The sequence below is a fragment of the Gemmobacter lutimaris genome (genome assembly GCF_003570715.1).
Classification (GTDB): Bacteria; Pseudomonadota; Alphaproteobacteria; order Rhodobacterales; family Rhodobacteraceae; genus Gemmobacter; species Gemmobacter lutimaris.
The window spans coordinates 1-56949 of the sequence record NZ_QXXQ01000018.1 but is presented as its reverse complement, the minus strand read 5'-3'; the positions used below and the strand labels follow the sequence as shown (position 1 = coordinate 56949).

The window sequence follows — 56949 nt, the reverse complement described above, 5'->3', positions numbered from 1 at the left end:
TGGCCCGTCACATCCGCGATTACGGGCTGCTGTTCGCGCTCATCGCCATCATGGTGTTCTTTCAGGTGGTGACCGGCGGCACGCTGCTGAAACCCGTGAACATCACCAACCTGTTCCTTCAGAACAGCTATATCATCATCATGGCGCTGGGCATGCTGCTGGTGATCGTGGGCGGGCACATCGACCTGTCGGTCGGTTCCGTCATGGGGTTCATCGGCGCACTTGCGGCAGTGATGATCGTGACGCTGGGCCTGCCGGTGGCGGTGGCCATCCCGGTCTGTCTGGTGGTCGGTATGGGCATCGGCGCGGTGCAGGGCTATTTTGTGGCCTATTGGCGCATCCCGTCATTCATCGTGACGCTGGCGGGGATGCTGGTGTTTCGCGGCCTGTCGCTGTGGCTGCTGGCCGGGCAATCCGTCGGGCCGTTCCCCAAATCGTTTCAGGCGCTGTCGACCGGCTTCATCCCCGATCTGTTCGGGATGGACCGGCCCAACCTGCTGGCCATGGCGGTGGGTGTGGTGGCGGTGGTGGCGCTGCTCTGGCTGGGCCTGAGGGCGCGGGCCCGCGATGCGCGCTATGGCATCGAGGGTGAGCCCTTTGGCCTGTTCCTGCTGCGCAATGCCATCGTGGCGGCGGCGCTGCTGTTCGTGACGTGGAAGCTTGCGTGGTTCCGCGGCCTGCCCAATGTGCTGCTGTCGATGGTGGTGCTGACGGTGGTCTATGTCTTCGTGACCGAACGCACAACGCTCGGGCGCCGGGTCTATGCCGTGGGTGGCAATGCCAAGGCGGCCAAGCTGTCGGGCATCCGCACGGAACGGCTGACCTTCCTCACCTTCGTCAACATGGGGCTGCTGGCGGCGCTGGCCGGGCTGGTCTTCGCCGCGCGGCTGAACACCGCCACCCCCAAGGCCGGTTTCGCGGTGGAGCTTGACGTGATCGCGGCAGTCTTCATCGGCGGCGCCTCGATGTCGGGCGGCTCGGGCAAGATCGTGGGCGCTGTGGTCGGCGCCTTCATCATGGGGGTGATGAACAACGGCATGTCGATCCTCGGTATCGGCATCGACTACCAGCAGGTCATCAAGGGGCTGGTGCTGCTGGCCGCCGTTTTCTTCGATGTCTACAACAAGAACAAGGACGCCTGAGATGTGGCTTTCGCAACTGATCCTTCCCGATGGCAGCCGTGCGGTCGCGGCGCGCGAGGATGCGGCGGCGCATCTGGTGCCTGGGGTGCAGACGGTCCGCGATCTGGCGCATGCGGCGCTTGCGGGCGGGCGCGGGCTTGTGGCCGAGGTCGATGCAAGGGGCCAGGGGCCGGCAGTCGATCTGGCACAGGCGCTGGCCGAGGGGCGGATGCTTCTGCCGCTCGATCACCCCGATCCGGCGCATCTGCATCTGACGGGCACGGGACTCACGCATCTGGGGTCTGCCGCCACGCGTGACGCCATGCATACCAAGGTCACGGACGAGATGACCGACAGCATGAAGATGTTCCGCATGGGGCTGGAGGGCGGCAAGCCCGCCAAGGGCCGCGCCGGGGTGCAGCCTGAATGGTTCTACAAAGGCAACGGCTCCGTCGCCGTGGCACCCGGTGCCGCGCTGACCTCGCCCGCCTTCGCGCTGGACGGTGGCGAAGAGCCGGAGGTCGCGGGCCTCTACCTGATCGCCCCCGACGGGCGGCCGCTGCGGCTGGGCTTTGCGCTGGGGAACGAGTTTTCCGACCACGTCACCGAACGCGGCAACTACCTGTGGCTTGCGCATTCCAAGCTGCGCCCGGCGAGTTACGGCCCCGAAATGCTGGTCGGCGCGCTGCCTGACCATGTGGAAGGCACCAGCCGCATCCTGCGCGACGGCCGCCCGGTCTGGGAAAAACCCTTCCTCTCGGGCGAGGCGAACATGTCGCACAGCCTCGCCAATCTGGAACACCACCATTTCAAATATGCGCTGTTCCGACAGCCCGGCGATGTGCATGTGCATTTCTTTGGCACTGCCACGCTCAGCTTTGCCGATGGCATCAGCGCCGAACCGGGTGATGTGTTTGAAATCGTCAGCCCCGCCTTCGGCCTGCCGCTGCGCAATCCCCTTGCCCGCCAAACCGACACCGCGGCGCTTGCCGCCGTCACCGTCCTGTGAGGTCTGACATGGCTTTCAAACCTGCCCCTTGGCCCCGCGCCCTGCGCTCGCAGCACTGGTATGGCGGCACCTCGCGCGACACGATCTATCATCGCGGCTGGATGAAGAATCAGGGCTATCCGCATGACCTGTTCGACGGCCGTCCGGTCATCGGCATCCTGAACACCTGGTCCGACCTGACGCCCTGCAACGGCCATCTGCGCGAACTGGCCGAGAAGGTGAAGGCCGGCATCTGGGAGGCAGGCGGTTTCCCGGTGGAGGTGCCGGTATTCTCGGCCTCGGAAAACACCTTCCGCCCCACCGCGATGATGTTTCGCAACCTCGCCGCCATGGCGATCGAGGAAACCATGCGCGCCCAGCCGATTGACGGCGCCGTGCTGCTGGTTGGCTGCGACAAGACCACGCCCTCGCTTTTGATGGCGGCCGCCTCGACCGATATTCCGTCCATTGTGGTGTCGGGCGGGCCGATGCTGAACGGCTATTTCCGGGGGGAACGGGTCGGCTCGGGCACCCATCTGTGGAAATTCTCGGAGGCCGTGAAGGCGGGCGAGATGACGCAGGCGGATTTTCTGGAGGCCGAAGCTTCCATGAGCCGTTCGACCGGATCGTGCAACACGATGGGCACCGCCTCCACCATGGCCAGCATGGCGGAATCGCTGGGCATGGCGCTGTCCGGCAATGCCGCCATTCCGGCAGTGGACAGCCGCCGCCGCGTCATGGCGCAACTGTCGGGACGTCGCATCGTGCAGATGGTGAAGGACGACCTGAAACCCTCGGACATCCTGACCCGCGCGGCGTTCGAAAACGCGATCCGCACCAATGGCGCCATTGGCGGATCGACCAATGCCGTGGTGCATCTTCTGGCGCTGGCCGGTCGTGTCGGCATCGACCTGACGCTGGATGACTGGGACAGGCTGGGCCGCGACGTACCGACGATCGTGAACCTGATGCCCTCGGGCAAGTATCTGATGGAAGAGTTCTTCTATGCTGGCGGCCTGCCCGTCGTGCTGCGCCGTCTGGGCGAGGCGGGACTGTTGAACCGCGAGGCGCTGACCGTCTCGGGTGGGGCGATCTGGGACGAGGTGAAGGATGTCACCAACTGGAACGAGGATGTCATCCTGCCCGCCGACCGCCCGCTGACCGGCCATGGCGGCATTGCTGTCCTGCGCGGCAATCTGGCGCCGAAGGGCGCGGTTCTGAAGCCTTCGGCCGCATCGGAACACCTGCTGGTGCATCGCGGCCGTGCCGTCGTGTTCGAGGACATCGACGACTACAAGGCGCGCATCGCCGACCCCGATCTGGACGTGGACGAAACCTGTGTTCTGGTGCTGAAGAACTGTGGCCCGCGCGGCTATCCGGGGATGCCAGAGGTCGGCAACATGGGCCTGCCGCCCAAGGTGCTGAAGAAGGGGATCACCGATATGGTGCGCATTTCCGACGCGCGCATGTCGGGCACTGCTTATGGAACGGTCGTGCTGCATACCTCGCCCGAGGCGGCGGCGGGCGGGCCGCTGACGGTGGTGCAAAGTGGCGACATGATCGAACTGGACGTGCCGAACCGCCGGTTGCATCTGGATATTTCGGATGCGGAACTCGCCGTGCGGCTGGCCGCTTGGGCGCCACGCCACGAACAGCCCGAGGGCGGTTATGCTTGGCTGCATCAGGCCCATGTGATGGGCGCCGACACGGGGGCGGATCTGGATTTCCTCGTCGGCTGTCGGGGCAATCCGGTCGGAAAGGATGCGCATTGATGAAAATCGCGCTTGTGGGCATCGGCAAGATCGCGCTGGACCAGCATGTTCCGGCCCTTGCGGCCAGCGCCGACTGGGAGCTGGTGGCCACGGTCTCGCGCCATGGTCAGGTGCCGGGGGTGGAGGCTTTCGCCTCGATCGGGGCCATGCTGGAGGCCCGGCCGGATGTCGAGGCCGTCAGCCTTTGCCTGCCGCCGGTGCCGCGGTTCGAGGCGGCCGCGGCCGCCCTGCGCGCCGGGCGGCATGTGATGCTGGAAAAGCCGCCGGGCGCCACGCTGGCCGAGGTGCATGCGCTTGAGGCGCTGGCGGGCGAGCGCGGGCTGACGCTTTTCGCCACCTGGCATTCGCGCATGGCCCATGCGGTGGCGGCGGCGAAGGGCTGGCTTGCCGGGCGGCAGGTGCTGTCAGGCAGGATCACATGGCGCGAGGATGTGCGTAAATGGCACCCTGGTCAGGACTGGGTGTTTGAACCCGGTGGCATGGGCGTCTTTGATCCCGGCATCAACGCGCTGTCGATCCTGACCGAAATCCTGCCAGTGCCAGTGCATCTGACCGGGGCAGAACTGGAGGTGCCCGCCAACCGGCAGGCCCCTATCGCGGCGCGGTTGGCCTTTACGGGCGGCATCAGCGCCGATTTCGACTGGCGGCAGGAAGGTCCGCAGACCTGGGACATCGAACTGCAGACCGATGCCGGGCCTATGGCGCTGCGCCTTGGCGGCAATGTGCTGGAAATCGACGGCAAGCGGGCCGAGGGCATCGAAAGCATCATGGGCGAATACCCGGCGCTTTATGCCCGGATGGCGGCTCTGGTGCGGGCGGGGGCCAGTGACGTGGACCTGTCGCCGATGGTGCTGGTTGCCGATGCCTTCACGCTGGGCCGCCGCCGAACCGCCGAACCTTTCGCATTCTGAAGGAAGATCCGATGACCTTTACACCGCATGGCAAGCACCTGATCGCAGGCGAATGGGTTGGCGGCGGGTCGACCTTCCGGTCGGAGCCTGCCCATGGCCCGGCGCATGATTTCAGCCTTGGAACGGCAGAGCAGGTCAATCTTGCCTGCGCCGCAGCCGAGGAGGCGTTCTGGACCTATGGCCAGACCTCGCGCGATCGTCGCGCGGCTTTTCTGGAGGCCATCGCGGACGAGATCGAGTCGCGGGCAGAGGCGATCACCGAAATTGGCACGCAGGAGACCGGCCTTCCCGTCGCGCGTCTGCAAGGCGAGCGGGCGCGCACCACGGGCCAGTTGCGGCTGTTTGCGAGCCATATCCGCAAGGGCGAGTATCTGGACCGGCGGCATGATCCGGCGCTGCCGGATCGCCAACCGCTGCCGCGCCCGGATCTGAAGATGATCCAGCGCCCCATCGGCCCGGTTGCGGTCTTTGGCGCGTCAAACTTTCCGCTGGCGTTTTCCACCGCCGGGGGCGACACGGCCTCGGCGCTGGCGGCGGGCTGCCCGGTGGTGGTCAAGGGACATTCAGCCCATCCCGGCACGGGCGAGGTCGTGGCCGAGGCCATTCATGCGGCAATCCGGTCCTGCGGGCTTCCTCCCGGCGTGTTCAGCCTTGTTCAGGGCGGCAGCCGCGAGGTCGGTGCGGCACTTGTGACCCATCCCCTGATCCGCGCCGTCGGCTTCACCGGCAGCCTTGCAGGTGGCAGGGCGTTGTTTGACCTTTGCGCGCGGCGCCCGGATCCCATTCCGTTCTTCGGCGAACTGGGTTCGGTCAATCCGATGTTTTTGCTGCCCAAGGCCGTATCGGTGCGCGGGGCAGAAATCGCGCGCGGCTGGGCGGGATCCTTGACCATGGGGGCGGGGCAGTTCTGCACCAATCCGGGGATTGCGGTGCTGCTGGACGATGCAGAGGCCGACGCTTTCACCGCGGCCGCGACAGCGGCGCTTGAGCCTGTGGGGGCGCAGGTCATGCTGACTGACGGCATCGCTGCTGCCTATCGGCAGGGATGCGACCGTATCGCGGGCACGGCAGGCGTGCGCGAGGTGCTGACCTCGGCCTGCGAGCGTCGCAAGGCCATGCCCTGTCTGTTCTCGACCTCCGGCAGGGACTGGCTTGCCAATCATGCGCTGGGCGAAGAGGTATTCGGCCCGCTGGGCCTGATCGTCCGTGTGGCCGACGCTGACGAGATGCTGGCCGTGGCCCGCGCGCTGGAGGGGCAGCTGACCTGCACCCTGCATCTGGATGCGGGCGATACGGCATTGGCCGCGCGTCTGATGCCAGTGCTGGAGCGCAAGGCGGGACGCGTGCTGGCCAACGGCTTTCCCACCGGCGTCGAGGTCTGTGACGCGATGGTCCATGGCGGACCCTATCCCGCCTCTACCAATTTCGGCGCCACAAGCGTCGGCACGCTGGCGATCCGCCGCTTCCTGCGGCCGGTCTGTTTCCAGAACGTGCCGGACGCCTTGTTGCCCGAAGACCTGCGGGGCTGACGGAAGGCCCCGATTCACGACATCCAAGGGAGGAACGGATGATGACGAAGCATATCCTGATGGGCTCGGTCGCCGCACTGGCGCTTTCGGCGACGATGGCGCTGGCGGCGGACAAGACGATCGGCTTTGCGCAGATCGGCTCGGAATCGGGCTGGCGCGCGGCGGAAACCACGGTGACCAAGCAGCAGGCCGCCGATCGGGGCCTTGATCTGCGGTTTTCCGACGCGCAGCAGAAGCAGGAAAACCAGATCGCGGCGATCCGGTCCTTCATCGCACAGGGTGTCGATGCGATCCTGCTGGCCCCCGTGGTGGCGACCGGCTGGGATGCCGTGCTGCAAGAGGCGAAAGAGGCCGAGATTCCGGTGGTTCTTCTGGATCGTCAGGTTGACAGTTCGGAGGATCTTTACCTGACTGCCGTGGGTTCCAACCTCGTGCACGAGGGCGAGGTGGCGGCCGAATGGCTGATCGGCGCCGTCGGTGACAAACCCTGCCGTATCGTCGAACTGGAAGGCACCACCGGCTCCAGCCCGGCCATCGACCGCAAGACGGGCTTTGAAAACACCCTGAAAGGCCATGACAACCTTCAGGTCGTGCGCAGCCAGACCGGCGATTTCACCCGTGCCCAGGGCAAGGAGGTGATGGAAAGCTTCCTTCAGGCAGAAAACGGCGGCAAGGACATCTGCGCGCTTTATGCCCATAATGACGACATGGCGGTCGGAGCCATTCAGGCGATCAAGGAAGCGGGCCTGCAACCGGGCAAGGACATCCTGATCGTATCCATTGACGGGGTGCCGGACCTGTTCAAGGCCATGTCCGAGGCCGAGGCCAATGCGACGGTGGAATTGACACCGAATATGGCCGGCCCGGCGCTGGACGCGCTGGATGCCTACTGGAAGGATGGCACCATGCCGCCAAAGTTCATCCAGACAGAATCGAAGCTGTACACTCAGGCGGATGATCCGGCTGGCGAATATGATCGCCGCAAGGGTCTGGGTTACTGACTTTCCTCCGGGTCGGGGTTCTGCCCCGGCCCGGCACCGCCGGGGAATACGATCATGCTGCTGACGATCCGCAATCTGACCAAGAGCTTTCCGGGTATGCGCGCGCTGGATGCTGTGGATTTCGATCTGGCGGCGGGCGAGGTGCATGCCCTGCTGGGCGAGAACGGCGCGGGCAAATCCACGCTGATCAAATGCCTGACCGGCGCCTATCGCCGCGATGCCGGGCGGATTGCGCTGGAAGGGGCTGAGATCACACCGCACTCGACGGTGGAGGCGCAGGATCTGGGGATCGGGACAGTCTACCAGGAGGTCAACCTTCTGCCGAACCTGACGGTGGCGCAGAACCTCATGTTCGGACGTGAGCCGCGCCGCTTCGGCCTGATCGACGGACGGGCGATGCGAGCCGAAGCGCGGGCGATGCTGGCCGATTACGGGATTGAGATCGACGTGGACCGCGATCTGGGCAGCTATTCGGTGGCCATCCGCCAGATCATCGCCATAGCCCGAGCGGTGGCGTTGTCGGGCAAGGTGCTGATATTGGACGAGCCGACGGCGAGCCTTGATGCGCGCGAGGTCGGCATGGTGTTCGAGGTCGTGCGACGCCTGCGCGACCGGGGGCTTGGCATCATCTTCGTGTCGCATTTCCTCGATCAGGTGTTCGACCTCTGCGACCGGATCACCGTGCTGCGCAATGGCCGCAGGATCGTGACCGAACGGATCGCCGATCTGGACCGGGTGAAGCTGATCGAACATATGCTGGGCCGCGCACTGGAGGATGAGGTGGAACACCGGGCCACGCGGGTCCCGAGAGCCCGGCCCGATCTGCTGCATTTTGAAGGTGTGGGCCGCCGGGGTATGGTAGAGCCTTTCGACCTGACGGTCGGCAAGGGCGAGGTGGTCGGGCTGGCCGGTCTGCTGGGCTCGGGGCGCACCGAAACCGCCGAACTGATGTTCGGCCTGCACCCGGCGCAGGGCGGACAGGTGCGCGATGCGGATGGTCCGCTGGCGTTGACTTCGCCGCGCGCAGCCATCGCGGCGGGTTTCGGTTTCGCCCCCGAAGATCGCAAGACCGACGGTATCGTGGCTGAGCTGTCGATCCGCGAGAATATCGCGCTGGCGCTTCAGGCACGGCGCGGCTGGGCGCGGCCGATCCCGCGCACCGAACAGAACCGTATGGCGGATGATTATATCCGCCAACTCGACATCCGCACCTCGGGACGTGAAAAGCCCATTGGCGAACTGTCAGGCGGCAATCAGCAGAAGGCGGTGCTGGCGCGCTGGCTGGCAATGAACCCGCGCTTTCTGATCCTGGACGAGCCGACGCGTGGCATCGACGTCGGTGCCCATGCCGAGATTTTGCGGCTGATCCGCAGGTTGACGGCCGAAGGCATGTCGGTGCTGGTCGTGTCGTCGGAACTGGACGAGCTGATCGCGGTCTCGGACCGGGTGATCGTGCTGCGCGACCGGCGCCATGTCGCGGAACTGCAAGGCACGCGGATTTCCCCCGAAACCATCATGCGCGCCATTGCGGGGGAGGTGGCCTGATGCCAGCAGCCCTGCGCCGTCTTGCCCCGCAGATCCTTGCGCTTCTGGCGCTGGCGGGGTTGGTGAGCCTGTTCTATCCGGGCTTTCTGAACCTGTCCTTCAATGACGGCCGTCTGGTCGGGCCGGTGATCGACGTGATGAAGCGCGGGGCGCCGGTCGCCCTGCTGGCCATCGGCATGACACTGGTGATCGCCACGCGCGGCATCGACCTGTCGGTGGGCGCCATCATGGCGATCTGCGGTGCGGCGGCGGCATGGACGATTGCCGCAGGCCATGGTCCCGGCGTCGCGCTGGCGGTTGCGCTGCTGGCGGGGGCACTGGCCGGGCTATGGAACGGCGTGCTGGTGGCCGTGGTCGGCATTCAGCCCTTCGTGGCGACACTGATCCTGATGACCATGGGGCGTGGCATCGCGCAGCTGATCACCGAAGGGCGCATCCTGACCTTCACCGATCCCGGTTTTGCCTTCCTTGGCTCGGGCAGCCTCTGGGGCCTGCCGGTGCCCGCATGGCTGTGGCTTGTGGCGGGGGGGCTGGCGACGCTGCTGATGCGGCGCACCGCCCTTGGCCTGCTGATCGAGGCGGTGGGGATCAACCGCCGTGCCAGTGCGCTTGCGGGCGTCAACGCGACCGTGCTGCTGATTGCGGTCTATATCGGCTCGGGTCTTTGTGCGGCGCTGGCGGGGATCATCGTCACCGCCGACATTCGCGGCGCCGATGCCAATAACGCGGGGCTATGGCTGGAACTTGACGCGATTCTCGCCGTGGTCGTCGGGGGGAATTCGCTGCTGGGCGGGCGGTTCTCGATTCTGGCCGCCCTGATCGGGGCGCTGATCATCCAGACCATCGACACCGGCATCCTGTTGGCGGGCTTCCCGTCGGAATACAACCTCGTCATCAAGGCCGGGCTGGTCTTGCTGATCCTTGTCCTGCAATCGCCCCGCATCGCGGCGGAATGGAGTGTCTGGCGAGATACCATGAAGGCACGCCGCGACCCACCGGCCGCCGCACCGGAGGGAGAGGCATGAAAACCCGTGCGCTGCCGCTTTATGCGACCATCGCCATCTTCATCGTGGCCTATGCGATCTGCTGGCTTCAGTTCCCGGCGATGCTGTCCACGCGTGTTGTGGGCAACCTGCTGACCGACAATGCCTATCTGGGTATCGTCGCGGTGGGGATGACGCTGGTGATCCTGTCGGGCGGCATCGACCTTTCGGTCGGATCGGTCATCGCCTTTTCCGGCATGTTCATCGCGGTGATGCTGCGCGATACGGGGCTGCATCCGCTGCCTGTGTTCCTGCTGCTGTTGGCGCTGACCTCCGGCTTTGGCGCGGCGATGGGTTGGCTGATCGACCGGCTGGCCATGCCCGCCTTCATCGTCACGCTGGCAGGCATGTTCCTTGCGCGCGGCGCGGCCTACATGCTGACCATTGAATCGGTGCCGATCCAGCATCCGTTCTACAAGGCGCTGCAATCGGCCTATTGGCTCATGCCCGGCAAGGGGCGGCTGACGCTGATCGGCGGGCTGATGGTGCTGGTCGTGCTGGCCGGCATGGTCTTGGCCCACAAGACCCGCTTTGGCACGAGCCTTTATGCCCTTGGTGGTGGTGAACAGACCGCCCGGCTGATGGGGGTGCGGCAGGGGCGCACGACGATCCTTGTCTATGCCTTGTCCGGGTTGCTGGCTGGTCTCGCCGGGATCGTCTTCTCTGTCTACACAGGATCGGGCTATCCTCTGTCGGCGGTGGGCACCGAATTGACCGCCATTGCGGCGGTGGTGATCGGCGGCACGCTACTCAGCGGCGGGGCAGGCTATGTTTTCGGCACCCTGATCGGCGTGCTGACCATGGGTCTGATCCAGACTTACATTGTCTTTGACGGCTCGCTGTCGAGCTGGTGGACGAAAATCGTGATCGGCCTGCTGCTGCTGCTGTTCATCCTGTTGCAGAAGGGCCTTCTGAAACTGTCGCAATCGCGGCTGGCCGGAGGCGGAACATGAGCCTTTTCGATGATCGCACCTGCGAACTGGGGGAGGGGCCGATCTGGCACCCGCTGCGCGCGCGCTACTTCTGGTTCGACATCCTGAACCGACGCCTTCTGTCACGCGATGACAGCGGGCCGCTGGAATGGCGCTTCGACCGGATGGTCTCGGCGGCGGGGTGGGTGGATGCCGACCGGATGATCATGGCAACCGAGACAGGGCTGGCGGTGCTGGACCTGCGGGACGGGGCGCTGGTGCCGCTTGTGGCGGTCGAGGCAGAGGATCGCGCGACCCGATCCAATGACGGGCGGGCCGACCGGCAGGGCGGGTTCTGGTTCGGCACCATGGGCAAACGGGCGGAACCCGGCAGCGGTGCGATTTACCGCTACTACCGGGGGGCCGTGCGTCAGGTCGTGGCGGGCGTGACCATTCCGAACGCCATTTGTTTTGTGCCCGATGGCCGCGCCGCTTTCTATGCCGATACGGCAGCTGGCAGGATCTGGCGGCAGCCGCTGGATGCAGAGGGCTGGCCCGCAGGTGATCCTGCGCCGTTTCTTGATCTGTCGGCGCAGGGCCTGAACCCCGACGGTGCGGTGATCGACGCCGAGGGTGGGCTGTGGTGTGCGCTGTGGGGCGCGGGGCGGGTCACGCGTTTCGATATGGCGGGCCGCGCGACGGATCATCTGGATCTGCCGGGGCGGCACAGTTCCTGTCCGGCCTTCGGAGGACCGGATCTGCGCGATATGTTGGTGACCACGGCGCGCGAGGGGATCGCGGCACCCGATCCGGCGCAGGGCTGCACCTACCTTCTGCGCGCGCCGGTCGCCGGGCTGGCCGAGCCGCGGGTGATCCTGTGAGGCGGGTAGGATGACCGGACGCCTGATCGGCATTGACTGGGGCACCTCGTCCTTTCGTGCCTGGCTGATGGGGCCGGGCGGCACAGTGCTGGATGAGATCGGCACCGCACGGGGCATCCTCTCGGTGCCTCAGGGCGGGTTCGATGTGGTGATGGAGCAGGCGTTAGCCCCCTGGCCCAAGAGGCTGGCAGTCATCGCTTCGGGAATGGTCACCTCGCGCAATGGCTGGGTCGAGACGCCCTATCTGCCGCTGCCGCTGGATGCGGCGGCGTTGGCCGGGGCGTTGGTGCCGCATCGCGCGGCTTCGGGGCGGGCCGTGCATTTCGTGACCGGCGCGCTGGGCAATGCCGGGGGGCTGCCCGATGTGATGCGCGGCGAAGAGACCGAGATCATTGGCCATATGGCGGCGGGTGGCGGCGACGGGCTGTTCGTCCTGCCCGGCACCCACAGCAAATGGGCAAGGGCCGAGGCCGGGCGTCTGACCTCCTTCCGCACCTGTATGACGGGTGAGGGGTTCGCGCTCTTGCGCCATCAGTCGATCCTCGGACGTCTGGCGGAACCGGGGCCCTTCGATCCTGCGGCTTTCGCACGCGGCCTTGCGGCGGGTCGGGCCGCGGGTCCGCTGCTGGTGCGGGCGTTTTCGGTGCGGGCGCTGGCCCTGACCGGACAACTCGCACCCGCGCAGATCGCGGATTATCTCTCGGGCCTTCTGATCGGCGACGAGGTGGCGGGTATGGTGCCGACCGGGCCGGTCACGCTGATCGGGCGGGGTGATCTGACCGCGCGCTATCGGATCGCGCTGGAGGCTGCGGGCACCGAGGCGCGCATCGCGGCACCCGGCATGGCGCGGCTGGGACTTTGGGACATCGCAACACGGGCGGGGATCACAGGATGATGGAATTCGACACGGCCTTTGCGGCCTGTCCACTGGTCGCCATTTTGCGCGGCCTGACCCCGGCCGAGGCGGTCCCGGTCGGCGCGGCGCTGACGGCGGCGGGAATTACCCTGATCGAGGTGCCGCTGAACTCGCCCGATCCGCTGGCCAGTATCGCCGCGCTTGCACGGTCTTTCGGGGATAGCGCGGTGATCGGTGCGGGAACCGTGTTGCAGGCCGCCGAAGTGCATGCCGTGGCGCAGGCGGGGGGGCGTCTGATCGTCGCACCGAACTTCGATCCGCGCGTGGCTGGTGCGGCCCGTGCGCATGGCATGATCTATGGGCCGGGTGTCGGAACGGTGACCGAGGCATTCGCCGCGCTGGAGGCAGGGGCTCATTTTCTGAAACTCTTTCCGGCGGAAATGATTCCCCCGGCGGCCGTGCGTGCCATGCGCGCGATTCTCCCGGCAGCCACGCGCCTGCTGCCGGTGGGGGGAATCGATACCGGCACGATGACCCCCTACCTCGCGGCGGGGGCTGACGGATTCGGGCTGGGCACTGCGCTCTATCGTCCGGGCCGCGACGCGGCCTTGACAGGGGCGCGGGCCGAGGCCCTGAAAGCGGCCTTTCAGATCGGGAAACAAGGCTGATCCGCAGGTTTTTATCTGGCTCCGGCGGGCATGCCCGGCCCGGAAAGCCAGACGTCCAAAAGACGAAAGCCGCGCAACCTGAGAGGGTTGCGCAGCTTTTCGCAAGTCTTGGTGCCCAGAAGAGGACTCGAACCTCCACGCCTTGCGGCACTGGTACCTGAAACCAGCGCGTCTACCAATTCCGCCATCTGGGCGATGTCGTGAGGCGGCTTCTATGCGGGCTCCGGGGGGCTGTCAACAGACGAAATGAAGGCGAGAAAACCAAAAGGCCCGGCACCTTCGCAGGGGCCGGGCCTTTTGATAATTGGTGCCCAGAAGAGGACTCGAACCTCCACGCCTTGCGGCACTGGTACCTGAAACCAGCGCGTCTACCAATTCCGCCATCTGGGCGATGTCGTGAAGCGGTATCTACGGATGCCGCGCGGGGGTGTCAACAGGGGGGATCGCAAAATCTTCACAGGATTTGCGACTTGTTTGGAAATCCCCTTAAAGTTATGGAGACAGGCGAAAATGCAGCATCCGGGAAGGGCTCGTAGCATGAGCAAGCTGGTCACGATCTTCGGGGGTTCGGGCTTCGTGGGGCGCTATGTGGCGCGGCGCATGGCGAAAGAGGGCTGGCGCGTGCGCGTCGCTGTCCGTCGCCCGAACGAGGCGCTGTTCGTGCGCCCCTATGGCGTTGTGGGGCAGGTGGAGCCTGTGCTGTGCAACATCCGTGACGATGCAAGCGTGCGCGCGGCGCTGACCGGCGCCGATGCCGTGGTGAACTGCGTGGGCATCCTGAACGCAGTCGGCAAAAACGGCTTCGATGCCGTGCAGGCCGAAGGTGCCGGCCGGGTGGCGCGGCTTGCGGCCGAGGCGGGTGTGGCGCATCTGGTGCATGTTTCGGCGCTGGGCGCCGACAAGGACAGCGACAGCGACTATTCACGCACCAAGGCCGAGGGTGAGGCCGCTGTTCTGGCTGCCTTCCCGTCGGCGATGATCCTGCGCCCCTCGATCATCTTCGGCAACGAGGATGGCTTCTTCAACCGTTTCGCCGCCATGGCGCGGATGGCGCCGGTAATCCCGATGTTTGGCGCCGCGACCCGGTTCCAGCCTGTGCATGTCGAGGATGTGGCTGCGGCCGCCGTGAAAGGTGCCCTGGGGCAGGCCGCACCGGGCGTTTATGAGCTGGGCGGCCCGGATGTTGAAAGCTTCCATGACCTGATGAAGGGCATGCTGCATGTCATCAACCGCCGCCGCCTGCTGCTGCCGCTGCCGCGTTTTGTTGGCCGTCTGATTGCTTTCGGTTTTGATGCCGTGCAGGCGGTGACGCTGGGCCTGATCGAAAACAAGGTTCTGACCGGCGATCAGTTGAAGAATCTTTACCGCGACAACGTGGTGGCGCCGGGGGCCAAGGGCTTTGCCGACCTTGGAATCCAGCCCGCCGCCATGGGCGCGGTGCTGCCCGATTACCTGTGGCCCTATCGTCCGTCCGGCCAGTATGACGCGATCAAGGCTTCGGCAAAGAACCTGCGCAAGGCCTGATTCATGGCCGACCAGTCGCTGCTGAGCGCCGCGGTCCTCGGCATTGTCGAGGGCCTGACCGAGTTCATTCCGGTCTCCTCGACCGGACATCTGCTGCTTCTGGGGCATTTCATCGGCTTTGAAAGCGCGGGCAAGACCTTTGAGGTGGTGATCCAGCTTGGCGCTGTTCTGGCGGTGCTGTCGGTCTATTCGGCAAAGCTGTGGCAGGTGTTTTCTACCGCCCGCAGCGACCCGAAATCGTTCCGCTTCATCGTCGCCGTCGCGCTGGCCTTCTTTCCTGCCGTGGTGGTGGGGGTGCTGGCGCATGACTTCATCAAACGGGTCCTGTTCGAAACGCCTATGTTGATCGCCATCAACCTGCTGTGGGGCGGGGTGGTTCTGTTGTGGGTGGATCGCATGAGGCTGACGCCGCGCTATGAGGACGCGACGGATGTGCCCTTGGGCGTGGCGCTGAAAATCGGCCTGTTCCAGTGCCTTGCGATGATCCCCGGTGTCTCGCGCTCCGGCTCTACCATTGTCGGGGGCTTGCTTCTGGGTGTTGGCAAGCGTGGCGCGGCAGAGTTTTCCTTCTTCCTGTCGATGCCGACCATGGGTGCGGCCTTTGCCTATGACCTGTGGAAAAGCCGGCACATGCTGGACAGCGGCGCGATGACCGAAATCGCGGTGGGCTTCGTTCTGGCCCTGATTTCCGCAGTTCTGGTGGTGAAATGGCTGCTCGGCTACGTCTCGCGCCATGGCTATGCGCTGTTCGGCTGGTGGCGAATCATTGTCGGCGGGATGGCCTTGACGGCTCTTTTGCTGGGCTTCTGATGTGATAGGGAAATCGTTCTTACCTAAATTGAGAGATTTAAGTCAGAATGGCAGACGTTTTTTCGAAAAAAGCCGCATATAGGTAAACTATACTGACTTTTATTCGAATCCGGCCCGGAGTATCAATGCGCACCCACCGATTTGCCGAGGGAGGCGTGGCTCATGGCCAAGGAACGGATGCTTCAGTTTGTGACCGTCGATCGGGAAATGCCCGAGAAGCGTCCGGCCGATCTGCGTGCGCAGGATTTCCATGAAATCTATCGGGAGTTTGCCGCGCAGAAGGCGGCGGAACAGGCCAGCCGGTGCAGCCAGTGCGGCGTGCCCTATTGCCAGTCGCATTGCCCGTTGCACAACAACATCCCCGACTGGCTGCGCATGACCGCCTCGGGCCGTCTGGAAGAGGCCTATGCGCTGAGCCAGGCGACCAACACCTTTCCCGAGATCTGCGGCCGCATCTGCCCGCAAGACCGGCTGTGTGAAGGCAATTGTGTGATTGAACAATCGGGCCATGGCACCGTGACCATTGGTTCGGTCGAGAAATACATCACTGATACCGCTTGGGAAAACGGCTGGGTAAAGCCGGTTAAGCCGGCGGTGGAACGCGCCGAAAGCGTGGGTATCATCGGCGCGGGTCCGGGCGGCCTTGCTGCGGCAGACATGCTGCGCCGCAAGGGTTTTCAGGTCACGGTCTATGACCGCTATGATCGTGCGGGCGGGCTGCTGACCTATGGAATCCCCGGCTTCAAGCTTGAAAAGCCGGTGGTGATGCAGCGCATCGACCAACTGGAAGCCTCGGGCGTCAGCTTCGTGATGAACTGCAAGGTTGGCGAAGATCTGAGCTTCGATGCCATTCGCGGCCAGCATGACGCGGTGCTGATCGCCACGGGCGTCTACAAGATGCGCGACGTCGGTGGGCCGGGTGTCGGCCAGAAGGGGATCGTTCAGGCGCTGGATTACCTGACCGCCTCGAACCGCAAAAGCTTTGGTGACGAGGTCGAGGCCTTCGACAATGGCGATCTGGATGCCAGCGGCAAGCGCGTGGTGGTGATCGGCGGTGGCGATACGGCGATGGACTGCGTGCGCACGGCGATCCGTCAGGGCGCAACTTCGGTCAAATGTCTCTATCGCCGCGACAAGGCCAATATGCCCGGCTCGCGCCGCGAGACCCAGAATGCCGAGGAAGAGGGCGTCGAATTCGTCTGGCTGGCGGCGCCCAAGGGCTTTGCCGGGAATGGGGCGGTCGAAGGCGTGATGGTGCAGAAGATGCGCCTTGGCGCCCCCGACGCGACCGGCCGCCAGACCCCCGAGGTGATCGAGGGTGCGGATTACGTCGAACCCGCCGATCTGGTGATCACCGCGCTGGGGTTTGAACCTGAGGATCTGCCGACGCTCTGGGGCGTGCCGGAACTTGCCGTGACCCGCTGGGGCACCGTGAAGGCCGATTTCCAGACCCATCAGACGGCGCTTCCGGGCGTGTTCGCCGCGGGCGACATCGTGCGCGGCGCCAGCCTTGTGGTCTGGGCGATCCGCGACGGGCGCGAGGCCGCCGATGCGATCGAAGCCTATCTGGCGCAGCCGGCAAGCGTCGCCGCCGAATAAGGGCTGGCGCCGGGAATCCCTTGTCTGCCGCATGATGCGGCAGTCTTTCTGACCTGAAATGAGAGGGCCCGATCATGGGCGAGACGGCACCAGCATCGGCGGAAGGCAGCGCGGCGGCGCCTTCGTCGCCTGCTGCCCGCCCGGATGTGGAAATCTCGACGCTGCGCGATGACCGGGCGCTGCGCGTCTGGCGTCATCGCGGCGAGGGGCGGCGTCTGGTGGTCTGCTTCTCCGGTGTTGGCCGGGATCGCCGACGCCCTCCGCGGCTGGAATTTGCCAAGACTGCCAGCGGTGCGGGCCGGGATCATGCGCTTTACATCGCTGATCCGCGTCGTAGCTGGCTGAATGCGCCGGGGCTGATCGAGGATGTGGTGTCGCTGGTCGAGGCGGAGGCGGCCGAGGTCGGGGCGACCGAAGTGGTGGCCATGGGGCATTCGCTGGGCGGTTTTTCCGCGCTGGCGCTTGGGGGGTTCACGCAGGTTGACGCGGCGCTGGCGCTGTCGCCGCAGTTTTCCGTCGATCCGGCGGTCGTGCCGGACGAATCGCGCTGGATGCCCTTTCGTGAGCAGATCGAGACGTTCCGTATTTCCGACGTGCGCGATGTGATGGCAGACAGGACGCAACATTACATCATTTTCGGCGCCCATGCGCGTGAGCGGGCGCAAAGCAGGCTGCTGCGCCCCGCGCCGAATGCGCATTGTTTCATGTTGCCCGGTGTGCGGCATGATACGGTCATGCGGATGTTCCACGCCGGTATTCTTGACGAGGCTGCGCAACTGGCCTTCGGGCGCCGGACGCGTCGTCTGCGGCAGGTTCTGGCCGAGACGCTGCAAGGGACCCAGCTCGCGGTGCCCGATGCGGAGGGTGAGGCATGAAATACGCAATCGCTTTGTTTCTGGCGCTTGGCGCCACACCGGCCTGCGCGGGCAGCTTTGCCGCCCCGGCCGGTTGCGAGACCTATCTGACCGTGCAATCGCGCGGGTGCCGGGTCTCGAACCACTACACCTGCACCGCCGATCAGCCGGGCGACAAGTGGCGCGCCGATTTCGATCAGGAGGGGATCTATTTCCTCAGCCGGATCGACAACCAGACCCAGTGGGTTGAAAGTTTCGAGCTGAACCCGCAGGTGCGGCAAACGCTGGATGCGAACCCGGCGGATCCCGCCAGTTTCGACGCGCTTCTGGCCGGGCGCGACGATTTCGATTTCCGCCTTTCCAAGGACAATGGCGCGCGCAGTCATGTCACCGGCTATGATGCGCTGACCGGCAAAAGCTTCGTCATCGATGGCGTGACGCTGCAACAGACCGAGTTCGAGTTCACCGAGACCGACCCGGATGGCAATGTGCTGCGTCACGCGCGGGGCAATGAATACATCCATCCCGAATGGCGGATGTTCTTTGCTGGCCCGTCGGAATGGGATGAAAACGGCGAGTGGTTTCCGTCGGATGGCAGCCCGGTGCAGTTCATCCAGCCGGGCGAACCGGGCTTTGCCGCCACCCAGCCGATTTTTGAATGCGGTGCGCTGATGTCTCAGACGCCGGGGAACTCTTTGATGCAAAAGGTGCGCCATGAGCCATGATCTGACCGGACATTGCCTGTGCGGAGCGGTGCAGGTGACCGTGCGCAACCCCGCACACGATCTGGGTGCCTGCCACTGTGCCATGTGCCGCCGCTGGACCGGGGCTGCCTTCGTCAGCCTGGATGTGCCCGAGGCCGATCTGACCGTGACCGGCAGTGAACACATCCGCGCCTATGCCTCGTCCGACTGGGCCGAGCGCAGCTTCTGCGGCACCTGCGGGTCTGCACTGTGGTATCGGCTGAAGCCGGGTGTGGGGCCGACCGACTATTACATGGCCGCGGGCCTTCTGGACGATCTGTCCGGGCAGCGGCTGGAACGCGAGATCTATATCGACCGGAAGCCAGAAGCCTTTGCCTTCGCCGGTCCGACCCAGCAGATGACCGAGGCCGAGTTTCTGGCCACGTTGCAAGCCAATCCCGAGGAGTAAGCCATGACGATCTATGATGAAGCCTGGGTGAAGGCCGAAGAGGAAAAGCGCCGCTTCATGGGTGAACATGGCCTGTGGCGCGAGGAGGACGAACATTCCTCCTGCGGTGTCGGTCTGGTCGCCTCGATCAGCGGCAAGCCCTCGCGCAAGGTGGTGGATGCGGGACTGGATGCGCTGCGCGCGATCTGGCACCGTGGCGCGGTCGATGCGGATGGCAAGACCGGCGACGGCGCGGGCATCCATGTGCAGATCCCGGTGAAATTCTTCTATGATCAGGTCCGCCGCACTGGCCATGAGGCCGATCCGAAAAAGCTGATCGCGGTGGGGCAGGTCTTCCTGCCGCGCACCGATTTCGGCGCGCAGGAACGCTGCCGCACGATCGTGGAAACCGAAGTGCTGCGCATGGGCCATTACATCTATGGCTGGCGCCATGTCCCTGTGGATACCTCGGTTCTGGGCGAAAAGGCCAATGCGACGCGCCCCGAGATCGAACAGATCCTGATCCGCTGTGAAAAGGACATCGATCAGGAACAGTTCGAGCGCGAGCTTTACATCATCCGCCGCCGGATCGAGAAGGCGGTGACGGCAGCGGGCATCGCGGGCTGCTACCTGTGCAGCCTGTCGTGCCGCAGCATCATCTACAAGGGCATGATGCTGGCCGAGCAGGTTTCGGTCTTCTACCCCGATCTGCAAGACGAGCGGTTCGAGTCGACCTTTGCCATCTATCACCAGCGTTATTCCACCAACACCTTCCCGCAATGGTGGCTGGCGCAGCCCTTCCGCATGCTCGCCCATAACGGCGAGATCAACACGCTGAAAGGCAACGTGAACTGGATGCGCAGCCACGAGATCCGCATGGCCTCGTCGGCCTTCGGGGAAATGGCCGAGGACATCAAGCCGATCATCCCCTCGGGCACGTCGGACAGCGGCGCGCTGGACGCGGTGTTCGAGGTTCTGGTGCGCTCGGGCCGCTCGGCGCCGATGGCCAAGACCATGCTGGTCCCCGAGGCATGGAGCAAGACGACCGCCGACATGCCGCAGGCCTGGGCGGATATGTATGCCTATTGCAACGCGGTGATGGAGCCATGGGACGGCCCGGCCGCGCTGGCGATGACCGATGGCCGCTGGGTCTGCGGCGGGCTGGATCGCAACGGCCTGCGTCCGATGCGCTATGTCGTCACGGGTGACGGCCTGCTGATCGCGGGGTCGGAAGCGGGCATGGTGCCGGTGGACGAAGGCACGATCCGTGAAAAAGGCGCACTTGGGCCGGGGCAGATGATTGCCGTCGATACCAAAGAGGGCAAGCTTTACCACGATGCCGAGATGAAGGACCGTCTGGCCCGCAGCCAGCCCTATAGCGAATGGATCGAGAAGGTCGTGGACCTGAACTCGATACTGCGCGACATCCCGGAAGAACAGACCTTCACGGGTGCGGCGCTGCGCAAGCGGCAGATCGCGGCGGGCTATACGGTCGAGGAACTGGAGCAGGTTCTGGCCCCGATGGCCGAGGACGGCAAGGAAATGATCGCCTCGATGGGGGACGACACGCCGGTCGCGGTGCTGTCGAAGCAGTATCGCCCGCTGAGCCATTTCTTCCGCCAGAACTTCAGCCAGGTTACCAACCCGCCGATCGATAGCTTGCGCGAAACGCGGGTGATGAGCCTCAAGACCCGCTTTGGCAACCTGAAAAACGTGTTGGATGAATCGAGCGCCCAGACCGAAATTCTGGTTCTGGAAAGCCCGTTCATTGCCAATATCGAATATCAAGTGATGCTGAAGCAGTTCGGCGCGCAGGTCGCGCTGATCGACTGCACCTTCCCGGCAGACAGCGATCAGGAGGCGCTGCGCCTGGGTCTGGAGCGTATCCGCGCCGAGGCTGAGGATGCCGTGCGGTCTGGCGCCGCGCATCTGGTGCTGACGGACGAGCATCAGGGCGAGGGCAAGGTGGCGATGCCGATGATCCTTGCCACCAGCGCCGTGCATAGCTGGCTGACGCGCAAGGGCCTGCGGACCTTCACCTCGCTGAACGTGCGTGCGGCGGAATGCATCGACCCGCATTACTTTGCGGTGCTGATCGGCTGCGGCGCAACCACGGTGAACCCCTATCTGGCACAGGATAGCATTGCCGACCGCATCGCGCGCGGGTTGCTGGAAGGCAGCCTGACCGATGCGATGCGCCGCTACCGCGACGCCATCGACGCGGGTCTGCTGAAGATCATGGCGAAGATGGGGATTTCGGTCATCTCGTCCTATCGTGGCGGACTGAACTTCGAGGCGGTGGGGCTGTCGCGTGCCATGGTGGCCGAATATTTCCCCGGCATGCACAGCCGCATCTCGGGGATCGGCCTGCACGGTATCCAGATGAAATCGCAGGAGGTGCATGCGAAAGGCTGGATGGGCGGCAGCGACGTGCTGCCGATCGGCGGCTTCTACAAGGCGCGGCGCTCGGGCGAGAAACACGCCTGGGAAGCCCAGACCATGCACATGCTGCAAGCGGCCTGCGACCGGGCGTCCTATGACATCTGGAAGCAATACAGCGCTTCGATGCGGGCAAACCCGCCGATCCACATCCGCGATCTGCTGGACATCAAGCCGCTGGGCAAGCCGGTGCAGATCGAAGAGGTCGAGTCGATCACCTCGATCCGCAAGCGGTTCGTGACGCCGGGCATGTCGCTGGGGGCGCTGTCGCCCGAGGCGCATATGACGCTGAACATCGCCATGAACCGGATCGGTGCCAAATCAGACTCGGGCGAGGGCGGCGAAGACCCGGCGCACCAGCACCCGTTCCCGAACGGTGACAACCCCTGCGCCAAGATCAAGCAGGTTGCCTCCGGCCGTTTCGGTGTGACGGCGGAATACCTGAACGCCTGCGAGGAACTGGAAATCAAGGTGGCCCAGGGCGCCAAGCCCGGCGAGGGCGGCCAGCTTCCGGGCATGAAGGTGACCGAACTGATTGCGCGGCTGCGCCACAGCACCAAGGGCGTGACGCTGATCTCGCCCCCGCCGCACCACGACATCTATTCGATCGAGGATCTGGCACAGCTGATCTACGACCTGAAGCAGATCAACCCGCGCTGCAAGGTGACGGTGAAACTGGTTTCGGCCAGCGGCGTCGGCACCATCGCGGCGGGCGTGGCCAAGGCCAAGGCGGATATCATCCTGATTTCCGGCCATAACGGCGGCACGGGCGCCAGCCCCGGCACCTCGATCAAATACGCGGGTCTGCCGTGGGAGATGGGCCTGACCGAGGCGCATCAGGTGCTGACCATGAACAACCTGCGCGAGCGGGTGACGCTGCGCACCGATGGCGGCCTGCGTACGGGCCGCGACGTGGTGATTGCCGCGATGCTGGGGGCCGAGGAATACGGCATAGGCACCGCCGCCCTGATCGCCATGGGCTGCATCATGGTGCGTCAGTGCCAGTCGAACACCTGCCCGGTGGGCGTCTGCACCCAGAACCCCGACCTGCGCAAGAAGTTCACGGGCTCCGCCGACAAGGTGGTGAACCTGATCACCTTCTATGCACAGGAAGTTCGGGAAATCCTCGCCTCCATCGGCGCGCGTTCGCTGGACGAGATCATCGGCCGCCCCGACCTGTTGAGCCAGGTCAGCCGCGGGTCCGAGGCGCTGGACGATCTGGACCTGAACCCGCTGCTGATTACGGTGGATGGCTCGCAGAAGGTGACCTACGACCGCTCGAAGCCGCGCAATGCGGTGCCGGATACGCTGGATGCAGAAATCGTCAAGGACGGTGCGCGCTTCTTCGAGGATGGCGAGAAGATGCAGCTCAGCTATGCCGTGCGCAACACGCTGCGCACCATCGGCACGCGGTCGTCCAGCCACATCGTCAAGAAGTTCGGGATGCGCAACAACCTGCAACCCGACCATCTGACGGTGAAGCTGACCGGAAACGCCGGGCAGTCGCTGGGTGCTTTCGCGGTGAAAGGGCTGAAGATCGAGGTGCAGGGCGACGCCAACGATTATGTCGGCAAGGGCCTCAGCGGCGGTCTGATCGTGGTGCGCCCGCAGATGTCCAGCCCGCTGGTCGCGGATCAGAACACCATCATCGGCAATACCGTGCTTTATGGCGCGACCGATGGTTACCTGTTCGCAGCGGGCAAGGCGGGCGAGCGGTTCGCCGTCCGCAACTCGGGCGCGACGGTGGTGATCGAGGGCTGCGGCACCAACGGCTGTGAATACATGACCGGCGGTGTGGCGGTGATTCTTGGCAAGATCGGCGCCAACTTCGGCGCGGGCATGACCGGCGGCATGGCCTATCTCTACGATCCCGAAGGGGTGGCAGAGGATTTCATGAACCTTGAAAGCCTCGTGACCTGCGCGGTCAGCCACCCGCATTGGGAAGCCCAGGTCAAGGGCCTCGTCGAACGCCACTTTGCCGAGACGGGCAGTCAGAAAGCCGCACGGATCCTTGCGGACTGGGAGGCGGAGCGTGCCAATTTCCTTCAGGTCTGCCCGAAGGAAATGCTGGTCCACCTGCCGCATCCGCTGTCGGATGAGGCGGCGAAGGTCCCGGCCGAATAAGGCGGCCGCAACCGGGATTAAAGACCCATACGCTCGCGGTTCATCCGCGGGCGTCATCATTTTGTGAAAGGGCTGGCGGAACCTCGCGCGAAGGCGCACGTTCATCGGGAGCGCGCATCCAGTAACCGGAGTTTGTCATGTCCGATCTCGTCATCATCGCTTTCGACACCGAGGCCACCGCCTTTGAAGCGCGGGCCGCATTGGTGAAGATGCAGCAGGAATATCTGATCGAAATGGAAGACGCCGTCGTGATCACCCGCAAGGATGATGGCACGGTGCAATTGCATCAGGCCGTCAACATGACTGCTGTCGGGGCGACGGGCGGCGGTATCTGGGGTGGGCTGATCGGGCTTCTGTTCCTCAACCCGTTGCTGGGGGCGGCCGTGGGCGCGGGGGCAGGGGCGCTGTCGGGCTGGATGACCGATGTCGGCATCAATGATGATTTCCTGAAGCAGACCGGGCAAAGCCTGCCGCAGGGGGGCGCTGCGCTGGGCATCCTCATCCGCAAGATGACCGCCGACAAGGTGCTGGCCGGGCTCGATGCCTTCGCGGGTAAGGGCAGGGTGCTGCGCACCTCGCTGAGCGCCGAGCAGGAACAGAAACTGTCAGAGGCGCTGACCCGCCACGGCGCCACGCCCACGGCCTGAACCGGCGCCCGCCTGCCTTGACCGCCGGGCGGGCTTCGTGATCTGTGGGGGCATGGCAAAGACCACCCGAAAGAAGAAATCAGCCCCGGCGCCGGAACCCGAAATCGTCATTCCGCTGCGCCTGCCACTGAAGGCGCGGCTGCGGCTTTGGCTGTTGCGCGGTTTGGCCGGGGTCGTGGGCCTGCTGCTGGCGCTGATCCTGATCTTTGCCGTGGTTCCGGTGCCGACCAACCTCTACCAGATGCAGGAACGCTGGCGTCTGGGCGGCATCGAAAGCGACTGGGTTGCCTGGGATGACATCGCGCCGGTGATGGCCCGGTCTGTGGTCGCGGCCGAGGATGCCAATTTCTGCCTCCACTGGGGATTCGACATGAAGGCGATCCGCGCAGCGCTGGCCGAGGGCAGCGGGCGCGGCGCCTCGACCATCAGCCAGCAGGTCGTGAAGAACGTGTTCCTCTGGCAGGGCCGGAACTGGGCGCGCAAGGCGGCCGAGGCGCTGCTGACCCCGCCGGTCGAGCTGGTCTGGTCTAAGCGGCGCATCCTGCATGTCTATCTGAACATTGCCGAATTCGGCGAAGGCGTGTTCGGGGTCGAAGCGGCGGCGCAGCACTGGTTCGGGGTTTCCGCGAAGGATCTGACCCCGGTGCAGGCGGCGCGGCTGGCCGCGATCCTGCCCGACCCGAAAGCGCGCAACCCCGCAAAACCCACAGCAAGCCTGCGCCGCCGCGCCGGGCAGATCCTTGACGGGGCCGAGACGATCCGCGCCGATGGCCGCGCCGCCTGTTTCGAGGATTGAGCGGGCCTTGCCCGGCCAAGTGGCATTGATCCCCCGCGCCCGCAGGGGTATCACCGGGGGGCTCAGACCCCGGACAGCATCATGAACCGACTTTATCACGTTCCCCTTTCTCCCTTCTGCCGCAAGGTTCGCCTGACCCTGGCGGAGAAACGGATCGAGGTCGAACTGGTGGAGGAACGGTACTGGGAACAGCAGCCCGATTTCCTGCGCCGCAATCCGGCGGGCAAGGTGCCGGTGCTGCGGATGGAAAGCCGGTTGATGAGCGAAAGTCAGGCGATCTGCGAATGGCTGGAAGAGGCCTATCCCTCGCCCGCCCTGATGCCGCGTGATGTGGATGCCCGCTACGAGGTGCGCCGCCTGTGCAACTGGTTTGACGACAAGTTTCATAACGAGGTGACCTCGAAACTGCTGTATGAACGGGTGAACCGCAAGGTGCAGGGCACGGGCTATCCCGACAGCAAGGCGGTCAAGTTCGGCGCGAGCAGGATCAAGTATCACCTCGATTACATGGCGTGGCTTCTTGATCAGCGGCGCTGGCTGGCGGGCGACAGCATGACACTGGCCGATTTCGCTGCCGCCGCGCATCTGAGCTGTCTGGACTATATCTCGGATGTAGACTGGAACCGGCATGCGGTGGTGAAGGACTGGTATGTGAAGCTGAAATCCCGGCCGAGCTTTCGCACCCTGCTGGCGGATCAGGTGCCGGGCTTCACCCAGCCCGGTCATTACGCCGATCTGGATTTCTGAACCCGGCCGCCGGGGGCCAGCCCCCGGACCCCCGGAGTATTTGGGCAATGAGCAACGGCATGGAGCCTTCGGTGCTGAAGGAACGTCTGGTCGCGCGGGCGGTGGAGGAGGGGTTCTCCAAGGCGGGGATCTGCGCGCCGGATGCCGTGCCCGAAGCGGCCGGGCGGTTGCGGGCGTTTCTGGCGGCAGGCCGGCACGGGCAGATGGGCTGGATGGCCGAGCGCGAAGGCTGGCGAGGGTCGGCCGCCGCGCTTTGGCCCGAGGCGCGATCGGTGATCATGCTGGCCGAGGTCTATACGCCCGAGGTTGATCCGCTGGCGGTGCTGGGGCAGCGCGACCGGGCGGCGATCAGCGTCTATGCGCAGGGCAAGGATTACCATGATCTTGTGAAGCGGCGGCTGAAGCGGCTGGGGCGCTGGCTGCTGGATCAGGCGGGGGGCGAGATCAAGGTTTTCGTCGATACCGCGCCGGTGATGGAAAAACCGCTGGCACAGGCGGCCGGTTTGGGCTGGCAGGGCAAGCATACCAACCTTCTGTCACGGGATCTGGGAAGCTGGTTTTTTCTGGGGGCGCTTTTCACCACGCTGGATCTGCCGAAGGACGCTGCCGAGGTCAGCCATTGTGGTTCCTGCCGCGCTTGTCTGGACATCTGCCCGACGGGGGCCTTTCCGGCGCCCTATCAATTGGACGCGCGGCGCTGCATTTCTTATCTGACGATCGAGCACAAGGGGCCGGTGGACCCCGACTTGCGCGCCTTGATGGGCAACCGCATCTATGGCTGCGACGATTGTCTGGCGGTTTGCCCGTGGAATAAATTCGCGCAGGTGGCTCGGGATGTGGGCTATCAGCCGCGCGTTGGTGCGCCCGAACTTGCGGAATTGGCCGCGCTGGACGACACCGCATTTCGGGCGCGTTTCGCGGGCAGTCCGATCAAGCGGATCGGGCGGGACAGGTTCGTGCGCAACGTGCTTTATGCCATTGGAAATTCGGCAGATCCCAGGTTGGTCCCGGTGGCTGCCGCGCTGGTGCAAGACAGTGATCCGACGGTTGCGGAAGCCGCCGCTTGGGCGATGGATCGCCTCTCCGCAGTCTGAGGGCTTGGGGAAGGACCGATTCGGTCCTATATTCAAGGCAGACAAACGGAGGAGAAGGCCATGAGCAAGCATCTTGCGGACAAGCGCGCGCCCTCGGACGGCGGGCGCCTGCGGGAATTCCTGCGCATCGACCGGGGCGGCAGCGAAAGGATCTGGGACGGCTTGCGCCAGCGCCCAGAAGAGAGGGCGGAAAGCAACCGCCGCGCAGCCGAGTTCCTGCGCATCGACCGTGGCGCCGAAGCCTGATCCTGAAAGAAGGCCCGGCACCTTGCGGAACCGGGCCCTTCATCTTGGCTCACATCGCGTGACGAGGGGCGCTGCCCCTTTCGGCCATCAGGCTCGCACCAGCGCCTCGTATTCGGTGGCGATGTCGCGGGTGAGGGCGCCGACCTCGAACATGTAATCGCCGATCTGGCCGACGGGCGTGACCTCGGCGGCGGTGCCGGTCAGCCAGCATTGCTCGAAATCGGCCAGTTCCTCGGGCATGATGTGGCGCTCATGCACGGTGATGCCCTTGGCGCGCAGCATGCCGATCACGGTTTGCCGCGTGATGCCGTTCAGGATGGCGTCGGGCAGCGGCGTGTGCACCTCGCCGTCCTTGACGAAGAAGATATTCGCCCCGGTCGCCTCGGCCACATAGCCGCGATAATCGAAGAACAACGCATCGGAACAGCCTTTGGCCTGCGCCGCGTGCTTCGACATGGTGCAGATCATGTAAAGCCCGGCGGCCTTGGCGGCGGTGGGGATGGTTTCGGGTGAGGGGCGCTTCCATTTGGCGATGTCGAGCTTGGCGCCCTTCATCTTGGCGTCGCCGTAATAGGCGCCCCAGCTCCAGCAGGCGATGGCCAGACGGACGGGGTTGCCAAGCGATGCCACCCCCATTTCCTCGCCCGCGCCCCGGAAGGCCACGGCGCGCACATAGGCATCGGTCAAGCCGTTGGCGGCCAGCACGGCCTCCTTGGCGGCATTGATCTCTGCCACCGAATAGGGGATCGGCATGTCCAGCAGTTCGCCCGATTTCAGCAGGCGTTCCGAATGTTCGGTCGATTTGAAGATCTTGCCATTATAGCAGCGCTCGCCCTCAAACACCGACGAGGCATAGTGCAGCGCATGGGTCAGGATATGGACCTTGGCGTCGCGCCATTCCACAAGCTTGCCATCCATCCAGATCTTGCCGTCGCGGTCATCATAGCCAGCCATCGAAGCCTCCTCGGGGCCATTTTCCAAAAGTTGCGCATATTTGGCCCGTTGTGGGCATAAAGTTGCGCGAAAACTGCGTTTCGCTAACAGTTGCATCTTGGAAAGTCAACAAGGCTGACGTAACTTCGCTGCGAAGTGAGGGAGGATGTGATGAGTGAGGCGGCATCGGGCGGCGAAAGCCTGCTGTTCCTGACCGACGAGCAGTTGCGCAAGGGGATCGAGGCGATGTTCTTCGCCTATCGCGGCTTCACGGCCGATCCCGACCGGATTCTGGACGGGATGGATTACGGGCGGGCGCATCACCGTGCCATCCATTTCATCCATCGCAGTCCGGGGACCACGGTGAACAACCTGTTGTCGATCCTTGGGGTGACCAAGCAAAGCCTGAACCGAGTGCTGCGCACGCTGATCGACGACGGGCTGGTGGAAAGCCGGGTGGGCCGGGTGGACAAGCGCGAGCGGCATTTGTTTCTGACGCCAAAGGGGGCAGACCTTGAACGCACGCTGTCAGATGCACAGCGGGCGCGGATGCGGGCGGCTTACCGCGCGGCGGGGCCGGTGGCGGTGCAGGGTTTCCGGCAGGTGCTGGAGGCGATGATGGACCCCGATCAGCGGCGGCAGTATCAGACCTTGAAGGAGGGCGGAGCATGACCGAACCGCAGGCGCATCTTCTGGTCGTTGATGATGACGAACGCATCCGGGGGCTTTTGCAGAAATTCCTCATCCGCAACGGCTTTCTGGTCAGCGTGGCGCGGGATGCGGCACAGGCGCGGCGGCTGCTGGGCGGGCTGGAATTCGACCTGCTGGTGCTCGACGTGATGATGCCGGGCGAGAATGGCATCGCGCTGACCCGCGATCTGCGGGCGAAAAGCGGTGTGCCGATCCTGCTGCTGACCGCCAAGGGCGAAAGCGCCAACCGGATCGAGGGGCTGGAGGCCGGGGCCGACGACTATCTGGTCAAACCGTTCGAGCCGAAAGAGCTTTTGCTGCGGATCAACGCGATCCTGCGCCGCGTGCCGGCGGCACGGCCCGAGGTGGCGGTGCCCAAGGTGCTGCATCTGGGCGCGGTGCGCTATGACCCGGAGCGCGGTGAATTGTGGCGCGGGGACGAGCCGGTGCGGCTGACCGCGACCGAGGCGCAGCTCATGCGGATCTTCGCGGCCCGCCCCGGCGAGCCTGTCAGCCGCGAGGCGCTGGTGGGCGATCTGGGCGCGACCGAGGCGGACAGCGCCGAAAAGGCGCAGGAACGCGCGGTGGATGTGCAGATCACCCGGCTGCGCCGCAAGATCGAGGCTGACCCGAAGCAGCCGCGCTATCTGCAAACCGTGCGCGGTGCGGGCTATATGCTTCAGCCGGATTGATCCGTGCCCGGTCTCGGGGGCTGTGTCCCCTGACATCCGGAATACTTGAGGACATAAAATGACCGACATCGGGCGTATGCTGTTGTTCAGCCATGAGGACTGCCTGGGCCATGCCGAACCGCCGGGCCACCCGGAGCAGGCGGCGCGGCTGATGGCGGTTGAGCGGGCCTTGGCGGGGTTCGATCTCGACCGCCGCGCGGCCCCGCTGGCCGGGCGGGACGAGGTGTTGCGCTGTCATCCGGCGGGATATGTCGCGCAGGTCGAGGCAGCGGTTCCGGCGCAAGGCTGGGCAATGCTGGACGGTGATACATGGCTGGCGCCGGGGTCGTTGACGGCGGCGCTGCGGGCGGTAGGTGGGGTTTGTGCGGCGGTTGACGCGGTGCTGGCAGGCGAGGCGAAGCGCGCCTTTGTTACTTGCCGTCCGCCCGGCCATCATGCCGAAACCGCGCGGGCCATGGGGTTTTGCCTGTTCGGCAGCGTTGCCATCGCGGCGAAACGGGCGCTGGATCATCACGGACTGTCCCGTGTCGCGGTGCTGGATTTCGACGTCCATCATGGCAATGGCACGCAGGACCTGCTGTGGAACGAGCCGCGCGCGATGTTTGTCTCCAGCCATGAAATGCCGCTTTATCCCGGCACGGGGGCCGCGCGGGAAACCGGCGCACATGGGCAGGTGGTGAACCTGCCGCTGCGCGCGGGTTCGGGCGGGGCGGCGATGCGGGCGGTCTGGGCCCCTGCGCTGGCGCGGGTGCGCGATTTTGCCCCCGACCTGATCCTTGTCAGCGCCGGGTTCGATGCCCATGCCGATGACCCGCTGGCAAGCCTTGAGTGGGAGGTGGATGATTTCCGCTGGCTCACCGCCGCAATCTGCGATCTGGCGGATCAGGTCTGTGGCGGGCGGGTGGTATCCGCCTTGGAGGGCGGCTATGATCTGCCCGCGCTGGGCGCCTCTGTTGCCGCCCATGTCGATGAGATGATGCGGAGAGCCTGATGACCGACAAACCGATTGCCGAGATGAGCTTTGAAGAGGCGATGGCCGCGCTGGAAGGTGTGGTGACGCAGCTTGAGCGCGGCGATGTGGCGCTGGAACAGTCGATCGCGCTTTACGAACGCGGCGCGAAGCTGAAGGCGCATTGTGCCGACAAGCTGCGCGTGGCGGAAGAAAAGGTCGAGATGATCCGCGCTCAGGAAGGCCGCGCCACTGGAACCGCACCGGCGGAGGGGCTGTGAGCTTTCCCGACCTGCTGAAACAGGATGCCGCGCTGGTGCAGGCGCGGCTGGATACGGCGCTGGCCACGCAGGACGATGTGCCGGTGGTGCAGGCCATGCGCTATGCGGTGCAGGGCGGCAAGCGGCTGCGCGCCTTTCTGGTGCTGGAATCGGCGCGGTTGCATGGCATTGCGCCCGAGGCGGCGGTGGCCGCTGCGGCGGCAGTCGAGGCGCTGCATGCCTATAGCCTGATCCATGACGACCTGCCCTGCATGGATGATGACGACCTGCGCCGCGGCCTGCCGACCGTCCATGTGAAATGGGACGAGGCGACGGCGGTGCTGGCGGGCGATGCGCTTCAGACGCTGGCGTTTGAACTGCTGTGTGACCCGGCGCTTGGGGCACCTGACCGGCGGCTGGCGCTGGTGGCGGGGCTGGCGCGCGCCAGCGGGGCCGAGGGCATGGTGCTGGGGCAGGCGCTGGACATCGCCGCTGAAACCGCCGCCACGCCGCTGACCCTGCCCGAGATCACCCGGCTGCAAGCCGGCAAGACCGGCGCGCTGATCTGCTTTTCCGCCGAGGCGGGCGCGATTCTCGCCGGGGCCGACCCCGCACCGCTGCGCGCCTATGCCACGGCACTTGGTCTCGCCTTCCAGATCGCCGATGACATTCTGGATGTCGAGGGCGACGAGGCGGCGACCGGCAAGCGGGTCGGCAAGGATGCGGGTGCCGGCAAGGCCACTTTCGTTTCGCTTCTGGGGCTGGAAGGCGCGAAAAATCGCGCAAACGCCTTGATTGGCGAGGCGGAAGCCGCAGTTTCCCCCTATGGTGACCGGGCCGCTGCCTTGATCGCGGCGGCGCGCTTCGTTATCTCGCGCCAAAGCTGACGCCCCCCTACGCCTGAGCCAAAGGGCTGCCATGACCGACCGACCGAAGACCCCCGTTCTGGACCGCGTGCGCCTGCCCGCCGACATGAAGGCGCTGAGCGACCGCGAATTGCGCCAGCTTGCCGACGAGCTGCGGGCCGAGACGATCAGCGCGGTTTCCGTAACCGGCGGCCATCTGGGCGCGGGGCTGGGGGTGGTGGAACTGACCGTGGCGCTGCATGCCGTGTTTGACACACCGCGCGACAAGCTGATCTGGGACGTGGGGCATCAGTGTTATCCGCACAAGATCCTGACCGGGCGGCGCGACCGCATCCGCACCCTGCGCACCGAAGGCGGCCTGTCGGGCTTCACCAAGCGCAGCGAAAGCCCCTATGATCCATTCGGGGCGGCGCATAGCTCTACCTCCATCAGCGCGGCGCTGGGTTTCAAGGCGGCGGCCGATCTTGGGGGCGATCCGGGCGATGCCATCGCGGTGATCGGCGACGGCTCGATGAGCGCGGGCATGGCCTTCGAGGCGATGAACAACGCGGGCCATCTGAAAAAGCGGCTGTTCGTCATTCTGAATGACAACGAAATGTCCATCGCCCCGCCGGTGGGGGCGCTGTCGTCCTATCTGTCGCGGCTTTATGCCGAGGCCCCGTTTCAGGAACTGAAGCAGGCCGCCAAGGGCATGGTCAGCCTGCTGCCCGAGCCGTTTCAGGAAGGCGCGCGACGGGCGAAGGAGATGCTCAAGGGCATGACGGTCGGCGGGACGTTGTTCGAGGAACTGGGGTTCAGCTATGTCGGGCCGGTGGACGGGCACGATCTGGATCAGCTTCTGCCGCTGCTGCGCACGGTGAAGGCGCGGGCGACCGGGCCGATGCTGATTCATGTGATCACCAGGAAGGGCAAGGGCTATGCCCCGGCCGAGGCGGCGGCGGACAAGGGCCATGCCACGGCGAAATTCGATGTGCTGACCGGGGTGCAGGTCAAGGCCAAGTCCAATGCGCCCAGCTACACCAAGGTTTTCGCGCAGGCGCTGGTGGACGAGGCGGCGCGGGACGACAAGATTGTCGCGGTGACGGCGGCGATGCCGGATGGCACCGGGCTGAACCTGTTCGCCGAACGCTTTCCGAAGCGCTGTTTCGACGTGGGGATTGCCGAACAGCATGCGGTAACCTTTGCCGCCGGTCTGGCGGCGGGCGGGTTGAAACCGTTCTGCGCGATCTATTCGACCTTCCTGCAACGCGGGTATGATCAGGTCGTGCATGACGTTGCGATCCAGCGCCTTCCCGTGCGCTTTGCCATCGACCGCGCCGGGCTGGTGGGGGCCGATGGCGCCACGCATGCCGGGTCGTTCGACGTGGCTTTCCTTGCCAACCTGCCGGGAATGGTGGTGATGGCAGCGGCGGACGAGGCGGAGCTTGTGCATATGGTCGCCACGGCAGCGGCCTACGACGAAGGCCCCAGCGCCTTCCGCTATCCGCGCGGCGAGGGTGTCGGGCTGGAAATGCCCGAGCGGGGCCAGCCCTTGCAGATCGGCAAGGGGCGGCTGATCCGCGAGGGCGGGCGCGTGGCGCTGCTGTCCTTCGGCACCCGTCTGGCGGAAGTGATGCGCGCGGCTGAGGCGCTGGCGGCGCGGGGCATCGCCTGCACCGTGGCCGATGCGCGGTTTGCCAAGCCGCTGGACCGCGCGTTGATCCTGCAACTCGCGGCGCATCACGAGGCGCTGATCACGGTGGAGGAGGGCGCCATCGGCGGTTTCGGCAGCCATGTGGCACAAGTGCTGGCCGAGGAGGGCGTGTTTGACCGGGGGCTGAAATACCGCTCCATGGTGCTGCCTGATACCTTCATCGACCAGGCCAGCCCCGAGGCGATGTATGCCGTCGCCGGCATGAATGCCCCGCAGATCGAGGCGAAAGTGCTGGAAACACTTGGCATTGCCGTGGTGGGCAAGCGGGCCTGAGGCCCGGCTTGCCGGGGCCGTGGTGGCGGGCCTGAGCGGCCCGCCCGCCGTTACAGCGCGATGGCGATGCGGCCGTGCAGGCGGCCGTCCAGAAGGTCGGCGCCCAGCGTCGGCAATTCGTCGAACTGCCGGGTCGAGGAAAGCCGCGCCAGCAGGCTACGGTCAAGCTCTGCCTCAAGCCGCGCCCAGGCGGCCTCGCGCCGCGCCATCGGCACCATGACGGAATCGACGCCGCGCAGCGTGACGCCACGCAGGATGAACGGGTAAACCGTGGTCGCCAGCGACCCGCCGCCCGCCATGCCACAGGCCGCGACGATGCCGTCATAGCACGTCTGTGCGATGGCATCGGCCAGCATCGGCCCGCCTGCAACATCCACCACGCCTGCCCAACGCTCTTTCGCCATCGGGCGACCGCCGGCGGAAATCGCGTCGCGGGTCAATACCTCGGCGGCGCCAAGCTCTTGCAGGAAACCCGCCTGTTCCGGCCGCCCCGAAACCGCGATGACGTGATAGCCGCGCCGCGCCAGCAGGCTGACCGCGACCGAGCCGACCCCGCCCGAGGCGCCGGTGACCAGCACCGCGTCGCGGCCCGGTTGCAGCCCGTGATCATCCAGCGCCATGACACAGAGCATGGCAGTATAGCCAGCGGTGCCGATCTGCATCGCCTGTTCGGTGCTGAACCCGGCGGGCAGGGGCTGCACGATCTCGTCCGGCATCCGCACCAGTTGCGAATAAGCGCCCCAGCGGGTCTCAGACAGGCCCCAGCCGTTGACCAGCACCTTTTCCCCGGCCTTGAAGCGCCCGCTGTCTTCCAGCACCTCACCTGCAAGGTCGATGCCCAGCACCATGGGGAAATTGCGGATGATCGGGGCGCGGCCGGTGATGGCCAGCGCATCCTTGTAGTTCAGTGCCGAATGCGCGACGCGGATCGGCACGCCTTCCGGCCAGTCGGCCAACGTCAGGGTTTCGACCCCGACGGTATAACTTTTGCCCTCGCCCGCCCGCGCGATCAGCGCCTTGCCCTGGTCGATGCTCATGCCTCTGACTCCCTCACGGCCTCCGCCAGGTCTGGCGGCAATTGAAATTCCTCCAGCGCCCGCGCCCGTGCGGGGCCTGACATCTTGCGTGCGGTCTTGGCCACGATGTCGCGCACGGCCTCTGGCGCGTGTTTCGCGGCGAAGGGCGCGAAATAGTGGCGCAGAAAGACGAAACAGATCACATCCTCCAGCGCCTGAACTTCGGTGTCGCGCTTGATGCCTTCCTTGCGCAGCAGAACGCCCACGCGGTCCTGCGCGGCCGTGTCATAGCCCGCATCCGCCATGATCCCGGCCACGCGTGCGGCGTGACGGCGACCCTGTTCGCGGCGCCAGTGCAGATAACCGGTCTTGCCTTCGGGGTATTCGGCGCGCGGCAGCAGCCAGCGTTCCACATGCTGCCCGCGCGCCGCGATTTGCAGGATGTCGGAGGCGCCGGGATGCTGGCGGTCCAGTTCCGCGCTCATCCTTTCGCCGTAAAGCTGCGCTGCGGGGCGACCCGCTTCCCGCGTCGGATCGGCGGCATTTGCCGCGTCGATCGCGGCCAGCGCGGCTGTCAGATTGCCCATTGCATTCCTCCCCTTTGCGGCGATCCTGCGACGGCGGGGCGGGGGATGCAAGGGAGGGTGACAGCAAAACGCCGCCCCTGGGGGCGGCGTTTCCGGGGTCATTCAGCCACGATCAGCTTGGGCTTGCTGTCCGGCGGGGCGCGTTTGGCTTCAAGCTGCGCGACGCGGGATTCGAGGTCGGTCAGTTCCTTCGTCACGGCCTCCGCGCTCAGCACTTCGGGTTCGTGTTCCTTCTGGCCGATCAGCAGACGCGCCAGCCGGGCCAGCAGGCGCGACAGGTCGTCCATGATCAGGAAGAAGGCCGGCACGACCACGAGGCTCAGCACTGTGGACATGATGATGCCGCCAATCACCGCGATGGCCATGGGCGCGCGGAAGGCGCCGCCTTCGCCCACCCCCAGCGCCGAGGGCATCATGCCCGCCGACATGGCGATGGAGGTCATCACGATGGGCTGCGCCCGCTTGTGTCCGGCCTCGATCACCGACTGGAACCGATCCATGCCGCGATTGCGCATCTCGATGGCGAAATCCACCAGCAGGATGGCGTTCTTGGTCACGATCCCCATCAGCATCAGCATCCCGATCATCACCGGCATCGACAGCGCATTGCCGGTCAGGATCAGCGCCGCCGCCACGCCGCCGATGGCAAGCGGCAGCGAAAGCAGGATGGTGAAGGGCTGGATGACCGAGCCGAACAGCAGGATCAGCACGGTCAGCACCAGCATCAGGCCCATGATCATGGCATTGCCGAAGCTTTGCATCAGTTCAGCCTGAATCTCGGCATCGCCCGATTCCGCCACGCGCACGCTCGGCGGCAGATCGACGCTTTCGGTGATTTCCTTGAACCGTTCAGATGCGGTGCCAAGCGCCACGCCGACGGGCAGGTTGGCGCCGATGGTGGCGCGGCGTTCACGGTTCAGGCGGTCCACCATGGACGGGCCTTCAGCGATGCGGATGTCGGCCACCGCGCCCAGCGGCACCGTCGCGCCCGAAGCGGTGGGCACGCCCAGTGCCGCAAGCTGTGCCAGATCGCCCCGGCTGGCATCATCCAGCCGCACCCGCACCGGGATCAGCCGGTTGTCGATGGAAAGCTTCGCCAGCGCCGCATCCACATCCCCGATGGTCGCCACCCGCACCACCCCCGCGATGGCCGAGGTCGTCACGCCCAGACGCGCGGCCTCTTCGACCTTCGGTTCAATCTGCAATTCGGGCCGGGGCAGGGCACCTTCCGAGGCGACGTTGGCCAGCAGTGGATCGGCCGACAGCGCCGCCTCCAGCCGGGCGACGGCCAGGTTCAGATCTTCCTCATTGTCCGACAGGATCGAGAAGGACAGATCCCGCTCGCCCCGGTCGTTCAGCTTGAAGGCGCGGATATCGGGCACGTCATGCAGCCGGTTGAAGATTTCAGCCTCGATCTCGTTCTGGGGCACAGTGCGGCCGTGGCTTTCCACATCCGGCACGATGGCGGAAAGGCCAGGAATGCTGTTCCCGATCTGCGACAGCTTGTAAATCAGCGAGTGATCCAGCTTTTCCAGAAGCACGGTGACCGAGGCGCGGCGAATGTCCAGATCACCGGTCGGTGACGACCCGCCAAGGACAAAGACATTCGCCACACCTTCGATATCGCGGATGCGGGCCACCATCTCGTCGGTTTTCGTCTCGGTATCCTCCAGCGTCGAGCCGGGCGGCAGTTCGACACTGATGGCAACACGGCTGACATCCTCGGGCGGCATGAAGCTGCCGGGGACTTTCAGCATGAAGTGGACAGATATGACCAGAACAAGAATGCCGGTCGCCAGCGTGATATAGCGGGCAGGCACAAGGTGGTGACCTGACCGCATGGGGAACAGCCCGCCACTGGTGGAAAGCCGCACCAGCCGCAGATATTGCCGCATGAACCAGCCGTCACCATGGGCATCATCATGGCCCGCAGCGTCCTTGGACCGCATCAGATAGGCGGTCATCATCGGCGTGATCAGCCGCGCGACCAGCAGTGAGAACAGAACCGAAATTGCCACCGTCAGGCCGAATTGCCGGAAATACTGCCCCGGAATGCCGGGCATGAAGCTGACCGGCACGAAAACCGCGATGATGGTGAAGGTGGTGGCGATGACGGCGAGGCCGATTTCATCCGCCGCGTCGATCGAGGCGCGATAGGGCGATTTGCCCATCCTCATGTGCCGCGCGATATTCTCGATCTCCACGATGGCGTCATCGACCAGAATGCCGGTGGCCAGCGTGATGGCAAGGAAGCTCACAAGGTTCAGCGAGAAACCCAGCAGGTCCATCACATAGAAGGTGGGCACCGCCGACAGCGGCAGCGCCACCGCGGCGATCAGCGTGGCACGCCAGTTGCGCAGGAAGGCAAAGACCACCAGCACCGCCAGCAGCGCGCCTTCGATCAGGGTATGCAGCGCGCTTTCATAGTTGCCGTAGGTATAATAGACCGTGTCATCCACCAGCGAGATGCCGACATCCGGGTGCTTCGCCCGCACCTCGTCCAGCGTGCTGTTCACCACCTCGGCCACCGAAACCTCGGAGGCGCCCTTGGCGCGGAACACCGCGAAGGTCACCACCTGATCGCCGTTGAACTTGGAAAACGACCGCAGCTCCTCGTAAGTGTCATTGATCGTGCCAAGGTCCGACAGCCGCACATGCCGCCCGCCGCCGACGGCGATGGTGGTATTGGACAGTCGTGCTACGGTATCGGCATTGCCCAGCGTGCGGATCGCCTGTTCGCTGGTGCCGAGTTCTGACCGGCCGCCGCCCAGATTGGCATTGGTCAGCCGCAGTTGCTGGCTCACCTGCTGCGCGGTGATGCCGTAGCTTCCCAGCCGCACGGGATCGAGTTCAATCCTGATCTCGCGGTCTGCGCCGCCATAGCGATCAACCTTGCCGACGCCGGGACGACCCTGAAGCGAGCGGGTGATGGTGTCATCGACGAACCACGACAGCTCCTCCATCGTCATGTTCGGTGCGGAAACGGCGAAGGTCATGATGGCCTGGCCTTCGACGTCGATGCGGCTGACGATGGGCGCCTCGACATCGCCGGGCAGATCGCCGCGGATCTTGTCGATGGCGTCCTTCACATCCTGCACCGCCTTGTCGGTCGGCACTTCCATACGGAACTCGACCAGCGTTTGCGAATTGCCGTCGGTGATGGTGGAGGTGACGTTCTTCACCCCCGAGATGCCCGAGACGGCATCCTCCACCTCTTTGGTGACCTGCGTTTCCATCTCGGCGGGGGCGGCACCGGGCTGGGCCACCACCACTGCGACCAGCGGCACGTCGATATTGGGGAAGCGGGTGATGGGCAGGCTGTTGAAGCTTTGCCAGCCCAGAACCATGAGCATGAAGAAGGCCAGAAGCGGTGCGACCGGATTTCGGATCGCCCAGGCGGAGAAGTTCATCGCTGCCCTCCTTACTGCGTGACGGCGGTGATCGGATTGACGCGGTCGCCATCGCGCACGAAGGCGGCGGCCTTGGTCACCACCTGATCACCCTCGGTCAGGCCCGAGACGATCTCGACCCAGCCATTGTCGCGGATGCCGGTTTCCACCGGGGTGCGGGTGACAGTGCCGTCCTTCACCACCATGACCGTCGCCCCTTCGGGGCCGGAGCCGACGGCGCTGACCGGGACGGCGAGGGCCGTGTGTTCCGCCAGCAGGATCGCAGCATCGGCATACATGCCTGATCGCACGGTGCGCGCATTGTCCAGCGTGATGCGGGCGGTGCCGAGGCGGGTGGCCGTATTCACGCCGGGTTCTACCAGCCGGACGGTGCCGCGCAGTGCGCCTGTGGCGCCGACAGTGCGGATTTCGGCGCTCATCCCCGGTTGCAGGCGCACCAGATCGGCTTCAGCGATGTCGGCGCGCAGTTCCAGCGCACCATCCTTCATCAGCACGAACATCGGCTGCCCGGCGGCACTGGCGACCGCACCGACCTGCGCATTGCGGGCCAGCACCTCGCCGGCGACCGGCGCCACCACCTTGGTCCGCGTCAGGTTCAGGTCGATATTGGCAAGCTGCGCTTCGGCCAGTTCGACCTGCGCGCGCGCCGCTTCCAGCGATTGCCGTGCCACGGTCACGCGGGCGGTTGCCGAAACGGCGGCGGCCTGTGCCTGATCGTTCGCGGCAGTGCTGGCCTGACCGCGATCCTTCAGCGCGGCGGTGCGGGCGGCAACGCGGCCCGCCTCATCCGCCGAGGATTGCGCCTCCAGCACCTGTGCCTCGGCCTGCGCCACAGTCGCGCGGGCCGAGGCAAGCCCGGCCTTCAATTGGCTGCGCTGCAATTCCAGCGCGGTCAGCGACAGTGTGGCCAGCACCTGACCGGCTTCGACGTAGTCACCAACCTCGGCCTCCAGCGTCTCGATGGGCTGTCCCTCGATCAGCGGTTGCACGATCACCTCTTCCACCGCGCCGACCAGACCTCCGGCAATCACCCGGTCGCGCAGATCGCGGCGGGCGACGGCGGAAACGGTGATCGCGGGCAGGGCGGGCTTTGCAGCTTCGGTCGCGGCGGCGGGCTCCTCGGCCCGCAGCGCCGCGGGCGTGGCGAGGGTTGCGGCCATCAACAGGCTGACAGCGACATGACGCATCTTCATCAATCCTTCGACTGCGCGGCAGCCACTTCGGCCAGAACCGCGTCGATCATACGTTTCACAAGTCCGTTCAGTTCAATTCGTCCGGCGCTGACCTGCCCCCCGGCCTGCGCCTGAATTGCAGCCGCCTTCACCAGCATCACCACCATGGCGGAATGCGCGGCAAACCGGCGCTCGGCCTCGTCGCGCGGCATTCCGGCAATCATGGCGAAGGCCGACAGAAGGTAGCCGCGAATTTCGCTTTCCATCTTCTGCACCACCGCGCCAATTTCCGGCTTGCGCAGCGCAGCGGCGGTGATTTCAGCCCAGAGCGGGCCGTCGTCGCAGCCAGAGCATTCTTCCTCGATATGCTGGTGCAGCCCGCAGCGCAGCGCAGCCAGCGGGTCGGCCGCGGCGGCGATGCCGGTGAACTTTTCCTCCACCTCGGCCAGATCGCGGGTCACGATGGCTTCGACCATTGCAGCCTTGGACGGGAAGTAGCGGTAGAAGTTGCCCACACTCATGCCGGCGGCCCGCGCCAGATCTTGCATCGAGGCGCCGTCAAAGCCCTTCTCGGCAAAGGTCTGGCGGATACTGTCAAGAATTTCGGCTTCGCGTGGGCGTGCGGCGGTGGCTAGGGCCATGCGGGTGCTGGTCATCAAAGGGTCTCCGGCGGCGGGAAACGGCCGATTGGGGCGAGTGAATGTTCATTCATCACATGGGGCAAGATCAGCCTTGCGTCAACTCTGCCGTGCCTGCCAGCAAATAAAAGCGATACCGCAGAGACGGGTTTGCCCGTTTCTGCGGCGCGCAAGTCACGATTCAGGTGGTTCAGACCAGCCGGGCGCGCTTTTCCGCACGGCGCCATGCCTCTTTTGACCAGGCGAGCAGCAGCATCAGGCCGATTCCCCCGCCGATCAGCATGGTATCCAGTGCAAGGCTTTGCGGCGCCACCAGCTTCACCCCGTTGGCGGCATAGCACAGCACGACGCCCAGCCCGAACACCGCCAGCCCGTTGCGCCCCAGCAGCGCGAAGGGCGCGGCCGCCGGATGCGCTGCCAACCGCCGCACCAGCGGCCACGAGGCAAGCAGATAGGCCAGCGCAAGCGCATGGCTCAGCCGCGGGAAGGCGAGGAAGGTCTTGTCAAAGGAAATGAAGATCCAGTGGACGTGCAGATACTCGGCCGCGAGGTAAAGCGTATGGCCGAAGGCATCCGACACCGGCTTGACCAACGAGGCAACCAGCGCGAAGCCGACCCATGCCATCGCCAGCCAGATCAGCCAGCGCCGTTTCGGAACGAAGCTGTCCCCCCGGCGAATGGCCATCCCGCTCAGCAAGCCGACGGTGAAAATCACCTGCCAGCTGAACGGGTTGAAGAACCAGCCGCCATCCATGGGATAATTCGGCATGTTGAAATAGATCATGGCAGCAGCCAGCCATAGCGCGACCGACAGCGCCATGGTAACGCGCGGCCAGCGCAGGCCCGCCCAGAGTGTCAGTGGCGCGAAGGCCAGCAGCACGGCATACAGCGGCAGGATATTGGCGTAGCCGATCTGGTGGGTCAGCAGCGGGATACCGATCAGAAACTCCAGCGGCTTCTGCCACTGGAAGCGAATCGCATGCAGGCGCATCGCCTCGGGCGCGTCGAACCACAACATTGTCGCAGCCGAGATGCCAAGCGCAATCACCGTGGTCACGATATGCACCTGATAGAGCGTCCAGACCCGGCGCCAGATATGGCCGACGCCTTCCCAGAACGGGGCAGAGCGGTCGAAATACTTGCCATACGCCAGACCGGCAGCGATGCCCGACATTAGAACGAATGCCTCTGCCGCATCGGAGAAGCCGAAATTCCGGGTGGTGAGGTTCTCGTAAACCGTGCCGGGCGTGTGATTGATGAAAATCATCATCAGGCACAGGCCGCGGAACACGTCGAGCCGGGGATCGCGCGGGGCGCGGATGTCAGGCGCTGGCATGGGAAGGTTCGGTTCCGACAAGAGGGGCGCCCGGAAGGGCGGCCTCCCCCTCCCATATTGCAAGGATTTCACGTTGGCGCCGCATCACCGGGGGCTCTGCCAGATCGGTGGGCGTGACGAACAACCCGCTGCGCGAGGGGCGCGACGACCATGACAGCAGCAGCGGCGCGACCAGCATGGGCAAGATCACCGGCAGCATCCAGACCACCAGACCGGGCGCCATGGCCCAGGTGCCGGCCAGCGCCACGGCGCCGGTCATCACGATCCAGTGGCTTGCCGCCCAGGCGTCGCCGAGGCTCAGCGTCGCGGCGCCGCGGTTGTTGGTGGGCCAGCCGCCATCGCGGCCCAGAAACACCTGAAACACGCTGCGCGTCTGCCAGGCCAGCAGCACCGGCGCGGTGAGCGAGGAAAACAGCAGTTCGGCAAAGACCGAGGCAAAGACCCGTGCGGCGCCGCCGAAGCTGCGGGCGCGGCCGCTCATGGACGCATGCAGGGCGATGGCGAATTTCGGCAGAATCAGCAGGCCAAATACCCCGATGGCCAGACCAATGGCCTTTGAGGTTTCGGCCTGAGGGAAAATCGGGAAGGGCCAGTAGGGCTCGGGGAAGTAATCGGGCGGCGGCGCGAAATGTGGTGCCAGAACCGAGGCAACCATGAAGCCGATCCAGAACAGGGGCGAGATATAGGCCATGATGCCCTGAAAGAACACGAAGCGGCTCCAGGGTTTCAGGCCGGGCGCCAGCAGCAGGCGGCTATGTTGCAGGTTGCCCTGACACCAGCGCCGGTCACGTTTCGCGTGATCGACGATGTTTTCCGGGCCTTCCTCGTAGGAACCGGCAAGGTCGTCATCCAGCCGCACCCGCCAGCCGGCACGGGCCAGAAGGGCGGCCTCGACATAATCATGGCTCATGACATGGCCGCCGAATGGCGGTTTGCCGCGCAGTTCCGGCAGACCGCAGCTTTCGGCGAAGGCGTGGACGCGGACCATGGCGTTGTGGCCCCAGAAAGGCCCGGTGCGGCCTTGCATCATTGCCAGACCGCGCGCAAAAACGGGCGAGTGGAAGGCGGCGGAAAACTGCATGGCGCGGCCGAAGCGGGTTCCGGCGCGGGTGACGACCGGCAGGGTCTGCAACAGGCCGAGGTCGGGCGTGGCCTGCATGCGGCGGGCCATTTCCACGATGGTGGCGCCTTCCATCAGGCTGTCGGCATCAAGGATCAGTGCGAAATCATAGGCGCCGCCGGATTTCTGGATGAAATCCTCGACATTCCCGGCCTTCTTGCCGCGGTTGTCGGTGCGGCGGCGATAGAAAATGCGCCCTTCGGCCGCCCGGTCCCCGACCAGCCGCAGGAACCAGAGGCGTTCGCGTGCGGCAATTGCTTCGTTCCGGCTATCCGACAGGATGGCGATGTGGAACAGATGGCCAAGGCCGGTCGCCTGAAGGCTTTCATCCATCGCCGCCACGCGCGAGAAGGTGGTGACCGGGTCTTCGTTATAGACCGGCACCAGAACGGCCACTTTTGCGGTCAGCGGGCCTTCGGGCAGGGCGGGGGGCTCGGCCTGTGTGGTCAGGCCCATCAGGCCCTGCACCGCACCCCATGCCAGCCACCAGGTCGAGATGAAGATAAGAACCGACCGCGCGATGTCGATGGCATCCAGCCCGTCCGACATGCCGAATTGCAGGAACAGCATGAAGGCCCCGGCCCCGGCGACGAGGCTGAGCGTAACAGCAACGGCGCGCGGCAGGCTGGCGCCGACATGCCCCGCAGGGCCGGGCATGGGTTACAGCCCCTGACGCGGCGACGCGAGCAGGTGCAGACGCAGCATCAAACCCCGCAGAAGACCGCCATGCGGCGCTTCGAGAACCTGCTTGGGCATGACCATGGGCGCCGAAACAGGTGTGCCGATGGCCTGCACCAGACGCTCGACCTCGGCAGAGGAGAGGGGGACGGTGTTCTGCATCACGCATTGATCCATTGATAGAGCCAGGTTTCCGAAAGCTTCCTTCCGAAACCCGCGACATGGGCAACCAGTTCCACGGTCGCCCCCTCTTCTGCCTTCACATCCATCGCCAGCCGCCAGATGTCGGAGCCCCAGACACGCTGGAAACTTTGCGACAGGATCTCGCCGCCATGGACCGAGACGACGGGTTCGACCGGCGCGTCGGCGGGCAGCGGGTTCAGCGGATCGCCGGTGAAATCCACCACGAACTTGCGGGTATTCTCGGCGCTTTCCACACCGGAGACGCCACCTGCACCCGAGCGGGTTTCCAGCACATGCGCCAGATCGGTCCGATCCTCGACCGGCAGATTGCCCCAGCGCAGGCGATAGGTGAACTCGCGCGTGTCACCGGCCTTGACCGAGCCTTCGGGCACCCAGAAGGCCACGATATTGTCGTTGACCTCAAGATCCGACGGAATTTCGACCAACCGGACGCTGCCCTTGCCCCAGTCGCCCAGCGGCTCCACCTCCAGCGAGGGGCGGCGCTCATAGCGGGCTTCGGCGTCCTGATAATGTTCGAACTCGCGGTCGCGCTGATGCAGACCGAAGGCATGCGGGCTGGTTTCACCGAAATGCGAGCCTGCCAGACGTGGCGGATTGCTGAGCGGACGCCACAGCACATCGCCATCGGCCCGGGTGATGCGCAGCCCGTCGCTGTCATGCACCTGCGGGCGATAGTCGTCGAACGCATGGCGGTTGCGTTCTGAAAACAGATACATCGAGGTCAGCGGCGCAACGCCCAATTGCACCACATCGGCGCGGAAGAACAGCCGCGCGGTCACGTCCATCACCGTTTCCTCGCCGGGGGTGATGACGAAACGGTAGGCGCCGGTCACGCTGGGCGATTCCAGCGCGGCGCAGACGGTGACGCTGCGCGCGCCCGGCGCCGGGCGGTCGATCCAGAAGGCGGAAAAGCGCGGGAACTCCTCGGCCGTGTCGGTGGCGGTGTTCAGCGCGAGGCCCCGCGCCGACAGGCCATAGGCAGAGCCCTGACCCAGCGCGCGGAAATAGCTGGCGCCAAGGAAGGCGACCACCTCGTCCATCACGTCCAGCCGGTTCAGCGGGTAATGCAGGCGGAAGCCCGCGACGCCCGGCATCACCTCGCCCGGCGGCACCTTGGCGGCCAGTTCGTTCAGGAAGCGGAAATCGTCGGTGGTAAAGACCATCTCGGCCGCCTGACCGTCGCGCACCTCGTAAAGGCGCACGGGCTCGGCGAACAGCCAGCCCATCGGGAAAGCGTGAAGCTGGAACTGGCTGTCCTTGTCATCGCTCCAGCGCGCCTTGGCGGGATCGAAGCTGACCAGCCGATAGTCGTCATACTTCAGACCGGCAAAGAAACCGCCGATCTTTTCCGGTGCGGCATAGGGCAGGGCGGCGCGATCCTGCATCTGCCGGGTCAGCATGTCAAAGCTGAATTGCTGCGGCGCGGCATCAATCGCAGGGGCCGGAGCCTCCTGTGCAAAGCCACGCCCGGCAGCTGCCATGATGGCACCCGAGGCGGCAGAAAGAATCAGGGCGCGGCGCGAGAGGTTCAGCACGGCCGAAGAGCCAGGCATCATAGCAAGAATTCCAAGCGATTCCGGGCACTCAGGACCGTGCCACATTCGGCGTGCTATATCTGTGCCCGCGCGGGATTTGCAAGGTGTGCCGGTGGCTTGGCCCGGCGATCAGCGCGAATTTGCCCGCCTGTTGCGCGGCGGCCTGCGAAGCTTTGCCGAAGCTGTGCAATTTGCAGGCGCAGAATGAAGTTTCCCGCGTTTCGGGTGCGATTGCGCACCTTTCCGCCGAGGCGGCCCGAGGGGGCCGATTCTTTACCAGTGCGGCGGTTTCTGGTCGGCCAGCGGGATGCTGCCGCCCTCGGCCTCGCGTTCGGCCTCGCGCTCCATCAACAGGCCGATGCGGCGGGCCATGGTGTCCATTTCGCGGGCCTGCCGGGCCACGACATCCGACAGATCCTCGACCATGCGCGCCAGATGGGCGATCTGTTCTTCCAGTGTGGTGATCTTGTCCATGTCCCGGCCTTTCCCTTCCCGCACTTGTCGCGCTGTCCCCCATCCGCTAAGGCAAACGCGATTGCAAGCGAGGCTATCCCCATGTCGAAGGACAAACCCGCCCGTCGCCCGAAGGCTGAACCTCCCAAGGGCTTCCGCGACTATTTCGGTGCCGAAGTCACCGAACGCAAGGCGATGCTGGACCAGATCGCCGGGGTTTACCATGCCTATGGTTTTGATCCGCTGGAAACCAGCGCGGTCGAAACGGTCGAGGCCTTGGGCAAGTTCCTGCCCGATGTGGACCGCCCGAATGAAGGCGTGTTCGGCTGGCAGGATGAGGACGACCAATGGCTTGCCCTGCGCTATGACTTGACGGCGCCACTGGCCCGCGTCGCGGCGCAGTTCCGCAATGATTTGCCTTCGCCGTACCGCCGCTATGCCATGGGTCCGGTCTGGCGCAACGAAAAGCCGGGGCCGGGGCGGTTTCGTCAGTTCTATCAATGCGATGCCGATACGGTGGGCAGCCCCACCGTCGCGGCGGATGCGGAAATCTGCGCCATGCTGTCGGACGCTTTGGAAGTGGTCGGCATTCCGCGCGGCGACTACATCGTGCGGGTCAATAACCGCAAGGTTCTGAACGGCGTGATGGAGGTCGCGGGCGTCTTGGACCCGAGCGACCCGACCCGCTTCGAGGCCGAACGCGGCATCGTGCTGCGCGCCATCGACAAGATCGACCGTCTGGGCGAGGCCGGTGTGCGCGCCTTGCTGGGCGCCGGGCGTAAGGACGAGTCCGGTGATTTCACCAAGGGCGCGGGGCTGTCGGATGAACAGGCCGAGGTCGTGATGGCCTTCATGGCTGCCAAGCGCGACACCGGCGCTGCCACCGCCGCACGCCTGCGCGATCTGGTCGGCGCTTCGGCCATCGGCCTCGATGGCGTGACCGAGCTGGAAACCATGGCCGAGTTGCTGGATGCGCAGGGCTATGGCGCTGACCGTATCGTCATCGACCCCGGCGTGGTGCGGGGGCTTGGCTATTACACCGGCCCGGTTTTCGAGGCCGAACTGACCTTTGAGATCCTCGACGAAAAGGGCCGCAAGCGGCAGTTCGGTTCGGTCTCGGGCGGCGGGCGCTATGACGATCTGGTCAAGCGCTTCACCGGGCAGGCGGTGCCGGCGACCGGGGTTTCCATCGGGGTGGACCGGCTGCTGGCCGCGCTGCGCGCCAAGGGTCGGATGGGGCAGGCGGCGCAGGGGCCGGTTGTCGTGACGGTGATGGACCGCGACCGCATGGCCGATTACATGGCCATGGTTGGCGAACTGCGCCGCGCGGGCATCCGGGCCGAGATGTATCTGGGCAACCCCAAGAACTTTGGCAACCAGTTGAAATACGCCGATAAACGCGAAAGCCCGGTGGCGGTGATCCAGGGGGGCGACGAGGCGGCCAAGGGCACCGTGGTGCTGAAAGACCTGATCCTCGGCGCGAAGATCGCGCAAAGCGCCTCGCTGGAGGAGTGGAAGGACCGGCCCGCGCAGGTCGAGGTCGCGCGCGGCGATCTGGTCAGCGCCGTACGCCGGATGCTGGACCAATGACCATCAGCCCCGCCGCACGCGCCGAGGCCGAGGCGCTTTTCGCGGCCTTCCGTGCCACCGGCGCCGCGCCTGTGGAGGCGGATGTGCTGCAACCCGCTGGCACCCTGCTGGACCTGTATGGCGAGGACATCCGCGCCCGCGCCTATGTCACGCAAGACCCGCTGCGCGGCGAAATGGTGCTGCGCCCCGATTTCACCGTGCCGGTGGTGCAGGCGCATATGTCGGACGGGGCGGAACCGGCGCGCTATTGCTATATGGGCGAGGTGTTCCGCAAGCAGGATCATCTTGGCCCGCGCGCCAGTGAATATCTGCAAGTCGGGTTCGAGGTCTTCGACCGTGACGCGCCGAAAGCCGATGCCGAGGTCTTTGCCCTGTTCGCGCGCCTGCTGGCGCCGCTGGCGCCCAAGGCGCTGACCGGCGACATCGGTATCCTGCTGGCGGCCATCGAGGGGTTGACCACCACGCCGCGCCGCAAGGCCGCGCTGCGCCGCCATGTCTGGCGGCCCCGGCGGTTCCGCGCGCTGCTGGATCGGTTTGCAGGCCGCGCGCCGGTGTCCGAGGCGCGGGCGCGGCTGCTGGGTCACCTGAAAACCGACAGTGCCGAGGCGCTGATGCAGGCCGCCGGGCCGTTGACCGGATTGCGCGGTGCCGATGAAATCGCTGACCGTGCCCGCGCGCTGATCGAGGATGCCGAGGCACCGCCGATTGCCGCGCCGGAGGCCGCGCTGCTGTATGATCTGCTGGGTCTTGCCGCCCCTGCGGATTCGGCGCTGGCGCATCTGCGCGGTATCCAGCCCCTGATGCCCGCCATCGCCCCGGCGGTGGACCGGTTCGAGGCGCGGCTGACTGCGCTGCGCGCCCATGGTATCGACACCGCCAGCCTGCCGTTCGAGGCCAGCCACGGCCGCACCACGCTGGAATATTACGACGGCTTCGTTTTTACCTTCCATGCGGGCGATGCGGGGGCGGAGACGCCGCCGCTGGCCTCGGGCGGGCGCTATGACGCGCTGACCGCGATTTTGGGTCAGGGCCGCTCCATCCCCGCCGTCGGCGGCATCATCCGGCCCGCGCTGGTGGCCGAACGGAAAGGGGCCTGAGCCATGAGCCTCAAGATCGGGGTGCCGTCCAAGGGGCGGCTGATGGAAAAGACCTTCGACTGGTTCGGCGCGCGTGGCGTGACCATGGCCCGCACCGGATCGGAGCGCGAATATGCCGGCGCGGTCGAGGGCATCGACGGGGTGGAACTGGTGCTGCTGTCCGCCGGGGAAATCCCGCGCGAACTGGCGGCCGGGCGCATCCATCTGGGGGTGACGGGATCGGATCTCGTGCGCGACAAACTGGCGGACTGGAACAAGCAGGTGGCCGAACTGGCGCCGCTGGGCTTTGGCCATGCCGATCTGATCATCGCGGTTCCGGCCTGCTGGATCGACGTGGATACGCTGGACGATCTGGATGCAGCCGCCAGCGCGTTTCGCGCGAAACACGGCTTCCGGCTGCGGATCGCTACCAAGTATCACCGTCTGGTGCGGGATTTCCTGACGGCGAATGGTGTGGCGGATTATCAGCTTGTCGATAGTCAAGGCGCGACCGAGGGCACGGTGAAGAACCTGACCGCCGAGGCGATTGCTGACATCACCTCGACCGGCGAGACGCTGCGCGCCAACCATCTGAAGATTCTGACCGATGCGGTGATCCACCGCAGTCAGGCGACGCTGTTCCTGTCGCATCGCGCCGACTGGGGCGCCGAACGCGCGGTGCTGGAGGCGCTGGTGGCGAAGCTCGGGCTCAGCGCGCCCGCGCTTTCCGGCTGACCAGCGCGACGCCGAAGGCGGCCAGCGCCATGCCGGCCCATGAAAGCGGCGGCATGGCCTCGCCCAGCAGCGGCCATGCGAACAGGGCCGACAGCGCGGGGACAAGGTAGAACAGCGCCGAGACCCGCGCGACCTCGCCCGCCCGGATCATCGCCAGCAAAAGCGTCATGGCCAGCAGCGAATTGCCGATCACCAGATAGGCCATGGCCCCAAGGAATTCGGCATCCCAGTTGATCGCCATGCTTTCGGTCGCCAGTGCCACGGGCAGGGTGCAGGCTGCGCCGACGGCATATTGGATCAGGTTCGATGTCACCGGATGGTGGCTGACCCCGAAGCGTTTTTCGTAAAGTGTGCCGCCGGTGATGCCCAGCAGGGCCACGAAGGTCAGCACCAGACCGAGCGTGTTTTCCGCAGCCACTGCCGAACGGCCAAGGATCACCATGACCGATCCCGCCAGCCCCAGCGCAAGGCCGATCCATGCCTTGCGGCCCAGCCGCTCGCCCACTGTCCACGGTGCGGCCAGCGCCACGAGGATCGGTTGCAGGCAGACGATGATCGCCACCCCGCCGGCGGAGACGCCCAGCTTGAAGGCCACATAGCACAGGCCGAAATAGACCACCTGAATGAGGAACCCGACCAGCGCCACATCCCCCGCCGCGCGCCAGCTTTTCGGCAGCGGCGGGCGCATCACCAGTGCCACGGGAAACAGCAGCGCCAAGACCAGCGAATAGCGCAGCGCAAGGATGGTCAGCGGTGCGGCATGGGCGACGGCGATCTTGGCCACGGCGAAGCCCGCCGACCACAGAATCAGGAAGATGACGGGGGCGAGGATCAGCCAGAGGGGACGGGTGCTTTGCATGGCCGCACCATCCTGTGCCACCCCGGTTTGCGCAAGCGGCTGCCGCGACATGGGGTGTCGGAAATGTCCTAGCGCAACCCGATCTCGGCCAAGGCACGCGCGAGGTCTTCGGGCAGGGCGTCATCCTGCGCGCGGCTTTTCGGCAGGTCGCGCGGGCTGTCTTCGGCGGTCAGATAGCGCCAGCCCTGAAACGGGCGGCGGGGCGCGGCCTCGGTGCGGATGACCTGCGGGTCCAGCAGCAGTGCGCAGCGCGCGATGCCGTCGCCACCCTCTACCCGCTTCAGTCCCAGAATGCGCTGTCGGGCCAGCACCTCGCCCTTGATGACCCAATAAAGCGAGCCGCCCGCCAGAACCTCGGCCTCGCGCTTGGGCCACATGCGGGTGACATGCACCGCCCGGCCTTCCGGCCAGCGATGGACCTGCGATTGCTGCCAGTCCTCCAGATCCTCGACGGAATCGGCACCCACGCAGAGTTTCAGAAGATTGACGAAATCGGCCACCTTGCCCCCCGTTGCTGATCCGCAGTTAGGACGATGATCCCGTCACGGCAAGCCCTTTGACGCTTCCGTCTGACAAGCGTATCCTGTAGGGCCTCCCCCCGCAGACCACCACATGAAGGAAAATCCTATGTCTCGATTCGCAGCGCCCATTGCCGAGCAGATCTGGGACATGAAATACCGGCTGAAACAGGCGGATGGCACGCCGGTGGATGCTTCGGTCGAGGATACCTGGCGCCGCATCGCGCGGTCGCTGGCCGAGGTGGAAAAAGACCCGGCGCTGTGGGAAGAGCGGTTCTATTCCGCACTGGAAGGCTTCAAATACCTGCCCGCCGGGCGGATTACCGCCGGTGCGGGCACCGGGCGCAGCGTGACGCTGTTCAACTGCTTTGTCATGGGCACCGTGCCGGACAGCATGTCGGGCATTTTCGACGCGCTGAAGGAAGCTGCGCTGACCATGCAGCAGGGCGGCGGGATCGGCTATGATTTCTCGACCATCCGCCCGCGCGGGGCCGAGGTGAAGGGCGTCGCCGCCGATGCCTCCGGCCCGCTGAGCTTCATGGATGTCTGGGATGCGATGTGCCGCACCATCATGTCTGCCGGTTCGCGCCGGGGCGCGATGATGGCCACCATGCGCTGCGACCACCCGGATGTGGAAGCCTTCATCGAGGCCAAGAAAGACCCGGCCCGCCTGCGCATGTTCAACCTGTCGGTTCTGGTCACCGATGCCTTCATGGATGCCGTGAAGGCTGATGGCCCGTGGGAGCTGCAATTCGACGGCAAGGTCTATCACACGGTTCAGGCGCGCGATCTGTGGAACAAGATCATGCGCAATACGTATGATTTCGCCGAACCCGGTGTGATCTTCATCGACCGCATCAACAAGATGAACAATCTGGGTTATGTGGAAACCATCGCCGCCACCAACCCCTGCGGGGAACAGCCGCTGCCGCCTTATGGTGCCTGCCTGCTGGGGTCGGTCAATCTTGCGACGCTGGTGACGGACCCTTTCACGCCGAAAGCAAAGCTTGATCCGGTCGCGCTGGACGAACTGGTCCGCCTGTCGGTGCGGATGATGGACAATGTGGTGGATGCCAGCCGCTTCCCGCTGGAACAGCAGGCGCTTGAGGCGCGCAACAAGCGCCGCATCGGGCTGGGCGTGACCGGCCTCGCGGATGCGCTGCTGATGCTGGGCCTGCGCTATGGCAGCACCGAGGCCGCCGCGCAGACCGAAGCCTGGATGAAGGCGATCGCCCGCGCTTCCTACCTCGCCTCGGTCGATCTGGCGAAAGAGAAGGGGCCTTTCCCGCTGTTCGATGCCGAGGGTTACCTCGCCTCCGGCAACATGATGCAGATGGATGAGGATGTGCGCGACGCGATCCGCACGCATGGCATTCGCAACGCCCTGCTGACCTCCATCGCGCCCACCGGCACCATCTCGCTTTATGCGGGCAATGTCTCGTCGGGGATTGAGCCGGTCTTTGCCTATGCCTACAAGCGCAAGGTCTTGCAGAAAGACGGCTCGCGCACCGAGGAAGAGGTGGTCGATTACGCGGTGAAGCTGTGGCGCGATCTGAAGGGCGATGCGGCCCTGCCGGATTATTTTGTCAATGCGCAGACCCTGCCGCCGCTGGATCATGTGCGCATGCAGGCCGCTGCGCAGAAATGGATCGACTCGTCGATCTCGAAAACCATCAACTGCCCCGAGGACATCAGCTTTGACGATTTCAAGGAGGTCTACATGGCCGCCTGGGATCAGGGCTGCAAGGGCTGCACCACCTATCGCCCGAATGCGGTGACCGGCTCGGTTCTGACCGTTTCGGAAAGCAGCGAAAAGACCCCGGCCGAGGCACATGCCCCGGTCGAGGGCGGCGAGGTGGTCTATCTGTCCGAGCCGCTGGATCGCCCGGCCGCGCTGGAGGGGCAGACCTACAAGGTGAAATGGCCGGGCAGCGAACACGCGCTTTACATCACCATCAATGACATCGTCATTGCGAACCATCGCCGCCCGTTCGAGGTTTTCATCAATTCCAAGAACATGGAGCATTTCGCCTGGACCGTGGCGCTGACCCGGATGATTTCGGCGGTGTTCCGGCGCGGTGGCGATGTGTCCTTCGTGGTCGAGGAGTTGAAAGCCGTATTCGACCCGCGCGGCGGCGCCTGGATGGAAGGGCGCTACATTCCCTCGATCCTCGCAGCGATCGGCGGCGTGATTGAGCGGCACCTGATCTCCATCGGCTTCATCGAGGGCGAGGGGATGGGCCTGAAATCCGACCCCAAGGCCGAAGTCGTCGCCATCGGCGCCCGTCCGGGCAAGGCCTGCGAAAGCTGCGGCAGCTACGATCTGCGTATGGTCGAAGGCTGCATGACCTGCGGCAGCTGTGGCCAGAGCAAGTGTGGCTGACAGACGGCTTTGCCGGACCGAGAAAAACCATAACCGTGCGCAGGCGAAACCATAAGCCTGCGCAAGGCCTGTCAAGCGAAATCTGGGATATGAAAATATGAACGCAGGACCGGATGGAGACTTATCGCTAAGAGCGCTCTTCAATCTGGCCGGTACCCTGCGGAGAACACTGGGAAAATGGTTGCGTTCGCCTCAGGATGCGTACCCTTTCCACACGCGATCCCTCAGCTGTTGTCCAACCGACAGTTGGCGGCTAGGATCAAGTTATGGCGCTTGCGTTTGCCAGAAAATTTCCACGCGGTAACATGACGGTACAAGCTACCAAGAATTCTGACGTCGAACAGATCGCCTTTCTTGCGCTGTCCAGCTTGAAAGGTGTGGGTTACTGGACGTTATTCCGCCTTAAACAGGAAGGTTTTCTCCTCCACGAAATAATTAACAGTGACGACGGTGACGAGGTCGCGGACACGCTCAGAAAACGCGGGGCTAAGGTGGGCGAGACTTCAAACGATTGGAGCTCAACTGCCGCTCGGGCGTTAGATAGAGCGTTTAGGGTAAAAGAAGAGTTATTACTCGACGGCGTACAACTCATCATGAGTGGTGACCCGAGTTTTCCAGTAAGACTTTACGACCTAGAAGATCCACCACAGTGGCTCTTTGTACGTGGAAGTGTCGAGGTGTTATCTGAACAATCTATCGCTGCGGTCGGAACACGAAAACCAAGTGACGACGGGGAATGGCTGAGCAGATACGTCGGAATGAACCTAAAGGACTGGAACGTTCCTACCGTGAGTGGACTCGCTGCCGGAATGGACCAGCTTGTTCATCAATACTCGATCCGCATGGGTGTGAAAACTATCGCGGTTCTTGGCACCGGCATCAGAACAGAATACCCTAAGGGATCGTCGCGGCTAGCAGACGAAATCGTTGATACTGGTGGTGCAGTTATCACTGAATATTTGATCAACGATAGCTACAGTGGTGAGAACTTTGTTCGAAGAAACCGGCTGCAAGCCGCACTCTCCAAGGTGCTCATACCTATCGAATGGTCACACAAGAGCGGAACAGCGCATACCGTTTCGTACGCTGGAAAGCTTGGAAGGCCGATCGCAGGTCTGCGACTACCAGATTGGTCTACAGATCGAGTGGGCTTCCCCGCTTCATGTACTCGAGCCCGGATCTTCTCGATTCCTAGAGATCAAGAACTGTTCTTTCGATTTGTCGTTGACGGGTTGCGTGCGCCTATAGCCAGTCAACAAAACCAGCTGTTACTTTTTGAATAGGTCATCCATGCCGAGTCTAAAAGGTGTAATTTTTTCTTTAAGTGATGTGATCGTCACGGAAGGAGTTTTGGATAAAAGCCTTCTCGAGGAGCTATCAAAACTTATTAGGTGGCTAGTCTCAGTTGGAGTTGAGCCGGTTTTTGTTGGAAACAGGCCCTGGTTTCTCACACTCGAAGACGGCTCAAAGCTGTCTTTTCAGAGTTTTTTTGATCAGTATATCGGTAAATTCTCCTGGTTTATCGCGAGTGAGAGTAAAATGCCGAACAAGCCGTTCGCGGGGGCGATGCAGTTCGTCTTGCGAGAAAAAGGCTGGGCTAAGCATGAAGCGATCTACATCGGAAACTCTGAGATAGATATGAAGACCGCAAGAAACGGTGAACTCCTTTTTCTGAACGCCCTGTGGTACGGTCAGTCTAGTCCATACGGTTTTCAGTTCCGTAGCCCAATAGATATCGCACGCTTCATTGACTGTTTTTACTTGAAACTCGATGACTGGTTCTGGGCGCTAGAGAACGACGATCTACGAGTTTACTCGATCGCTCCGTTTTCAACACTCTCCCAGAGATTCGCGGAAGCCAAGGGATACTCTCAGCACGCAAAAGACACATCGAAGTCAGGTTCTGGTGATCCCGAGTTTTGGGGGAGGTTACTCGCCTCAAGTGTCTATAAGGCTGGAATATCTGAGGAGATAAATTTTATAACCTCTTACCCAGGTCACTCTAAATCGTCTAAAGATCCTGTGGTGAACGACGCCCTTGAAATTTTCGCTGACTGTGTGCGCGCGAAATTCATTCCGAACCTGATTGTTCGCCACACTGATGCTCAGAAATCGCAGACTGCGAGAACATCTGGGCTGACAGTGGGGGTCAAAAATCAGGTGGACACAATACATCTAAATGAGTTTCCTCGAAAGACGAAGGCTGGCGAGCCCTATGTAAAATCCCCGTTGACTACTGGCAAGACTGTTCTGGTCGTCGATGATTTCTGTACGGCCGGAAACTCTTTTGAAGCGGCTCGCTGGTATATACAATCGACCGGATCAAAAGTTGTTTCGTTGTCTTGGCTGAAAACAATAAATACAGATTACCAAGCTGTAGACCGTCCCGGGAAAATCAAGAATCCTTACATTCCTAACGCTCTTAAATCTGAGCCTGTGAAGAAAATATACTCATACTCCGGTCACGTCAGAAACCATCGGGCAACCTCAGATCTGAGCGATATCTTCGATCGCTACTATAGCTGGTCCTGGCCGGCAGGATTATAGCTGTTACTTCATTTTTGAAGTTCTCTAAAATGATTATCTATTTCCGCCCGAACAAAAACACGGCTGTAATCTCGGCTGTCTTGGATAAACGGCTTCAGTCCCAGTCGGTCTAGATCTACCCGCAGGCTCTGCCAGCTCCTGCGATAGGCGTTCGCCATCGTGCGGGGCGTGAAAAACTTCGCGTGAAACGCTTCCGCGTCAGCAGGCGTGATGTAGAACTGTTCGGATTTCGTCCGGGGGTTGATCGCCCGGGTCGCCGGCGTGTGCCCGTCCAGGATCAGTCGCCGCAGTCCGATCGGCGGACCGGAACCTACAGACTTCGCGAAGGTCTCGATGCTAAGCCCCGGGGGGGCTTCACTTCCGAACAGCCGAGCGACTTCGTCGTGATCGATGAAGACGGCTGCATAACCGGTCCGGCCCTCAAGGTTTCCGATCCGGTGCAGCCGGCCGTCCTTGATCGCTTTAATGATGACGCCTGGGCCGATCTTGAGCCGCTGCGCGGATTTCGAGATGTGTTCCCAGCTGTGCTGGGGCTGACGGAGCTGAACAGCACCCCGCAACAGCCCAGTCAGGAAATCGGTCCCGGTCCGGGGATCCCATACGGATTTCGTCTCCGACGTTTCAAGCGCCGGGACGAGAACCCCGTCTGCAACCAGTAAGTCGAATTGGGACCGGGACGCGCCGATGATGTCCCGGAACTCCTTGGCCGGAACCAGGACAGTCAGGTCGCGCAGCACGGGTTCGGCATCCGCGGCGTCGAATACCGCCCAGGAGTCCGGTAGTGCGCAGTCCGCGGCCAGAATACCTGCGGCGACCAGAAGCTTCCGCAGCCGCCGGGGATCGACGCCGGTTTCTTGGGCCGCTGTCGTCACAGAGTGCAGGCGTCGCTCGTGAACCGGTTCCCCCAGCAGTTCGTCACCTGGCCCGAGGGGCCAGCTGGACGCCATGTGATCCCGAAGGATGCGCCGGAATGCGGCGTAGTCCGGGTTATCCGCGTAATCATGCGACAGGCGGTCATAGAGGGCCGGGAAGATCTTTTTCGGGCCGTCCTGTGGGGTTTCGACCAGGTTTTGAAGGCGAACGAGTGCGCGCCGGACAGCCTCCTCGCCCCCCTGGGCGACTTCAAACCCCTGAGCATACAAGGCGTGTCGCGACTCCTCGGCGATATGGTCCAGCCTGAGACCGTCCAACCGCAGGAGGGCGATCCCCAGAAGCCGACAAAAGACCGATGCGGCGTGCAGCGGATGGCCCGATAGCCAGTCTGACCCCGGACCGTCTGACAGCCTGTCTTCCAGCCAGTCCTCGAAGGAGGTTGGATGTTCCTGAGGCCTATCCAGGTTCCCGTTCAAGATCGCGGCGCTCAGCGACGCCATGTATCGACCCAGCGGAATCTGCACAGGTTAAGCCGCTAATGCGAATGCCTCAGCGGGGGTTTTCATATCCAGCGCCTGATGCGGGCGTCGGTTGTTGTAGAAGCTGATCCAGTCACCGATGGCGCG

Annotated in this window: 51 protein-coding genes and 2 tRNA genes (1 of these 53 only partly in view); 36 read left to right on the top strand and 17 right to left on the bottom strand. The window is 64.5% G+C overall.

From position 1 onward, the window contains the following. The 12 genes in view from mmsB to D2N39_RS19975 are tightly spaced (at most 54 nt apart) and all read left to right on the top strand, a layout consistent with a single transcriptional unit that may run on beyond the window. Positions 1-1142: the 3' portion of a multiple monosaccharide ABC transporter permease gene (gene mmsB, locus D2N39_RS20030; RefSeq protein ID WP_119136552.1), read on the top strand. It extends 55 nt beyond the left edge of the window; the window shows 1142 of its 1197 coding nt (coding positions 56-1197); its start codon lies off the left edge, out of view; it ends in the stop codon at positions 1140-1142. A gap of 1 nt (position 1143) precedes the next feature. Continuing rightward, a complete protein-coding gene (gene araD1 / locus D2N39_RS20025) occupies positions 1144-2130 on the top strand; it encodes an AraD1 family protein (RefSeq protein WP_119136551.1) in 987 nt (328 codons plus the stop codon). A gap of 8 nt (positions 2131-2138) precedes the next feature. Then, positions 2139-3881 carry an L-arabinonate dehydratase gene (gene araD, locus D2N39_RS20020; protein WP_119136550.1) on the top strand — a complete coding sequence of 581 codons (1743 nt, stop codon included), beginning with the start codon at positions 2139-2141 and terminating at the stop codon, positions 3879-3881. Further along, on the top strand, positions 3881-4792 hold the full coding sequence (locus D2N39_RS20015; protein ID WP_119136549.1) for a Gfo/Idh/MocA family protein: 912 nt from the start codon (positions 3881-3883) through the stop codon (positions 4790-4792). Before araD ends, D2N39_RS20015 begins: the two co-directional genes overlap by 1 nt. Positions 4793-4803: 11 nt before the next feature. Further along, entirely contained in the window at positions 4804-6321 is a 1518-nt protein-coding gene (locus tag D2N39_RS20010; RefSeq protein ID WP_119136548.1) for an aldehyde dehydrogenase (NADP(+)), read from the top strand. Between the two features lie 38 nt (positions 6322-6359). Then, positions 6360-7322, top strand: a complete 963-nt coding sequence (gene ytfQ, locus D2N39_RS20005) for a galactofuranose ABC transporter, galactofuranose-binding protein YtfQ (protein ID WP_325048520.1) — start codon at positions 6360-6362, stop codon at positions 7320-7322. A gap of 54 nt (positions 7323-7376) precedes the next feature. Continuing rightward, positions 7377-8867 (top strand): sugar ABC transporter ATP-binding protein, encoded by a 1491-nt coding sequence (locus D2N39_RS20000; RefSeq protein WP_119136547.1) that lies wholly within the window; start codon positions 7377-7379, stop codon positions 8865-8867. Beyond that, positions 8867-9892 carry an ABC transporter permease gene (locus tag D2N39_RS19995; protein ID WP_119136546.1) on the top strand — a complete coding sequence of 342 codons (1026 nt, stop codon included), beginning with the start codon at positions 8867-8869 and terminating at the stop codon, positions 9890-9892. Before D2N39_RS20000 ends, D2N39_RS19995 begins: the two co-directional genes overlap by 1 nt. Continuing rightward, positions 9889-10863, top strand: coding sequence for a galactofuranose ABC transporter, permease protein YjfF (gene yjfF / locus D2N39_RS19990; protein WP_119136545.1), 975 nt, complete (start codon positions 9889-9891; stop codon positions 10861-10863). The genes D2N39_RS19995 and yjfF overlap by 4 nt, the downstream gene beginning before the upstream one ends. After that, the gene (locus D2N39_RS19985) at positions 10860-11702 is read left to right on the top strand and encodes an SMP-30/gluconolactonase/LRE family protein (RefSeq protein ID WP_119136544.1); all 843 of its coding nucleotides are present in this window, start codon (positions 10860-10862) and stop codon (positions 11700-11702) included. The genes yjfF and D2N39_RS19985 overlap by 4 nt, the downstream gene beginning before the upstream one ends. A 10-nt stretch (positions 11703-11712) precedes the next feature. Then, complete coding sequence (locus D2N39_RS19980; protein WP_119136543.1) at positions 11713-12597, top strand: 2-dehydro-3-deoxygalactonokinase; 885 nt, start codon at positions 11713-11715, stop codon at positions 12595-12597. Then, positions 12594-13226, top strand: a complete 633-nt coding sequence (locus D2N39_RS19975; RefSeq protein ID WP_119136542.1) for a 2-dehydro-3-deoxy-6-phosphogalactonate aldolase — start codon at positions 12594-12596, stop codon at positions 13224-13226. The genes D2N39_RS19980 and D2N39_RS19975 overlap by 4 nt, the downstream gene beginning before the upstream one ends. A 109-nt stretch (positions 13227-13335) precedes the next feature. Here the strand turns inward: D2N39_RS19975 and D2N39_RS19970 are convergent. Next, a tRNA-Leu gene (locus tag D2N39_RS19970) sits at positions 13336-13420 on the bottom strand. A gap of 111 nt (positions 13421-13531) precedes the next feature. Next, positions 13532-13616, bottom strand: a tRNA-Leu gene (locus D2N39_RS19965). A 147-nt stretch (positions 13617-13763) separates the two neighbouring features. Between D2N39_RS19965 and D2N39_RS19960 the strand changes: the two genes are divergently transcribed. The 12 genes from D2N39_RS19960 to D2N39_RS19905 all read left to right on the top strand — a co-directional run bounded on the left by D2N39_RS19960 (position 13764) and on the right by D2N39_RS19905 (position 27237). Beyond that, positions 13764-14750, top strand: a complete 987-nt coding sequence (locus D2N39_RS19960; RefSeq protein ID WP_119136541.1) for a complex I NDUFA9 subunit family protein — start codon at positions 13764-13766, stop codon at positions 14748-14750. A 3-nt stretch (positions 14751-14753) separates the two neighbouring features. Next, positions 14754-15560 (top strand): undecaprenyl-diphosphate phosphatase, encoded by an 807-nt coding sequence (locus tag D2N39_RS19955; RefSeq protein WP_119136540.1) that lies wholly within the window; start codon positions 14754-14756, stop codon positions 15558-15560. Positions 15561-15722: 162 nt separating this feature from the next. Then, positions 15723-17159: an NAD(P)-dependent oxidoreductase gene (locus tag D2N39_RS19950; RefSeq protein WP_119136539.1), complete on the top strand. Its 1437-nt coding sequence runs from the start codon at positions 15723-15725 to the stop codon at positions 17157-17159. A 74-nt stretch (positions 17160-17233) separates the two neighbouring features. Next, the gene (locus tag D2N39_RS19945) at positions 17234-18034 is read left to right on the top strand and encodes an alpha/beta fold hydrolase (protein ID WP_119136538.1); all 801 of its coding nucleotides are present in this window, start codon (positions 17234-17236) and stop codon (positions 18032-18034) included. Beyond that, the gene (locus D2N39_RS19940) at positions 18031-18738 is read left to right on the top strand and encodes a hypothetical protein (protein WP_119136537.1); all 708 of its coding nucleotides are present in this window, start codon (positions 18031-18033) and stop codon (positions 18736-18738) included. Before D2N39_RS19945 ends, D2N39_RS19940 begins: the two co-directional genes overlap by 4 nt. Continuing rightward, the gene (locus D2N39_RS19935) at positions 18728-19165 is read left to right on the top strand and encodes a GFA family protein (protein ID WP_119136536.1); all 438 of its coding nucleotides are present in this window, start codon (positions 18728-18730) and stop codon (positions 19163-19165) included. The genes D2N39_RS19940 and D2N39_RS19935 overlap by 11 nt, the downstream gene beginning before the upstream one ends. A 3-nt stretch (positions 19166-19168) precedes the next feature. Further along, the gene (gene gltB / locus D2N39_RS19930) at positions 19169-23707 is read left to right on the top strand and encodes a glutamate synthase large subunit (RefSeq protein ID WP_119136535.1); all 4539 of its coding nucleotides are present in this window, start codon (positions 19169-19171) and stop codon (positions 23705-23707) included. Between the two features lie 137 nt (positions 23708-23844). Next, complete coding sequence (locus D2N39_RS19925; protein WP_119136534.1) at positions 23845-24354, top strand: DUF1269 domain-containing protein; 510 nt, start codon at positions 23845-23847, stop codon at positions 24352-24354. Between the two features lie 52 nt (positions 24355-24406). Next, positions 24407-25150 carry a monofunctional biosynthetic peptidoglycan transglycosylase gene (gene mtgA / locus D2N39_RS19920; protein ID WP_119136533.1) on the top strand — a complete coding sequence of 248 codons (744 nt, stop codon included), beginning with the start codon at positions 24407-24409 and terminating at the stop codon, positions 25148-25150. 81 nt (positions 25151-25231) lie between these two features. Beyond that, entirely contained in the window at positions 25232-25897 is a 666-nt protein-coding gene (fzlA, locus tag D2N39_RS19915; RefSeq protein WP_119136532.1) for an FtsZ-binding protein FzlA, read from the top strand. Positions 25898-25944: 47 nt separating this feature from the next. Further along, a complete protein-coding gene (gene queG / locus D2N39_RS19910; protein WP_233557321.1) occupies positions 25945-26991 on the top strand; it encodes a tRNA epoxyqueuosine(34) reductase QueG in 1047 nt (348 codons plus the stop codon). Positions 26992-27051: 60 nt separating this feature from the next. Continuing rightward, complete coding sequence (locus tag D2N39_RS19905) at positions 27052-27237, top strand: hypothetical protein (protein WP_119136531.1); 186 nt, start codon at positions 27052-27054, stop codon at positions 27235-27237. Positions 27238-27324: 87 nt separating this feature from the next. On the opposite strand, the gene D2N39_RS19900 is transcribed toward D2N39_RS19905, so the two are convergent. Then, positions 27325-28191, bottom strand: coding sequence for a branched-chain amino acid aminotransferase (locus tag D2N39_RS19900; protein ID WP_119136564.1), 867 nt, complete (start codon positions 28189-28191; stop codon positions 27325-27327). Between the two features lie 150 nt (positions 28192-28341). On the opposite strand from D2N39_RS19900, the gene D2N39_RS19895 reads away from it, so the two are divergent. From D2N39_RS19895 to dxs, 6 genes are read left to right on the top strand one after another with little or no spacing between them, the layout of a single operon-like run. Further along, positions 28342-28842, top strand: a complete 501-nt coding sequence (locus D2N39_RS19895; protein WP_119136530.1) for a MarR family winged helix-turn-helix transcriptional regulator — start codon at positions 28342-28344, stop codon at positions 28840-28842. Next, positions 28839-29552 carry a response regulator gene (locus tag D2N39_RS19890; RefSeq protein WP_119136529.1) on the top strand — a complete coding sequence of 238 codons (714 nt, stop codon included), beginning with the start codon at positions 28839-28841 and terminating at the stop codon, positions 29550-29552. Before D2N39_RS19895 ends, D2N39_RS19890 begins: the two co-directional genes overlap by 4 nt. 58 nt (positions 29553-29610) lie before the next feature. After that, on the top strand, positions 29611-30543 hold the full coding sequence (locus D2N39_RS19885; RefSeq protein ID WP_233557320.1) for a histone deacetylase family protein: 933 nt from the start codon (positions 29611-29613) through the stop codon (positions 30541-30543). Continuing rightward, positions 30543-30782, top strand: a complete 240-nt coding sequence (locus D2N39_RS19880) for an exodeoxyribonuclease VII small subunit (RefSeq protein WP_054304030.1) — start codon at positions 30543-30545, stop codon at positions 30780-30782. Before D2N39_RS19885 ends, D2N39_RS19880 begins: the two co-directional genes overlap by 1 nt. Beyond that, positions 30779-31648 (top strand): polyprenyl synthetase family protein, encoded by an 870-nt coding sequence (locus tag D2N39_RS19875; protein WP_119136528.1) that lies wholly within the window; start codon positions 30779-30781, stop codon positions 31646-31648. The genes D2N39_RS19880 and D2N39_RS19875 overlap by 4 nt, the downstream gene beginning before the upstream one ends. A 31-nt stretch (positions 31649-31679) precedes the next feature. Next, positions 31680-33593: a 1-deoxy-D-xylulose-5-phosphate synthase gene (dxs, locus tag D2N39_RS19870; protein ID WP_119136527.1), complete on the top strand. Its 1914-nt coding sequence runs from the start codon at positions 31680-31682 to the stop codon at positions 33591-33593. 50 nt (positions 33594-33643) lie between these two features. On the opposite strand, the gene D2N39_RS19865 is transcribed toward dxs, so the two are convergent. The 10 genes from D2N39_RS19865 to D2N39_RS19820 all read right to left on the bottom strand — a co-directional run bounded on the left by D2N39_RS19865 (position 33644) and on the right by D2N39_RS19820 (position 45763). Next, positions 33644-34630: an MDR family oxidoreductase gene (locus D2N39_RS19865; protein ID WP_119136526.1), complete on the bottom strand. Its 987-nt coding sequence runs from the start codon at positions 34628-34630 to the stop codon at positions 33644-33646. Continuing rightward, on the bottom strand, positions 34627-35196 hold the full coding sequence (locus D2N39_RS19860; RefSeq protein ID WP_119136525.1) for a DUF4202 domain-containing protein: 570 nt from the start codon (positions 35194-35196) through the stop codon (positions 34627-34629). Before D2N39_RS19860 ends, D2N39_RS19865 begins: the two co-directional genes overlap by 4 nt. A 98-nt stretch (positions 35197-35294) precedes the next feature. Further along, positions 35295-38606 (bottom strand): efflux RND transporter permease subunit, encoded by a 3312-nt coding sequence (locus D2N39_RS19855; RefSeq protein ID WP_119136524.1) that lies wholly within the window; start codon positions 38604-38606, stop codon positions 35295-35297. Positions 38607-38617: 11 nt separating this feature from the next. Next, on the bottom strand, positions 38618-39793 hold the full coding sequence (locus D2N39_RS19850) for an efflux RND transporter periplasmic adaptor subunit (RefSeq protein WP_233557319.1): 1176 nt from the start codon (positions 39791-39793) through the stop codon (positions 38618-38620). Positions 39794-39798: 5 nt separating this feature from the next. Beyond that, a complete protein-coding gene (locus tag D2N39_RS19845; RefSeq protein WP_233557318.1) occupies positions 39799-40434 on the bottom strand; it encodes a TetR/AcrR family transcriptional regulator in 636 nt (211 codons plus the stop codon). 172 nt (positions 40435-40606) lie between these two features. Next, positions 40607-41752 carry an OpgC family protein gene (locus D2N39_RS19840; protein WP_119136523.1) on the bottom strand — a complete coding sequence of 382 codons (1146 nt, stop codon included), beginning with the start codon at positions 41750-41752 and terminating at the stop codon, positions 40607-40609. Further along, positions 41739-43529 (bottom strand): glucans biosynthesis glucosyltransferase MdoH, encoded by a 1791-nt coding sequence (mdoH, locus tag D2N39_RS19835; protein ID WP_119136522.1) that lies wholly within the window; start codon positions 43527-43529, stop codon positions 41739-41741. The genes D2N39_RS19840 and mdoH overlap by 14 nt, the downstream gene beginning before the upstream one ends. Before the next feature lie 3 nt (positions 43530-43532). After that, positions 43533-43712 (bottom strand): hypothetical protein, encoded by a 180-nt coding sequence (locus D2N39_RS19830; protein ID WP_147373523.1) that lies wholly within the window; start codon positions 43710-43712, stop codon positions 43533-43535. After that, entirely contained in the window at positions 43712-45307 is a 1596-nt protein-coding gene (locus D2N39_RS19825; RefSeq protein ID WP_119136560.1) for a glucan biosynthesis protein, read from the bottom strand. Before D2N39_RS19825 ends, D2N39_RS19830 begins: the two co-directional genes overlap by 1 nt. A gap of 255 nt (positions 45308-45562) precedes the next feature. Next, entirely contained in the window at positions 45563-45763 is a 201-nt protein-coding gene (locus D2N39_RS19820) for a SlyX family protein (protein ID WP_119136520.1), read from the bottom strand. 81 nt (positions 45764-45844) lie between these two features. Between D2N39_RS19820 and hisS the strand changes: the two genes are divergently transcribed. The 3 genes from hisS to hisG are packed head-to-tail and all read left to right on the top strand — an operon-like array spanning position 45845 to position 49143. Further along, entirely contained in the window at positions 45845-47332 is a 1488-nt protein-coding gene (hisS, locus tag D2N39_RS19815) for a histidine--tRNA ligase (RefSeq protein WP_119136519.1), read from the top strand. After that, positions 47329-48429 carry an ATP phosphoribosyltransferase regulatory subunit gene (locus D2N39_RS19810; RefSeq protein ID WP_119136518.1) on the top strand — a complete coding sequence of 367 codons (1101 nt, stop codon included), beginning with the start codon at positions 47329-47331 and terminating at the stop codon, positions 48427-48429. The genes hisS and D2N39_RS19810 overlap by 4 nt, the downstream gene beginning before the upstream one ends. A gap of 3 nt (positions 48430-48432) precedes the next feature. Then, positions 48433-49143 carry an ATP phosphoribosyltransferase gene (gene hisG, locus D2N39_RS19805; protein WP_119136517.1) on the top strand — a complete coding sequence of 237 codons (711 nt, stop codon included), beginning with the start codon at positions 48433-48435 and terminating at the stop codon, positions 49141-49143. On the opposite strand, the gene D2N39_RS19800 is transcribed toward hisG, so the two are convergent. Then, the gene (locus D2N39_RS19800) at positions 49118-50053 is read right to left on the bottom strand and encodes a DMT family transporter (RefSeq protein WP_233557316.1); all 936 of its coding nucleotides are present in this window, start codon (positions 50051-50053) and stop codon (positions 49118-49120) included. The genes hisG and D2N39_RS19800 overlap by 26 nt on opposite strands. A 17-nt stretch (positions 50054-50070) precedes the next feature. Continuing rightward, positions 50071-50502, bottom strand: a complete 432-nt coding sequence (locus tag D2N39_RS19795) for a DUF1489 family protein (protein ID WP_119136516.1) — start codon at positions 50500-50502, stop codon at positions 50071-50073. A gap of 127 nt (positions 50503-50629) precedes the next feature. Here D2N39_RS19795 and D2N39_RS19790 point away from each other — a divergent pair, with 127 nt between their 5' ends. The 3 genes from D2N39_RS19790 to D2N39_RS22735 all read left to right on the top strand — a co-directional run bounded on the left by D2N39_RS19790 (position 50630) and on the right by D2N39_RS22735 (position 55450). Continuing rightward, positions 50630-52903, top strand: a complete 2274-nt coding sequence (locus D2N39_RS19790) for an adenosylcobalamin-dependent ribonucleoside-diphosphate reductase (RefSeq protein WP_119136515.1) — start codon at positions 50630-50632, stop codon at positions 52901-52903. A 266-nt stretch (positions 52904-53169) separates the two neighbouring features. Further along, positions 53170-54186 carry a DNA-processing protein DprA gene (locus D2N39_RS19785; protein WP_119136514.1) on the top strand — a complete coding sequence of 339 codons (1017 nt, stop codon included), beginning with the start codon at positions 53170-53172 and terminating at the stop codon, positions 54184-54186. A gap of 7 nt (positions 54187-54193) precedes the next feature. Continuing rightward, positions 54194-55450 carry an HAD family hydrolase gene (locus D2N39_RS22735; RefSeq protein WP_147373522.1) on the top strand — a complete coding sequence of 419 codons (1257 nt, stop codon included), beginning with the start codon at positions 54194-54196 and terminating at the stop codon, positions 55448-55450. Positions 55451-55458: 8 nt separating this feature from the next. Here the strand turns inward: D2N39_RS22735 and D2N39_RS19780 are convergent, their stop codons facing one another. Both D2N39_RS19780 and D2N39_RS23705 read right to left on the bottom strand, forming a co-directional pair. Continuing rightward, positions 55459-56823 (bottom strand): hypothetical protein, encoded by a 1365-nt coding sequence (locus D2N39_RS19780; RefSeq protein WP_119136513.1) that lies wholly within the window; start codon positions 56821-56823, stop codon positions 55459-55461. A gap of 27 nt (positions 56824-56850) precedes the next feature. Further along, positions 56851-56943, bottom strand: a complete 93-nt coding sequence (locus D2N39_RS23705; protein ID WP_407645600.1) for an integrase core domain-containing protein — start codon at positions 56941-56943, stop codon at positions 56851-56853. Between the last annotated feature and the right edge of the window lie 6 nt (positions 56944-56949).

Bases quoted from the DNA above. Each gene is read 5' to 3' on its own strand.
- hisG (WP_119136517.1), top strand. From the start codon at position 48,433: ATGAGCCTCAAGATCGGGGTGCCGTCCAAGGGGCGGCTGATGGAAAAG.
- D2N39_RS19850 (WP_233557319.1), bottom strand. From the start codon at position 39,793: ATGCGTCATGTCGCTGTCAGCCTGTTGATGGCCGCAACCCTCGCCACG.
- D2N39_RS19885 (WP_233557320.1), top strand. From the start codon at position 29,611: ATGACCGACATCGGGCGTATGCTGTTGTTCAGCCATGAGGACTGCCTG.
- D2N39_RS19790 (WP_119136515.1), top strand. From the start codon at position 50,630: ATGTCTCGATTCGCAGCGCCCATTGCCGAGCAGATCTGGGACATGAAA.
- hisS (WP_119136519.1), top strand. From the start codon at position 45,845: ATGTCGAAGGACAAACCCGCCCGTCGCCCGAAGGCTGAACCTCCCAAG.
- D2N39_RS20010 (WP_119136548.1), top strand. From the start codon at position 4,804: ATGACCTTTACACCGCATGGCAAGCACCTGATCGCAGGCGAATGGGTT.
- D2N39_RS20015 (WP_119136549.1), top strand. From the start codon at position 3,881: ATGAAAATCGCGCTTGTGGGCATCGGCAAGATCGCGCTGGACCAGCAT.
- D2N39_RS19825 (WP_119136560.1), bottom strand. From the start codon at position 45,307: ATGCCTGGCTCTTCGGCCGTGCTGAACCTCTCGCGCCGCGCCCTGATT.
- D2N39_RS19940 (WP_119136537.1), top strand. From the start codon at position 18,031: ATGAAATACGCAATCGCTTTGTTTCTGGCGCTTGGCGCCACACCGGCC.
- mtgA (WP_119136533.1), top strand. From the start codon at position 24,407: ATGGCAAAGACCACCCGAAAGAAGAAATCAGCCCCGGCGCCGGAACCC.
- D2N39_RS19950 (WP_119136539.1), top strand. From the start codon at position 15,723: ATGGCCAAGGAACGGATGCTTCAGTTTGTGACCGTCGATCGGGAAATG.
- D2N39_RS19785 (WP_119136514.1), top strand. From the start codon at position 53,170: ATGGCGCTTGCGTTTGCCAGAAAATTTCCACGCGGTAACATGACGGTA.
- D2N39_RS19985 (WP_119136544.1), top strand. From the start codon at position 10,860: ATGAGCCTTTTCGATGATCGCACCTGCGAACTGGGGGAGGGGCCGATC.
- D2N39_RS19855 (WP_119136524.1), bottom strand. From the start codon at position 38,606: ATGAACTTCTCCGCCTGGGCGATCCGAAATCCGGTCGCACCGCTTCTG.
- yjfF (WP_119136545.1), top strand. From the start codon at position 9,889: ATGAAAACCCGTGCGCTGCCGCTTTATGCGACCATCGCCATCTTCATC.
- D2N39_RS19980 (WP_119136543.1), top strand. From the start codon at position 11,713: ATGACCGGACGCCTGATCGGCATTGACTGGGGCACCTCGTCCTTTCGT.
- dxs (WP_119136527.1), top strand. From the start codon at position 31,680: ATGACCGACCGACCGAAGACCCCCGTTCTGGACCGCGTGCGCCTGCCC.
- araD1 (WP_119136551.1), top strand. From the start codon at position 1,144: ATGTGGCTTTCGCAACTGATCCTTCCCGATGGCAGCCGTGCGGTCGCG.
- araD (WP_119136550.1), top strand. From the start codon at position 2,139: ATGGCTTTCAAACCTGCCCCTTGGCCCCGCGCCCTGCGCTCGCAGCAC.
- D2N39_RS19830 (WP_147373523.1), bottom strand. From the start codon at position 43,712: ATGCAGAACACCGTCCCCCTCTCCTCTGCCGAGGTCGAGCGTCTGGTG.
- D2N39_RS19935 (WP_119136536.1), top strand. From the start codon at position 18,728: ATGAGCCATGATCTGACCGGACATTGCCTGTGCGGAGCGGTGCAGGTG.
- D2N39_RS19925 (WP_119136534.1), top strand. From the start codon at position 23,845: ATGTCCGATCTCGTCATCATCGCTTTCGACACCGAGGCCACCGCCTTT.
- fzlA (WP_119136532.1), top strand. From the start codon at position 25,232: ATGAACCGACTTTATCACGTTCCCCTTTCTCCCTTCTGCCGCAAGGTT.
- D2N39_RS19865 (WP_119136526.1), bottom strand. From the start codon at position 34,630: ATGAGCATCGACCAGGGCAAGGCGCTGATCGCGCGGGCGGGCGAGGGC.
- D2N39_RS19955 (WP_119136540.1), top strand. From the start codon at position 14,754: ATGGCCGACCAGTCGCTGCTGAGCGCCGCGGTCCTCGGCATTGTCGAG.
- D2N39_RS19960 (WP_119136541.1), top strand. From the start codon at position 13,764: ATGAGCAAGCTGGTCACGATCTTCGGGGGTTCGGGCTTCGTGGGGCGC.
- D2N39_RS19975 (WP_119136542.1), top strand. From the start codon at position 12,594: ATGATGGAATTCGACACGGCCTTTGCGGCCTGTCCACTGGTCGCCATT.
- D2N39_RS19860 (WP_119136525.1), bottom strand. From the start codon at position 35,196: ATGGGCAATCTGACAGCCGCGCTGGCCGCGATCGACGCGGCAAATGCC.
- D2N39_RS19840 (WP_119136523.1), bottom strand. From the start codon at position 41,752: ATGCCAGCGCCTGACATCCGCGCCCCGCGCGATCCCCGGCTCGACGTG.
- gltB (WP_119136535.1), top strand. From the start codon at position 19,169: ATGACGATCTATGATGAAGCCTGGGTGAAGGCCGAAGAGGAAAAGCGC.
- D2N39_RS20000 (WP_119136547.1), top strand. From the start codon at position 7,377: ATGCTGCTGACGATCCGCAATCTGACCAAGAGCTTTCCGGGTATGCGC.
- queG (WP_233557321.1), top strand. From the start codon at position 25,945: ATGAGCAACGGCATGGAGCCTTCGGTGCTGAAGGAACGTCTGGTCGCG.
- D2N39_RS19900 (WP_119136564.1), bottom strand. From the start codon at position 28,191: ATGGCTGGCTATGATGACCGCGACGGCAAGATCTGGATGGATGGCAAG.
- ytfQ (WP_325048520.1), top strand. From the start codon at position 6,360: ATGATGACGAAGCATATCCTGATGGGCTCGGTCGCCGCACTGGCGCTT.
- mdoH (WP_119136522.1), bottom strand. From the start codon at position 43,529: ATGCCCGGCCCTGCGGGGCATGTCGGCGCCAGCCTGCCGCGCGCCGTT.
- D2N39_RS19945 (WP_119136538.1), top strand. From the start codon at position 17,234: ATGGGCGAGACGGCACCAGCATCGGCGGAAGGCAGCGCGGCGGCGCCT.
- D2N39_RS19880 (WP_054304030.1), top strand. From the start codon at position 30,543: ATGACCGACAAACCGATTGCCGAGATGAGCTTTGAAGAGGCGATGGCC.
- D2N39_RS22735 (WP_147373522.1), top strand. From the start codon at position 54,194: ATGCCGAGTCTAAAAGGTGTAATTTTTTCTTTAAGTGATGTGATCGTC.
- D2N39_RS19845 (WP_233557318.1), bottom strand. From the start codon at position 40,434: ATGACCAGCACCCGCATGGCCCTAGCCACCGCCGCACGCCCACGCGAA.
- D2N39_RS19895 (WP_119136530.1), top strand. From the start codon at position 28,342: ATGAGTGAGGCGGCATCGGGCGGCGAAAGCCTGCTGTTCCTGACCGAC.
- D2N39_RS19820 (WP_119136520.1), bottom strand. From the start codon at position 45,763: ATGGACAAGATCACCACACTGGAAGAACAGATCGCCCATCTGGCGCGC.
- D2N39_RS19995 (WP_119136546.1), top strand. From the start codon at position 8,867: ATGCCAGCAGCCCTGCGCCGTCTTGCCCCGCAGATCCTTGCGCTTCTG.
- D2N39_RS19905 (WP_119136531.1), top strand. From the start codon at position 27,052: ATGAGCAAGCATCTTGCGGACAAGCGCGCGCCCTCGGACGGCGGGCGC.
- D2N39_RS19780 (WP_119136513.1), bottom strand. From the start codon at position 56,823: ATGGCGTCGCTGAGCGCCGCGATCTTGAACGGGAACCTGGATAGGCCT.
- D2N39_RS19800 (WP_233557316.1), bottom strand. From the start codon at position 50,053: ATGTCGCGGCAGCCGCTTGCGCAAACCGGGGTGGCACAGGATGGTGCG.
- D2N39_RS19810 (WP_119136518.1), top strand. From the start codon at position 47,329: ATGACCATCAGCCCCGCCGCACGCGCCGAGGCCGAGGCGCTTTTCGCG.
- D2N39_RS19890 (WP_119136529.1), top strand. From the start codon at position 28,839: ATGACCGAACCGCAGGCGCATCTTCTGGTCGTTGATGATGACGAACGC.